This window comes from Sphaerisporangium sp. NPDC051017 (assembly GCF_040683095.1).
In the GTDB taxonomy this organism is placed as follows: Bacteria; Actinomycetota; Actinomycetes; order Streptosporangiales; family Streptosporangiaceae; genus Sphaerisporangium.
On the sequence record NZ_JBFBCI010000008.1, the window covers coordinates 169,261 to 226,931 of the forward strand.

General features: G+C 69.3%; 42 protein-coding genes and 1 riboswitch (2 of these 43 only partly in view). Of the genes, 16 read left to right on the plus strand and 26 right to left on the minus strand.

Features of this window, described 5'->3' with window-relative positions; translation table 11 throughout:
- Together purM and purF are read right to left on the minus strand one after the other, a co-directional pair.
- Positions 1-275: the start of a phosphoribosylformylglycinamidine cyclo-ligase gene (gene purM / locus AB0M95_RS10380; protein ID WP_363761903.1), read on the minus strand. The gene continues 754 nt to the left of window position 1, outside the view; only the first 275 of its 1,029 coding nucleotides appear in the window; it begins with the start codon at positions 273-275; its stop codon lies off the left edge, out of view.
- A gap of 29 nt (positions 276-304) precedes the next feature.
- Positions 305-1,750 (minus strand): amidophosphoribosyltransferase, encoded by a 1,446-nt coding sequence (purF, locus tag AB0M95_RS10385; protein ID WP_363761825.1) that lies wholly within the window; start codon positions 1,748-1,750, stop codon positions 305-307.
- A 517-nt stretch (positions 1,751-2,267) separates the two neighbouring features.
- Here purF and AB0M95_RS10390 point away from each other — a divergent pair.
- Positions 2,268-2,552 carry a DUF4190 domain-containing protein gene (locus tag AB0M95_RS10390; protein WP_358525547.1) on the plus strand — a complete coding sequence of 95 codons (285 nt, stop codon included), beginning with the start codon at positions 2,268-2,270 and terminating at the stop codon, positions 2,550-2,552.
- A gap of 6 nt (positions 2,553-2,558) precedes the next feature.
- Here the strand turns inward: AB0M95_RS10390 and AB0M95_RS10395 are convergent, their stop codons facing one another.
- Positions 2,559-3,008 (minus strand): sterol carrier family protein, encoded by a 450-nt coding sequence (locus AB0M95_RS10395; RefSeq protein WP_363761828.1) that lies wholly within the window; start codon positions 3,006-3,008, stop codon positions 2,559-2,561.
- 176 nt (positions 3,009-3,184) lie between these two features.
- Here AB0M95_RS10395 and AB0M95_RS10400 point away from each other — a divergent pair, with 176 nt between their 5' ends.
- A complete protein-coding gene (locus AB0M95_RS10400) occupies positions 3,185-5,245 on the plus strand; it encodes a PhoX family phosphatase (RefSeq protein ID WP_363761905.1) in 2,061 nt (686 codons plus the stop codon).
- 164 nt (positions 5,246-5,409) lie between these two features.
- Here AB0M95_RS10400 and AB0M95_RS10405 read toward each other — a convergent pair whose 3' ends face one another.
- On the minus strand, positions 5,410-6,033 hold the full coding sequence (locus AB0M95_RS10405) for an RICIN domain-containing protein (protein ID WP_363761830.1): 624 nt from the start codon (positions 6,031-6,033) through the stop codon (positions 5,410-5,412).
- A 139-nt stretch (positions 6,034-6,172) separates the two neighbouring features.
- Positions 6,173-7,600 (minus strand): MFS transporter, encoded by a 1,428-nt coding sequence (locus tag AB0M95_RS10410; protein WP_363761832.1) that lies wholly within the window; start codon positions 7,598-7,600, stop codon positions 6,173-6,175.
- A gap of 79 nt (positions 7,601-7,679) precedes the next feature.
- On the opposite strand from AB0M95_RS10410, the gene AB0M95_RS10415 reads away from it, so the two are divergent.
- On the plus strand, positions 7,680-8,348 hold the full coding sequence (locus AB0M95_RS10415) for a TetR family transcriptional regulator (RefSeq protein ID WP_363761834.1): 669 nt from the start codon (positions 7,680-7,682) through the stop codon (positions 8,346-8,348).
- A 70-nt stretch (positions 8,349-8,418) separates the two neighbouring features.
- Here AB0M95_RS10415 and AB0M95_RS10420 read toward each other — a convergent pair whose 3' ends face one another.
- From AB0M95_RS10420 to AB0M95_RS10465, 10 genes are all read right to left on the minus strand, one after another.
- The gene (locus AB0M95_RS10420) at positions 8,419-9,909 is read right to left on the minus strand and encodes an MFS transporter (protein WP_363761836.1); all 1,491 of its coding nucleotides are present in this window, start codon (positions 9,907-9,909) and stop codon (positions 8,419-8,421) included.
- Between the two features lie 211 nt (positions 9,910-10,120).
- Complete coding sequence (locus AB0M95_RS10425; RefSeq protein ID WP_363761838.1) at positions 10,121-10,795, minus strand: Crp/Fnr family transcriptional regulator; 675 nt, start codon at positions 10,793-10,795, stop codon at positions 10,121-10,123.
- A gap of 252 nt (positions 10,796-11,047) precedes the next feature.
- On the minus strand, positions 11,048-13,138 hold the full coding sequence (locus AB0M95_RS10430) for an adenylate/guanylate cyclase domain-containing protein (RefSeq protein ID WP_363761840.1): 2,091 nt from the start codon (positions 13,136-13,138) through the stop codon (positions 11,048-11,050).
- Positions 13,139-13,495: 357 nt separating this feature from the next.
- Positions 13,496-15,751, minus strand: coding sequence for a phosphoribosylformylglycinamidine synthase subunit PurL (gene purL / locus AB0M95_RS10435; RefSeq protein WP_363761842.1), 2,256 nt, complete (start codon positions 15,749-15,751; stop codon positions 13,496-13,498).
- 32 nt (positions 15,752-15,783) lie between these two features.
- A complete protein-coding gene (gene purQ / locus AB0M95_RS10440; RefSeq protein ID WP_363761844.1) occupies positions 15,784-16,467 on the minus strand; it encodes a phosphoribosylformylglycinamidine synthase subunit PurQ in 684 nt (227 codons plus the stop codon).
- A 169-nt stretch (positions 16,468-16,636) separates the two neighbouring features.
- Positions 16,637-17,422: a DISARM system phospholipase D-like protein DrmC gene (gene drmC / locus AB0M95_RS10445; protein WP_363761846.1), complete on the minus strand. Its 786-nt coding sequence runs from the start codon at positions 17,420-17,422 to the stop codon at positions 16,637-16,639.
- The gene (locus AB0M95_RS10450) at positions 17,419-19,269 is read right to left on the minus strand and encodes a DUF1998 domain-containing protein (protein ID WP_363761848.1); all 1,851 of its coding nucleotides are present in this window, start codon (positions 19,267-19,269) and stop codon (positions 17,419-17,421) included. Before AB0M95_RS10450 ends, drmC begins: the two co-directional genes overlap by 4 nt.
- A complete protein-coding gene (drmA, locus tag AB0M95_RS10455) occupies positions 19,266-22,796 on the minus strand; it encodes a DISARM system helicase DrmA (RefSeq protein WP_363761850.1) in 3,531 nt (1,176 codons plus the stop codon). Before drmA ends, AB0M95_RS10450 begins: the two co-directional genes overlap by 4 nt.
- Positions 22,797-22,806: 10 nt before the next feature.
- Positions 22,807-23,229, minus strand: a complete 423-nt coding sequence (locus AB0M95_RS10460) for an ATP-binding protein (RefSeq protein WP_363761852.1) — start codon at positions 23,227-23,229, stop codon at positions 22,807-22,809.
- 145 nt (positions 23,230-23,374) lie between these two features.
- Entirely contained in the window at positions 23,375-23,713 is a 339-nt protein-coding gene (locus AB0M95_RS10465) for a hypothetical protein (RefSeq protein WP_363761854.1), read from the minus strand.
- A gap of 142 nt (positions 23,714-23,855) precedes the next feature.
- Here AB0M95_RS10465 and AB0M95_RS10470 point away from each other — a divergent pair, with 142 nt between their 5' ends.
- From AB0M95_RS10470 to AB0M95_RS10485, 4 genes are all read left to right on the plus strand, one after another.
- On the plus strand, positions 23,856-24,512 hold the full coding sequence (locus tag AB0M95_RS10470) for a hypothetical protein (protein WP_363761856.1): 657 nt from the start codon (positions 23,856-23,858) through the stop codon (positions 24,510-24,512).
- Positions 24,513-24,866: 354 nt separating this feature from the next.
- Positions 24,867-26,177 (plus strand): helix-turn-helix domain-containing protein, encoded by a 1,311-nt coding sequence (locus tag AB0M95_RS10475; protein WP_363761858.1) that lies wholly within the window; start codon positions 24,867-24,869, stop codon positions 26,175-26,177.
- Positions 26,178-26,413: 236 nt separating this feature from the next.
- Positions 26,414-28,348, plus strand: a complete 1,935-nt coding sequence (locus AB0M95_RS10480; RefSeq protein ID WP_363761860.1) for an alpha/beta hydrolase — start codon at positions 26,414-26,416, stop codon at positions 28,346-28,348.
- Positions 28,349-28,420: 72 nt separating this feature from the next.
- Positions 28,421-28,846 (plus strand): hypothetical protein, encoded by a 426-nt coding sequence (locus tag AB0M95_RS10485; RefSeq protein ID WP_363761862.1) that lies wholly within the window; start codon positions 28,421-28,423, stop codon positions 28,844-28,846.
- 53 nt (positions 28,847-28,899) lie between these two features.
- Here AB0M95_RS10485 and AB0M95_RS10490 read toward each other — a convergent pair whose 3' ends face one another.
- From AB0M95_RS10490 to AB0M95_RS10500, 3 genes are read right to left on the minus strand one after another with little or no spacing between them, the layout of a single operon-like run.
- Positions 28,900-33,060 (minus strand): DNA methyltransferase, encoded by a 4,161-nt coding sequence (locus AB0M95_RS10490; RefSeq protein WP_363761864.1) that lies wholly within the window; start codon positions 33,058-33,060, stop codon positions 28,900-28,902.
- Entirely contained in the window at positions 33,057-35,636 is a 2,580-nt protein-coding gene (drmD, locus tag AB0M95_RS10495; RefSeq protein ID WP_363761866.1) for a DISARM system SNF2-like helicase DrmD, read from the minus strand. Before drmD ends, AB0M95_RS10490 begins: the two co-directional genes overlap by 4 nt.
- Positions 35,539-36,426: an SNF2-related protein gene (locus AB0M95_RS10500; protein ID WP_363761868.1), complete on the minus strand. Its 888-nt coding sequence runs from the start codon at positions 36,424-36,426 to the stop codon at positions 35,539-35,541. The genes drmD and AB0M95_RS10500 overlap by 98 nt, the downstream gene beginning before the upstream one ends.
- Before the next feature lie 548 nt (positions 36,427-36,974).
- Here AB0M95_RS10500 and AB0M95_RS10505 point away from each other — a divergent pair.
- On the plus strand, positions 36,975-40,649 hold the full coding sequence (locus tag AB0M95_RS10505; RefSeq protein WP_363761870.1) for an AAA family ATPase: 3,675 nt from the start codon (positions 36,975-36,977) through the stop codon (positions 40,647-40,649).
- 41 nt (positions 40,650-40,690) lie between these two features.
- On the opposite strand, the gene AB0M95_RS10510 is transcribed toward AB0M95_RS10505, so the two are convergent.
- Positions 40,691-41,080: an ATP-binding protein gene (locus AB0M95_RS10510; RefSeq protein ID WP_363761907.1), complete on the minus strand. Its 390-nt coding sequence runs from the start codon at positions 41,078-41,080 to the stop codon at positions 40,691-40,693.
- Between the two features lie 225 nt (positions 41,081-41,305).
- The gene (gene purS / locus AB0M95_RS10515; protein ID WP_363761872.1) at positions 41,306-41,551 is read right to left on the minus strand and encodes a phosphoribosylformylglycinamidine synthase subunit PurS; all 246 of its coding nucleotides are present in this window, start codon (positions 41,549-41,551) and stop codon (positions 41,306-41,308) included.
- A 305-nt stretch (positions 41,552-41,856) separates the two neighbouring features.
- Between purS and pdhA the strand changes: the two genes are divergently transcribed.
- Genes pdhA through AB0M95_RS10530 form a run of 3 tightly spaced genes read left to right on the plus strand, consistent with a single transcriptional unit; the run spans position 41,857 to position 45,274 of the window.
- Positions 41,857-42,957 carry a pyruvate dehydrogenase (acetyl-transferring) E1 component subunit alpha gene (gene pdhA / locus AB0M95_RS10520; protein WP_363761874.1) on the plus strand — a complete coding sequence of 367 codons (1,101 nt, stop codon included), beginning with the start codon at positions 41,857-41,859 and terminating at the stop codon, positions 42,955-42,957.
- The gene (locus tag AB0M95_RS10525) at positions 42,954-43,928 is read left to right on the plus strand and encodes an alpha-ketoacid dehydrogenase subunit beta (protein WP_363761876.1); all 975 of its coding nucleotides are present in this window, start codon (positions 42,954-42,956) and stop codon (positions 43,926-43,928) included. Before pdhA ends, AB0M95_RS10525 begins: the two co-directional genes overlap by 4 nt.
- 8 nt (positions 43,929-43,936) lie before the next feature.
- Positions 43,937-45,274 carry a dihydrolipoamide acetyltransferase family protein gene (locus AB0M95_RS10530; RefSeq protein WP_363761878.1) on the plus strand — a complete coding sequence of 446 codons (1,338 nt, stop codon included), beginning with the start codon at positions 43,937-43,939 and terminating at the stop codon, positions 45,272-45,274.
- A 41-nt stretch (positions 45,275-45,315) separates the two neighbouring features.
- On the opposite strand, the gene AB0M95_RS10535 is transcribed toward AB0M95_RS10530, so the two are convergent.
- Positions 45,316-45,666 carry a DUF6545 domain-containing protein gene (locus AB0M95_RS10535; RefSeq protein WP_363761880.1) on the minus strand — a complete coding sequence of 117 codons (351 nt, stop codon included), beginning with the start codon at positions 45,664-45,666 and terminating at the stop codon, positions 45,316-45,318.
- Between the two features lie 415 nt (positions 45,667-46,081).
- Here AB0M95_RS10535 and AB0M95_RS10540 point away from each other — a divergent pair, with 415 nt between their 5' ends.
- Positions 46,082-46,375: a Dabb family protein gene (locus AB0M95_RS10540; RefSeq protein WP_363761882.1), complete on the plus strand. Its 294-nt coding sequence runs from the start codon at positions 46,082-46,084 to the stop codon at positions 46,373-46,375.
- Positions 46,376-46,542: 167 nt separating this feature from the next.
- Here AB0M95_RS10540 and AB0M95_RS10545 read toward each other — a convergent pair whose 3' ends face one another.
- On the minus strand, positions 46,543-48,366 hold the full coding sequence (locus AB0M95_RS10545) for an acyl-CoA dehydrogenase (RefSeq protein WP_363761884.1): 1,824 nt from the start codon (positions 48,364-48,366) through the stop codon (positions 46,543-46,545).
- A 204-nt stretch (positions 48,367-48,570) separates the two neighbouring features.
- Positions 48,571-48,639, plus strand: a riboswitch (guanidine-III (ykkC-III) riboswitch).
- A 7-nt stretch (positions 48,640-48,646) separates the two neighbouring features.
- Between AB0M95_RS10545 and AB0M95_RS10550 the strand changes: the two genes are divergently transcribed.
- Positions 48,647-48,898, plus strand: a complete 252-nt coding sequence (locus tag AB0M95_RS10550) for a hypothetical protein (RefSeq protein WP_363761885.1) — start codon at positions 48,647-48,649, stop codon at positions 48,896-48,898.
- A 46-nt stretch (positions 48,899-48,944) separates the two neighbouring features.
- Positions 48,945-49,331, plus strand: coding sequence for a VOC family protein (locus AB0M95_RS10555; protein ID WP_363761887.1), 387 nt, complete (start codon positions 48,945-48,947; stop codon positions 49,329-49,331).
- Between the two features lie 64 nt (positions 49,332-49,395).
- On the opposite strand, the gene AB0M95_RS10560 is transcribed toward AB0M95_RS10555, so the two are convergent.
- Complete coding sequence (locus AB0M95_RS10560; protein WP_363761889.1) at positions 49,396-49,848, minus strand: hypothetical protein; 453 nt, start codon at positions 49,846-49,848, stop codon at positions 49,396-49,398.
- Positions 49,849-49,970: 122 nt separating this feature from the next.
- Between AB0M95_RS10560 and AB0M95_RS10565 the strand changes: the two genes are divergently transcribed.
- Complete coding sequence (locus AB0M95_RS10565) at positions 49,971-50,420, plus strand: GNAT family N-acetyltransferase (protein ID WP_363761891.1); 450 nt, start codon at positions 49,971-49,973, stop codon at positions 50,418-50,420.
- Positions 50,421-50,428: 8 nt separating this feature from the next.
- On the opposite strand, the gene AB0M95_RS10570 is transcribed toward AB0M95_RS10565, so the two are convergent.
- Positions 50,429-52,444: a molybdopterin oxidoreductase family protein gene (locus AB0M95_RS10570; protein WP_363761893.1), complete on the minus strand. Its 2,016-nt coding sequence runs from the start codon at positions 52,442-52,444 to the stop codon at positions 50,429-50,431.
- 276 nt (positions 52,445-52,720) lie between these two features.
- On the opposite strand from AB0M95_RS10570, the gene AB0M95_RS10575 reads away from it, so the two are divergent.
- Positions 52,721-55,291, plus strand: a complete 2,571-nt coding sequence (locus AB0M95_RS10575) for a lysylphosphatidylglycerol synthase domain-containing protein (RefSeq protein ID WP_363761895.1) — start codon at positions 52,721-52,723, stop codon at positions 55,289-55,291.
- Between the two features lie 7 nt (positions 55,292-55,298).
- Here AB0M95_RS10575 and mgrA read toward each other — a convergent pair whose 3' ends face one another.
- Complete coding sequence (mgrA, locus tag AB0M95_RS10580; RefSeq protein ID WP_363761897.1) at positions 55,299-56,306, minus strand: L-glyceraldehyde 3-phosphate reductase; 1,008 nt, start codon at positions 56,304-56,306, stop codon at positions 55,299-55,301.
- Positions 56,303-57,671, minus strand: partial view of a S9 family peptidase gene (locus tag AB0M95_RS10585; protein WP_363761899.1) — the 3' portion only. The gene runs 716 nt beyond the window's last position; only the last 1,369 of its 2,085 coding nucleotides appear in the window; its start codon lies off the right edge, out of view — the gene reads right to left on this strand; it ends in the stop codon at positions 56,303-56,305. Before AB0M95_RS10585 ends, mgrA begins: the two co-directional genes overlap by 4 nt.

Below are 57,671 nucleotides of genomic sequence, written 5' to 3' on the forward strand. Positions count from 1 at the left end.
AGGTCGTCCACGACCATGCCGACCAGGTCGATGCCGATCGTGTCGTGTTTGCCGAGGGCCTGGGCCAGCATGACCTTGGTACCGACGCCGTCGGTGGACGTCGCCAGCAGAGGACGGGTGTAGCGCAGGAAGGCCGAGGCGTCGAAGAGGCCGGCGAAGCCGCTGGCGTCGTCCACCACCTCGGGCCGCCGCGACCGCGCCACCCGTTCCTTCATCAGCTCGACCGCGCGGTCGCCCGCCTCGATGTCGACGCCGGCCGCCGCGTAACTGCTCACGCCGGCGTCGCCCCCGGCCGCCCCGGCGGTCACGCCTTGGCCTCGAGGACGAACTTGCCCACGTTGTCATGGTCGATGGGGATCGGATACACGCCGTCGAAGCACGCCCGGCACAGGCGCTCGGCGGGCAGCGTGGTCGCCTCGGTCAGCTCGTCGAGCGAGATGAACCCGAGCGAGTCGGCGCCGATGGACTCGCGGATCTGCTCGACCTCCAGCGACCCGGCGATCAGCTCGGCCTTCGTGGCGAAGTCGATGCCGTAGAAGCACGGCCAGGACACCGGTGGCGAGCTGATGCGCACGTGAACCTCGGTGGCGCCGGCCTCGCGGAGCATCTTGACGATCGCGCGCTGGGTATTGCCGCGCACGATCGAGTCGTCCACGACGATCAGGCGCTTGCCCGCGATGACCTCCCGCAGGGGGTTCAGCTTGAGGCGGATGCCGAGCTGGCGGATCGTCTGCGAGGGCTGGATGAACGTGCGGCCCACGTAGGAGTTCTTCACCAGGCCCTGGCCGTACGGGATGCCGCTCTCTTGCGCGTAGCCGATGGCGGCCGGCGTGCCCGACTCGGGGGTCGGGATCACCAGGTCGGCCTCCACCGAGTGCTCGCGGGCCAGCCTGCGGCCGACCTCCACGCGCGTGGCCTGCACGCCGCGCCCGGCGATCGTGGTGTCGGGACGGGCCAGGTAGACGTACTCGAACAGGCAGCCCTTCGGCTCGGCGAGGGCGAACCGGCGCGAGCGCACACCGCGCTCGTCGATCGTCAGCAGCTCGCCGGGCTCGATCTCGCGCGTGAAGACGGCGCCCACGATGTCGAGGGCGGCGGTCTCGGAGGCCACCACCCAGCCGCGGTCCAGGCGGCCCAGCACCAGCGGGCGGATGCCCTGCGGGTCGCGCGCCGCGTACAGCGTCTTCTCGTCCATGAAGACCAGCGAGTAGGCGCCCTTGACCTCCGGCAGCAGATCGGCCGCGGCGTCCTCGATGGACGTGCCCGGGTCGCAGGCCAGGAGGGACGTGAGCACCTCGGTGTCGGTGGTCGCCCGGGTGGCGCCCGACGGCAGCCGTGCCATCAGCTCGGGCGTGTTGATCAGGTTGCCGTTGTGGGCGAGCGCCAGGCCGCCGCCGTCGCTGGAGCTCAGCGTCGGCTGCGCGTTCTCCCAGACGCTCGACCCGGTCGTGGAGTACCGGCAGTGGCCGATGGCCAGGTGCCCGCGCAGCGTGCCGAGCACCGACTCGTCGAAGACCTGGGCGACGAGGCCCATGTCCTTGTATACGAGGATTCGGCTGCCTTCGCTGACCGCGATGCCCGCGGACTCCTGGCCGCGATGCTGCAACGCGTACAGCCCGTAGTAGGTGAGCTTGGAGACGTCCTCCCCAGGGGCCCACACTCCGAAGACGCCGCAGGCGTCCTGCGGCGCGCGGTCCTGGGGGTCAAGGTCATGGCCTAGCCGGCCGTCGCCCTTTAGCACGTGCTTCATTCTAAGTAAGGGGTTTGACCACACGGTAACCCGGGTGCGTCCGTGGTCGGCCAAGGTGATCACACGGGCCCGCGCGCCCGCCGCTCGTCGGGCAAAGATCCCCGCCGTTTCGCCGTGTCCCATAGGCATATCGCCCGATCGGAGGGAGAGTGGGGGGTCAGGCATGCCCAGGTCGAGAGAGCGGACCGTGACGACATCTGGCGATCCGAACAACCCGGACCCATGGGGCGACCGGCATGGTCGCCGCGACGACGGCGGCCCCTCTCGCGGCGAGCGGCCCCCGAGCGAGCCCTCTTATGGGCGGGGCGCCGAGCCTCCCTACAGGGGGTGGTCGTCTCCCGGAGACCAGCCCCAAGGAGGACCGCCCCCAAGGGGTGCGCAGCCCCCGTCCGGCCCGCCGGGAGGCGAGCAGCCTCCGTACGGCCCGCCTCCCTACGGAGGAGGCCCTCCGTACGGGCCGCCCGGGGGCTGGCCCCCCGGCGCCCGCCCCGGCGGCGGACTCGGCACCGCCTCGCTGGTGCTGGGTATCGTCAGCCTGTTCCTGCTGTTCATCTGCGGCCTCGGCGTGCTGACGGCGATCGTCGGCATCATCCTCGGCGTCATCGCCACGGTGAGGAACGCCAACCGGGGCCGCGCGGTCGTCGGCATCGTGCTCAGCGGCCTCACGCTGGTGCTCGCGGTGGTCGGTTTCACCTGGTTCTTCTCCACCTTCCAGGAGTGCTTCAACCTGCCGACGCAGTCCGAGGCGCAGCAGTGCGTCGAGCGCAAGCTCGGCGTGAACGTCCAGAGGCCCTCGCCCTGACGCGCGTCACCCCAGCGAGGTCAGCGGGAGGAATTCGGACAGATCAGCGCGGGTGCCGCTCGCGCTGATCTTCCCGGCGTCCATCGCGTCCTCCCAGGTGACGCGCCCGGTCGCGAGCTCCAGCCACGTGCGCGGGTCCGTCTCCACCACGTTCGGGGGAGTTCCCCGGGTATGCCGGGGGCCGGGTACGCACTGGACGGCGGCGTACGGCGGGACGCGCACCTCGACCGTCCGCCCGGGGGCCCGCTCGGCGAGGCGCTCCAGGAGGTGGCGGACCGTCAGCCGCGCGATATCCTTTTCCGGGCGCAGCCCACGCGCGTACAGGCCGAGGATGACCTCCACGGCCGCCTCAGGCGCGGCCTGCGGGGGGCCGTCGTAGGGGTGCTCGCCGAGTTCGGCGAGTTGCACGTCCAGCGCGGTGCGGATCAGTTCGGGGTCGATCTTGCGTGCGGGCACCCTTCTATCCTGCACCGCCGCGGACGACGGCCATTCCGCGCCGATCGCGAATCGCCGTTCACCTTGATGGAAGTCCACATTCATCTCGTGTTGTGATGGCGGTCGTACGGTCCGACGCGAGGAATCCCGAACGTACGATCTTGGAGGTACCAGTGGCGAACCCGTCGCCGCGCAGAATGCTGCCTCTTCTCTCGGCGCCGCGTATGGGCGGCCGGGACGCGATGACGTGCCAGTTCCGGTGTGGCAACGCCTGCGCGCACGAGGTGTCCAACAGCAGTGACAACCCCTACTTCGCCGACGTTCTGACCAGCACCCTCTCGCGCCGTGGCGCGCTGCGGGCCGGAGCCCTCGGCACGCTGGTCGCCACCGCGGGTGTCGCCGGCGCCGCCGCTCCCGCCTTCGCCGACCCGGGCCAGTCCGGTGACGCCGCCGCGCAGAGCTTCGGCCGGTGGCACGACAAGGGCGGCCTGCGGTTCACGCCCGTGGCCCCGAACTCCGCCGACGCCCTGATCGTCGCCGACGGTTACACCTCCTCGGTGGTCGTCCGCTGGGGCGACCCGGTCCTGCCGGACGCGCCGGCGTTCGACTTCGAGAACCAGACCGCCGCGGCGCAGGCCAAGCAGTTCGGCTACAACTGCGACTACGTGACCTTCTTCCCCCTCGGCTCCGACCGGGGCCTGCTGTGGGTGAACCACGAGTACACCGACGAGAACCTGATGTTCCGCGGCTGGACCAGCGGCGACACCGTCCCGCTGGAGCAGATCAAGATCGGCCTGGCCGCGCACGGCGGGTCCGTCGTCGAGATCGAGCGCGTCGGACGCTCCGGGCAGTGGAAGCTCGTCACCCGCGGCCGCCGCCGCTACAACCGGCGCATCACCGCCCAGACGCCGATGCGCTTCAGCGGCCCGGCCGCCGGATCCGCCCTGCTCAAGACCGCGGCCGACCCGCGCGGCACCACCGTGTTCGGCACGCTCAACAACTGCTCGGGCGGCACGACGCCGTGGAACACCGTGCTGACCGGCGAGGAGAACTGGAACCAGTACTTCGTCGGCGGCAACGGCGTCCCCGAGGCGCAGAAGCCGTACCTGTCGCGGTACGGCATCAGCACGACCACCGCCATCCCCAGCGGGAACCGGCGCTTCGACCGGGTCGAGGAGCGTTTCGACCTCGCCAAGCACCCGCAGGAGATCAACCGCTTCGGGTGGGTCGTCGAGGTCGACCCGTTCGACCCCGACGCGACCCCGATCAAGCGCACGGCGCTCGGCCGGTTCGCGCACGAGGCCGCCACCACCACGCTCACCCGGGACGGCCGCGTCGCCGTCTACATGGGCGACGACGGGCGGTTCGAGTACATCTACAAGTTCGTGTCCAAGGACCGGTACATCCCCGGCTTCGACCGGCACAACCGCGGCCTGCTCGACGAGGGCACCCTGTACGTGGCGATCTTCACCGGTGACAGCCCCGGCGAGATCGACGGCACCGGCAAGCTCCCCGCCGACGGCGCGTTCGACGGCACCGGCAAGTGGGTCCCGCTGGTCAGCGGCAACAGGTCGTTCGTCGACGGCATGACCGCCCAGGAGGTCCTGGTCTACACGCGCCTCGCCGCCGACAAGGTGGGCGCGACCAAGATGGACCGCCCCGAGGACATCGAGCGCAACCCGGTCAACGGCAACATCTACGCCGCACTGACCAACAACACCAACCGGACCGTCGCCAACGCGGACGAGGCCAACCCGCGGGCCTCCAACCGTCACGGCCACATTCTGGAGATCGCCGAGGACCGGAACGACGCCGGGGCGACGGCCTTCCGCTGGGCGCTGCCGCTCGTCTGCGGCGACCCTGCCGACCCCTCGACGTACTTCGCCGGGTTCGACAAGACCAAGGTCTCGCCGATCTCCTGCCCCGACAACGTGACCTTCGACCGCGAGGGCAACCTCTGGATCGCCACGGACGGCAACGCGCTGGGCAAGAACGACGGCCTGTTCGCGATGCCGCTCTCGGGCCCCGACCGGGGTCACGTCCGCCAGTTCCTCACCGTCCCCTACGGCGCCGAGACCTGCGGCCCGCTGATCACCCCTGACCAGCGCAGCGTCTTCGTCGCCGTCCAGCACCCCGGGGAGATCACCGGCGCCACCCCGGACAACCCCGCCAGCCACTGGCCCGACGGCGGCACCAGCCAGCCCCGCCCCTCGGTATCCGTCGCCTGGCACACCCAGGGCAAGAAGATCGGCTCCTGACCCACCCGCGCCGCCTTCCGGAATCATCTGGAAGGCGGCGCGGTCCTACGGCGAGGCGGGTGGGGGAAGGCTCGACGGCGTCAGGACTGGGCGATCGTCAGACGAGCAACTCCTCGGTGCTCGCGACGATCCCTTGCCGAGCCCGGACCACGTCCGGCTGGTGGTTACCAGGTTTGGCCGTCGCGGAGGAAGCGCCAGAGGCGGTCGGTGCTGTTCTGGTCGCGGTCCAGGTACAGGGTGTCCCAGCTGCCGGAGCCCTGGTAGACGGCGAGGGTGATCGCCAGGCCGGGGGCGGACTTGGGGCGCAGGGCGAACCAGGTGGAGTTCCCGTTGCCCGACTCCTCCCAGCGGTAGGTCCACTTCTGGGCCGCAGAGCCGTCGCAGGTCTTCACGACGAGGCCGTCGCCGGCCTTCGGGGAGGCCGTGGCGGGCTGGAGGCACTTTCCGGCGGCGACGTTCTTGATCGTCATGTTGCCGTCGGCATCGTAGGTGTTGATCCACTTGGCGGTCTTGTACTGCCAGCCGGGGGATCGCAGCGTGATGGCCACCGCGCCCTCGCCCGTGCCGTCGTTCATCAGGGCCAGGCGGCTGCCGTCCATCCGGTTGATGAGCTGGCGCTCGTCCGGGGCGGTGGCGTCGGCCTGGGCGGCGGACGGGGACAGCGCCGCGAGGACGGCCGTGGCCGCGGCGGCCGAGGCGAGCGCCAGCGCGGAGCGCCCGAAGGGCCGTGTGGACGAGGGTGGGGTGAGGTGTCCGGACGCGCGTCCCGTGGGGGTCGTGGAGGACATAGAGAACATGGAAAGAGCCCTTCTTCTCGGTGAGGCGGCCCCGTTCGCCGGGGCCGCCTCGCTCACCGTGGCAGATGGTGACTCTCCGTAGTTACATGATCCTCCATGGAAAGGATCAATCCCTGGGACGGTGTCCGGTTCAGGCCACGGACTCGGGGATCTTCGGGGCGTCCGCGGGGGCGGGCGGCATGGCGCGCCGGGAGCGCAGGGAGATCAGGCTGACCGGGATGCCGACCGCGACGATGGCGGCCGCGACGACGAGCGCAAGCTGGTAGCCGTCCAGGAACGCCGTCAGGGGACCCGCGCCGTCCGCCGCGGAGGAGCTCTGGCGGGCGCTGAGGATCGCGCCGAGCACGGTCACTCCGAGCAGGCCGAACACCTCACGCGAGACGTTCAGCACGGCCGACGCGACGCCCCCGCGGCCCTCCGGCAGTGCTCCGAGGATCGCGTTGGTGAGCGGCACCAGCAGTCCGGCCCCGACGCCGTACACCATCAGCCAGGGGAAGATCTGCATGTACGTGCCGCCCTCGCCGACGAGGCTCAGCGCGACCACCCCGGCGGCCATCAGGCCGAGGCCGAAGGCGACGGTCGGTCCGGTGCCGAGGCGGCCGGCGATGCGGGGCGCGATGGTCGCGAGCGCCGCCGTCAGCAGGGCCATGGGGACGAACGCCGCGCCGGCCTGGGTCGGGGTGAAGCCGAGGACGTTCTGCAGCCACAGGGCGGTGAAGAAGTAGATGCCGAAGACGCCGAACGCCCACAACCCCATGGACAGCATGCCGCCGCTGAAGACGCGATCCCGGAACAGCGACAGGTCGATCATCGGCTCCTCGGCGCGGACCTCGATCAGGACGAAGGCCGCCGCCGCGGCCGCCGCGACCGCGAAGGACCCGAGGATCAGCGCGGACGTCCAGCCCCGGCTCTCGCCCTCGATGAGCGCGTACGTCAGCGCGAACAGCCCGAGCGAGGAGGCCAGCAGGCCGGGGACGTCCAGGCGGTGGCGGACGGTGGGGCCGGATCCGCGGATGGCCCAGGCGGCGAGCGCGAAGGTGACGACGCCGATCGGGACGTTGATCAGGTAGATCCAGCCCCAGTGCCAGTTCTCGCTGATGAACCCGCCGGTCAGCGGGCCGACGGCGAGCGCGAGGCCGCCGATGGCGCTCCAGATGCCGACGGCCGTGCCGCGCTCGCGCGGGTCGGGGAAGATCCGCGGGATCAGCGCGAGCGCGGTCGGGGTCAGCAGCGCGGCGCCCACGCCCTGCAACCCTCGGCTGAGGATCAGCGTCGCGCCGTTCCCCGACAGGCCGGCCGCCGCCGACGCCAGCGTGAAGACGGCGAGGCCGGTCAGGAAGACGCGCCGCCGGCCGAACACGTCCGCGAGCCGTCCACCCGCCATCAGCAGCCCGGCGAACACGAGCATGTAGCCGCTGACGATCCACTCCAGGCCGGAGATCGTCAGCCCCAGGTCCCGCTGGATGGTCGGCAGGGCCACGTTGACCACGTTGTTGTCCAGATAAGTCATGAAGGTGGCCAGCGAGACCGCCACCAGGGCCCACCATCTGCGATTCACATCAAATCCCCTCTACGGCGTACCTGTACATCGTACATGTACGTTGTATAGGAGAACCTGTACCGCGTATAGTTGTCAAGTGGCCGCAGACAAGCTGACCCGCGAGAGCGTGGTCGAACGGGCCCTGGAGCTCGCCAACGAGGACGGCGTCGAGGCGCTGACCATCCGGCGCCTGGCGGGCCGGCTGGGCGTCACCCCCATGGCGCTGTACTGGCATTTCAAGAACAAGGACGAGCTGGTGTGGGCGCTCGCCGAGCACCTGCTCGCGGGCGTGACGGCGGACGTCGCCCCGGGCGACCCCTGGCAGAAGCGGCTGCGCGCCATGGTGCGGGCGCTCGTCGACGCGATGCGCGAGCATCCGTCCCTCCCCGCCTTCCTCCACTCGGCCGTCGAGGACAAGCACGAGCTGGAGAGTTTCAAGGGCGCGACGGAGGCGGCCCTCGACGCGCTGTCCGCGGCCGGGTTCAGCCCGGTCGAGGGCTACTACATCGCGACCTACCTGCTGAACGCCTCGATCGCCCTGGTCAAGGACCATCCGGGCTGGCCGGCCGACATGAGCGAGGCGGAGCAGGCCGAGGCGCTGCGGCTGCGCAGGCTGCACATCGAGACGCTGCCGCGCGACCGCTACCCGCGCATGGTCGAGTACGGCGCGACGCTCCACGCGCCGCCCGACATCGAGCGATATTTCACGTTCGGCATCGACCTGATGATGGAGGGTGTCGAGGGCCTGGCACGCCGCCGCGCGTGACCGGGCTCTGGCCCCGTTGTCCGAGGCCCGTTGTCCGAGGCTCGTTGCCCGGGGCCCTGACGGCCGAGCTCTAGCCCGGTGTGGCGGTCTTCCGGCGTGGGCGGGCGCAGGCGGCCGTGACGACGCCCGCGAGCGCGACCGTCGTGAGAACGAGATACGTCCGCTGGAACCCGGACATCAGGTGCTCGACGGCCACGGGCGACAGCCGCGACAGGGTGCCGGCGTACACGAGGTCGCGCAGGGCGGGGGACAGCGTGCCGGTCAGCACGCTGAGGGTGGTGGCGACGCTGAGCACGATGCCGACGTTCATGATCATGAGTCGGAAGCCGTTCACCACGCCCAGGCTTCCCGGCGGCAGCGCGCTCATCACCTGCGTCGTGTTGCCGGTGAGGAACGTCCCGTTGCCGCAGCCCGAGAGGAACAGGCCCGTGCCGATGATCCAGTACGGCGTGGCGGTACCTGCCGACAGTGTCAGGCAGGTCAGCCCGCCGAAGGTGAGCAGGCACCCGCCGACGGACAGGACGTACGGCGAGACCCGCCGGCCGAGCGCGCCCGCGATCGGGGACGCGAGCGCCATGCCGATGGGCACCGGGAGCACGCCGAGCGCGGCCGTGAACGCGTCCATCCCGCGCGCGGCCTGGAAGTACAGGGCGACCAGCAGGATCAGCGCCGAGCGGGACAGCGCCGCGCAGAAGGACGCGAGGTTGGCGAACGTCAGCATGCGTTCTCCGAAGAGGCGGGCGTCCAGGACCGGATGGGAGGCCCGGCGCTCGACCACGACCAGCACGGGCACCAGGATCAGGAAGATCAGCGTTCCCGTGATGAACACCGGGCTCGCCAGGCCGCGCGAGCCCGCCTCGGAGAGGGCGATGAGCACCGCCGACAGCGCGGCGAAGACGATGAGGTTGCCGGCCGCGTCCACCGGCGTGCGCGGGCCCGCGGGGACACGGCGCAGCGTGGCCCATCCCCACAGCAGCCCGACGACCCCGGCGGGGACGTTGACCCAGAAGACCCACTGCCAGCCGGCGGCGTCGGCGATGAGGCCGCCGAGGGTGGGCCCGGCGAGCTGGGCCACCGACAGCGTGCCGATGTACACGCCCATGCCCTGGCTGAGGCGGTCCGGCGGGAAGGCGCCGGTGATGATGACCGTGCCGTTGGCCAGGATCATCGCGGCGCCGACCCCCTGCAGGCCGCGCATGACGATCAGGAAGCCGACGTTCGGCGCGAGCCCGGCCAGCAGCGAGGCGGCGACGAACAGCGCGAAACCGGCGAGGTAGACCTCGCGCCGCCCGAGCAGGTCGGCCACGCGCCCGAAGAACACCAGCGTCGCCGTGTTGATCAGCAGGTACGACAGCAGGATCCAGGACGAGGCCAGGGCGTCGGCGTCGAAGTGCCGCACGACGGCCGGGAGGGCGACGTTCAGCGTGCTCGCGTTGATTCCGATGAGGACGAGGCCGAGGCTGGTGACCGAGCATACCCGCCAGGCGTATCGGAGCTTCTTCGCGTACTCGGGGGTTCCGGGCAGGAGGGGAGCGGCCTGTTCGAGCGGATGGGCGACCATGCCCCTAGTCTGATCTAGGCCTTACGTCAGTATTTGTCGCCTAGATGCTCGGTTATCAGCGGAATCGTCCGTATATAACGTCACCACACCGGTGTCCGGGGCGGCGGCTGAAACCTTCCCAGGTCAGGCCCTGCCCGCCCGCGGCGGCCGGTGAGGACTTAAATCAGTTCAAATCCTCTGACTTTCTGAAGTTCTTCATCGGGCGGACGGGTCAGCGGGCGCGCCTGCGCAGGCCTTCGAGGTCGTAGATGGTCACGCGCCGCCGGCCCGTCTCGATCAGGCCGCGGTCGCGCAGCGAGCGCAGGGCCTTGCTGACCGCCTCGCGCGACGCGCCCGTCCACCCCGCCAGCTCGTCCTGCGAGAGCGGGAGCGCGACCTTGACGCCGCCGTTGGTCGGCTCGCCGAAGCGCTCGGCCAGCTCGACCAGGCGCGTGGCCACCCGCCCGGTGGTGTCGAACGCGCCGTACTCGACGCGCTTGCGGTCAGCATCGCGCAGGCGGCCGACGACGAGGCGCAGGAGCAGGACGGCGACGCGGCCGTGCTCGTTAAGGAAGCCCGCGAAGTCGCGGATCACGACGCCCTCGACGGGCTCCAAGGCGGTGACCGTGCCCGAGCGTGGCTCGTCGCTGATGCCGGACATCTCGCCCAGAAGCGCGCCCGGGCCCCGGATGGCGAGCACGACCTCGGTGCCCCCGGCGGTGTGCGAGGAGACCTTGACCCGGCCCGAGGTCAGGACGAGCACCCAGTCGGCGGTGTCGCCCTCGGCCATCACGGTCGCGCCGCGATCCCACCGGCGCTTACGGCCCGCGGCCGTGAGGTCGGCGATCTCGGCCGCGGTGAGCAGGGAGAGGAACTCCCCTGGCTCGGGGGACGGCTGGGACGTCATCGCTACTCCAAAGAACGCGGCAGGGGAACGTTCCCGATTATCGCGGCTCGTCTGACGCCCGGACCACGTCGGGCTTCGCCTGTGGATAGCTAAACGTACGGACGCGCGCCGCGTCCCCAGCCTGTGGACAACCGGGGCGCGCCTCGGCCTGGATAGGAGCCCCAGCCCGGGATGAATGCCTCACTCCGGACGAGAGTCCGGTCCGCGCGGACGCTTCGGTCCGTACGGGAGCCGCAGTCCAGGACTGATGCCTTAATCCAGAGAGGTGAGGACGAACGCCTCGACACTCTGCTCCTTGCCCTTCAGCGTCAGCGCCCCGAGTGGGCGGACCTCGGCGCCGGGACCGAGCTGGGCGCGGGTCGTGGCCCCGATGACCACCGTGCCCGGCTCGGCCAGGGACTCCAGGCGCGCGGCGACGTTGACGGCGTCCCCCATCGCGTTGAACCCGCGCAACTCCGGGGCACCGATGTTGCCCACGAGCGCCAGACCGGTGTTGATGCCGATGCGGAACCTCGGGTATCCGGGGTTGCCCGCCGCGATCTCCTCGGCGGCCGCCTGCATGGCGAGGGCGGCCCGCGCGGCCTGGGCGGCGTGCATCTCCTGCGCCGCCGGGGCGTTGAACAGGGCGAGCAGGGCATCGCCGACGAACTGCACGATCGTCCCGCCGTGCTCCAGCACGCACGGCACGGCGACCCCGTGGTAGCGGTTCAGCATCTCGACGATCTCACCCGGTTCGACCCGCTCGGAGAACGTCGTGAACCCCTTGAGGTCGGCGAACAGCGCGGTCAGCTCGACCAGCGACCCGCCGAGCGCGGCCTGGTCGGGGTCGGCGAGCAGTGACGCCGCGACGTCCGGCGACATGTACTGCCGGAACAGCGTCTCCAGCTCGCGGTACAGCCGGGCGTTCTCCAGCGCGATCGAGAGCTGGCTCGCCAGCGTGGCCGCGAGCGCCTCGTCCTGCCGGGTGGCGCCGACGGGCACCTCCAGGGCCCCGGCCAGCACGCCCTTCACGGTCAGCGGGTGGACGACGACCCCGTCGCCGGTGATCACCTCGGTCTCCTTGAAGTCGTCCACGCCGAACCGCCGCTCGCCGACCGCCACCTGCCCGTTCGACACCAGCCCGATGCGCACGTCCCCGTACGCCTCCCGGACGCGCTCCAGCGACCCGGCCAGCAGCTCTTCCTCGCGGAGGCCGACCCGCGCGCGGCGCCCGACGTCGACCAGCGCGCCGAGCCGCGCCGACAGCTCGCGCTCGGCCGCCAGGGCCTGCCCCGCGCGGTCCAGCACGGCGGCCTGGCCCTCGTTCAGCCGGAACTTGCCGGCCAGCCGGGTCGCCACGGGCGGCCCCGAGGACGACCCGCTCTCACCCATGCGCCGCAGGTGGCCGACCAGCTCTTCGAGGGCCTCGTCGTACCGGGCCTGGATGCGGCGGATCGTCGCGGTCAGCGCCACCGAGTCGAACAGCCCCTGGCTGGAGCCCTCGCGCCGGAACTGGATGTAGGCGCTGTAGGCGACGAAGACGAACGCCAGTGTCAGCAGCAGGTGCCACTCCCACCACGACATGAGCCAGTTCGGGCGGAAGAACCCCGCGACCATCGCCTCGCCCAGCAGCGCGTACGCGGTCAGCAGGCTGGCGAGCATCGCCGAGGGGCGCCTGCGGTGGATGCGGAACATCAGCGCGGCGGCCAGGGCGAAGAGCGCGGCGCCGATCCACGAGACGAAGCCGATGGTCGCCCCGCCGGGGGGAGGCACCGCGCTGAGCGGTGTGAGGCCTTCGACCAGCGAGGCCCAGCCCCAGGCGACCAGGATGACCACCAGGCCGGCGCGCAGCAGGTCGGCCCGGGCCAGGATGGCGGCCGCCGCCCGCTCGCCGAGCGGCAGGGACGAGGCGAACGCCAGCACCGAGGCGAACGTCAGGCCGACCGGCTGGCCGATGTCGAAGGCGTAACTACCATGTTCCACGATGATGGTCGGCGTGGCCAGGCCGTGCAGCAGGAAGAACCCGGCGCTGCCGAGGAAGACCAGCGAGACGAGCAGCAGCCGCGCGTCCTGGCGGCGGGCGGCCGCCTGGCTGATCAACAGGCCGAGGACGACGTTGACGCCCGCGACCGCGACGATCAGCAGGAAGTGGCTGGGCGGGTGCTCCCAGCGGATGTTCAGCCGGTCGGGGTTGGACAGCAGCAGCCACAGGCCGAGCAGCGGGAACGCCATGTGGAGCACCCAGACGACGCCGCGCACCGGCTGGGTCGCGGGTGGCAGATACGGATCGTCCGCGGGGTCTCCTGAGGGTGCTCCGGCAGGGGGGCTCGCGGGAGACGCCTCCGCGTGATCGGTCGACGGCACGGTTCTCCTCCGCATGGGCCGGTCGAGTTCTGCCGGATGTGGCGATTATCCCGCTGGCCGTGGGAGGCGGAGGACGGTCATGGGTTTCGACGGGACGAATGCCCCTGGGAACACCGGCCCTCGCCGGAGGCGCTCGGGGTAACGGGCGACCGAAACATCCATTACTTTGTCAGATACGACCGGATAAATGCGAATACCGGACGTCCGTTCTGAAGGCGGTGGATCTGTGGGGGGATCCACCGCCTTTCCGAAGCCCGAAGCCCGAAGCCCGAAGCCCGAAGCCCGAAGCCCGAAGCCCAAAGCACGAGCCGAGGCCCGAAGCCCGGAGACGGACGCCGCTCAGGCGCCGAAGACGGCTCAGGCGCCGAAGACAGCCGGAAGCGGCGCCTCCTGCACCGCGCGCAGCTCGTCCACCGGGATCTCCAGAACGTCCTCGACCGTCAGCGTCTCGCCGCCCGTCGTGCCCAGCCCGTAGCAGGGCACCTCGTGCCGTGCGCACAGCTCGGCGAACTCGTCGAACGCCTCCGGGCGCACGGCGACCAGCACGCGCGCCGTGGACTCGCTGAACAGGCCGGTGAAGGCGTCCTCGATGGGCAGCCGGACGGTCGCGCCGACTCCGCGCGCCAGCGTGGCCTCGGCCAGGGCCACGGCCAGGCCGCCGTCGGACACGTCGTGCGAGCCCTCGGCCAGCCCGCGCCTCGCCACCTCGGCGAGGACGACTGCCAGCCCGCGCTCGGCCTCCAGGTCGACCGCCGGGGGCAGGCCGCCGAGGTGCCCGTGGGCGACGTGCGCCCACTCGGAGCCGCCGAACTCCTCGCCGGTGTCGCCCAGCAGGACGATCTTCAGCCCGGGCGCGGTGAAGCCGTGCGGCACGCGCCTGCGCACATCGTCCAGCACGCCGAGCACGCCCACCACGGGCGTCGGGTGGATCGCCGTCGAGCCGGTCTGGTTGTAGAACGAGACGTTGCCGCCGGTCACCGGCACGCCGAGGGTCTTGCAGGCATCCGCGAGCCCGCGCACGGCCTCGGCGAACTGCCACATCACCTCGGGGTCCTCCGGGGAGCCGAAGTTGAGGCAGTTGGTGACGGCCAGCGGGCGCGCGCCGGTGACGGCGACGTTGCGGTACGCCTCGGCGAGCGCGAGCTGGGCCCCCGCGTACGGGTCGAGGCGGGCGTAGCGGCCGTTGCCGTCGGTGGCCAGGGCGAGGCCGCGGTCGGTCGGCTCGGCGCCTGGCATGACCTCGCCGACGCGCAGCACCCCGGCGTCGGCCGGCGTGGCGAGCACGGTGTTGCCCCGGACATAGCGGTCGTACTGGGAGGTGACCCACTCCTTGGAGGCGAGGTTCGCCGACCCGAGGAGCTGGAGCAGCGTGGCCCGCAGGTCCGACGGCCGCGGCAGGCGCCCGGCGTCGTCGGCGTTCAGCGCGGCCTGGCCGACGGGCTCGTGGAACGGCCGCTCGTACACCGGGCCCTCGTCGGCCGCGGTGCCCGGCGGGATGTCCACGATGACCTCGCCCTTCCAGGTCATCACCAGCCGCCCGGTGTCGGTGACCTCGCCGATCACCGTGGCCGGGACGTCCCAGCGGGCGCAGATCGCCATGAACGCGTCGATGTCCTCGGGCGTCACGACGGCCATCATGCGCTCCTGCGACTCGCTCATCAGGATCTCCTCGGGGAGGAGCGAGGGGTCACGCAGCGGCACCAGGCCGAGGTCGACGCGCATGCCGCCCGTGCCCTTGGCCGCGAGCTCGGTCGTCGCGCAGGACACCCCGGCCGCGCCGAGGTCCTGGATGCCGACGACGATGTCGGCCTCGAACAGCTCCAGGCAGCACTCGATGAGGAGCTTCTCCATGAACGGGTCGCCCACCTGCACGGCGGGCCGCTTGGCGTGCGCCTCGTCCTCGAACGTCGCCGAGGCGAGCACCGAGGCGCCGCCGATGCCGTCGGGGCCGGTGCGGGCGCCGAACAGCACGACCTTGTTGCCCGGGCCCGGCGCGGTCGCGAGCTTGATCTGGTCCTTGCGCAGCAGGCCCACGCACAGCGCGTTGACCAGCGGATTGCCGATGTAGCAGGGGTCGAAGACGACCTCGCCGCCGATGTTCGGCAGGCCCAGGCAGTTGCCGTAGGAGCTGATGCCCTCGACGACGCCGGGCAGCACCCGCCGCGTGTCGGGGGCGTCGAGGGCGCCGAACCGCAGGGAGTCCATGACGGCGACCGGCCGGGCGCCCATCGACATGATGTCGCGGACGATGCCGCCGACGCCGGTCGCCGCGCCCTGGTGGGGCTCGACGTACGACGGGTGGTTGTGCGACTCGATCTTGAAGGTGGCGGCCCAGCCGTCGCCGATGTCGACGACGCCGGCGTTCTCGCCCATGCCGACCAGCAGGGCGTCCGACTTGGGGGCCTTGGTGCCGAACTGGCGCAGGTGCACCTTGGACGACTTGTAGGAGCAGTGCTCGCTCCACATGACCGAGTAGATGGCGAGCTCGGACGACGTGGGCCGGCGGCCCAGGATGGCCCGCACCCGGTCGTACTCGTCGGCCTTCATGCCGAGCTCGGCGTACGGCTGCGGCTCGTCGGGGGTCTGGTCGGCCCGCTCGACTGAGTCGATCATGTGTGCTCCTCGCGGCGCGCTCGTGGCGTCGGTCACAGGTTGACGAACCTCTTCAGGATCGAGGTGAAGAAGCCCCGGCCGTCCACGCTCGGCGCTCCGGTGAGTTCCTCGACGGCGTGCTCGGGGTGGGGCATGAGGCCGACCACGTTGCCCGCCTCGTTGCTGATGCCCGCGATGTCGTTGATCGACCCGTTCGGGTTGGTGCCCAGGTAGCGGAAGACGACCTGGCCGCCGGACTCCAGCGCGGCGATCGTGGCCGCGTCGGCGACGTAACGGCCCTCGCCGTGCTTGACCGGCAGCAGCAACTCCTGGCCAGGGGCGTAGTCGCCCGTCCAGGCGGTCGTGGCGTTCTCGACGCGGACGCGCTGGTCGCGGCAGACGTAGTGGAGCCCCTGGTTGCGGGTGAGCGCGCCCGGCAGCAGGTGGGCCTCGCAGAGGATCTGGAAGCCGTTGCAGGTGCCGAGCACGGGAAGCCCGGCGCGCGCCGCCGGGATCAGCTCGTCCATCAACGGTGCGAAGCGGGAGATCGCCCCGCACCGCAGGTAGTCGCCGTAGGAGAAACCTCCGGGCAGGAAGACCGCGTCCACACCCCTGAGATCGCGGTCGGCGTGCCAGAGGGGGACGGCCTCCCCGCCCGCGTGCCGGACGGCCCTGGCGGCGTCCTGATCGTCAAGGGTTCCCGGAAATGTGACCACGCCCACGCGGGCAGCACCCATGGCTTTCGTACCCCTCCACATGCGAACGCCGCGCCGACGTCTCACACAAGATCGGACGGCGGTCTCGCGGCGGTACACCTCAGGCTACCCGCTGACCACACGCGACCGGTCCCCAGCCGGGGTTCACGAAGGCGGCCACGAGAGCCCGGCCCCATCGCGGCGCCTGAAATCAGCCACCGCCTGCCACCGGCTCCAACGGGCCGCTTCCGGGCCGCATCAATGTATGGAAATGCGCGACGATCCGGGATACCGCGCCGGGATCACGAAGGATGACCCCGATCTCGATGTTCGTCAGGAGGGCACGGCGCGTCAGGTTCGCGCTGCCGAGCAATGCGATCTTCCTGTCGGCGGCCAGCAGTTTGGCGTGGAGGGAGGCGCCGGCAGGCCGGCGGTTCGGGGGCCAGGTCCAGAAGGTGGCCTTCCCGCGTAATAATCGAAACGCCGCCGCACCGGTGGGCCCCCGGAGCGTCCCTCCCTCCTCTGGTCCGCCTTCCAGGATGAGATCCACCCGCACGCCTCGCTCCGTCGCCGCGGCGAGTTCCCTGGCGATCTCGTCCACCCTGTACGCGGCGAAGCTCACCACCAGGAGTGATTCGCGTGCGGCCCGCACGATCTCCGTCACGGCGGAGAGCGTCAGACGTACCGGCACGGCATCGCTGGTGGGGCCGCTCACGACGATCGAGGGGCGGGCGGCCGACTCGGCGAGATGAACGCGCGCGGCGGCCTCCAGCCCGAAGGCGACCCCCGCTCCCGGCATCTCCGGCGCGTGGCGTCGCCAGGCCTTCACGAATCGCACCGCGTGGGACACGGCCGAAGGGCGTGCCTCGATCAGCCTGGCCAGGACCTCATCGCCCGGCCCGGGCGCCGTCCGGAGCAACTCGGCCCAGGCCAGCACGTGGGGAAAGGGCACCTCTCCGGCCAGTACGGCGACCTCGTGAGCGAAACCCTCGCTCATCGGCCGAAGAACCCCGCGCCGCCGTCAAGGATGGTGTCCACGAGCAGCGCTCGGTCGAGGTAGTGATTCCCGCGTTCGCAGGAGGTCTCGGAGGCGAAGAGGCAGGCGTGACAGGCCGCGCCGTACAGGCGCCCGTGCACCAGGGGATCGTGCCCGGCGCACAGCGGGTCGGAACTGCACAGCCGGGCCCTGTCCAGTGCCTGGTGGATCAGGATGTCCAGCCGGTCCGGATACCCGAGGGACACCAGCCCGCCAAGGGTGCCCTCGCTGTCGGGGGCGGCGGTGTACAGCAGCACTCCGGCCATCGCCCGGTCGGTGTCGGCGTAGACGCGCTCGCCGATCCCCGAGGCGCCATAGCCGCACTCCAGCGCGAACTCCCGGATCAGCACGTGCGCGAAGGTGTGCAGCAGCACATAGCGCACCCCGGGGAAGTGGCCAGGTGGCAGGCCCCGCTGCGCTCGCCACTTCTCGTGCGCCGCGATCAGAATGGCGGCCCGTTCCCCGACCTCCGGCCACCCCTCCCACTCGCGCAGCCGATCCTCCGAGAACCTGAGGAATATGCCCTCGCCACGGGTCTCGGCGCAGGGCACCCACGTGGGCTGTGCCAGGGCCAGCGGGGCCACCCGTGAGTCGGGCGTGGTGGCGACATCCCACTCCGGCGCGTCGATGCGCGCGAAGCCGTACAGGGCGGCCACCTCGCGCAGACGCGGCACCAGCGTGACCCCGGCGAGCCAGTCGCGGGTCTCCCTCGGTACGGATACCCGGCGGGTGGTGAAGTCGCGCAGGTCCGTGTCGGCCGCGGCGGTGAACGCCGTCCACTCGGGGCCGAGCAGGTCCAGCGCGTCCTCCCCTCCGGCCCCACCTTCTTCCTCGGCCGCAGCGTGCTTCTTGATCGCCTTCCATACGGCGTCGGTGCCGTACTGTTCAAGTTCGGGCCAGGAGGACTGGGTCTTCATCAGTTGCCCGGCCAGCTCGGCCTCCAGGCGTGCGAGCAGGCCGAGCTGACCCCAGTACTCGGTCACCAGTTGATCGAGACCTGCCTCGGCCCGGGGCAGGCTGAAGACGCGCAACTGCATGGCGAACCAGGTGTTCGTCGCCCCCAGCGCCAGCGTGCGGGTCGGCTCGCCGCATCCGGGAGCTCGCCCGAGATGGGGGTGCCGGCCGCGGCACCCCGGGAGGCTCTGCTCCGCCTTCTCGCCGTACGCCTCGGACATGGCCCGGGCGTTCACCCCGCAGGAGCATTCGACATAGACGTTGGCCGCCTCACCCGTCGTCCCCCGCTCCCGCAGGCGGTAGGTGTGCGCCTCCTCCGCGGGTGGCACAAGTCCTCTGTGGACGTAGAAGGCCCACGGGAAGTCGTCCAGATGGCCCTGTGAGCAGGCGAGCACGAACCGGGCGGGCACCGCGACCGGGCGGCTGCCGCCCTGACCCTTGCACCCGTGAACGTAGCGGATCTTGTCCGGCTGGTACGGGTTCTGGATCAGCTCGAACACGCCCGAGGTCGCGGGCGCCAGACGGTTGCACTGGACGCGGGAACACCGCAGCCACTGGGGGAACAATGTCACCGGAACCCCGACGCGCGCCCATTCGTCGAAGACGTCACCCGTCTCGGGGATGTACGGCGGCGTCCGGAGCTGCTCCACCTGGTCGCCGAGCTTATTGCGAACGGCGGCGAGCAACCGGTCCTCGATGACCTCGGTGGCCCGGGCCCGTTCCCAGAAGTCGAGGCCGAGCACGGTCACCGACAGGTTGGGCAGGTCGAGCACCGACCCCACGCCGTAGGTGTGCAGGAGCTGGCTCGGCCGCAACTCACCCACGCGCAGCGGGCCGGTCCCGGGGGTGGTCACGCGTCCTCCTCCGCTCCGGTCCCCGGCGGTACGGCCTGCCCGGCCACGACCGCCTCGAACTGCGGGATCTCCTCCACGCCCGGGTCGGGCAGGAGTAACAGCCGGATCCCCGGCTCGACGTCGCGCAGCGAGGTCGGGCAGGTCGTGATCCCCCAGCCGCCCTCTTCGGGCTTGCGGAGCAGCCCCGCCACATCGTCGACCCGATAGGGCTTCGCGTAGGCGAGCCGGGTGCCGGGCTCCCTTCGCCTGCGGTCCCAATGGTCGAGCCGGGCGAGCAGTTGGTCCTCGACCTGGCGTGACACCTCGTTGCGACCTGCCACCTCGCCGGCCCGGCGCTTGAGGAACATCACGACGTGGTCGGCCAGCTTGCTGTGCCGGTTGAACGCCTGCGCCGTCAGGTTGGCGTTGTAGGTCGTCTCCAGGTTGCGGATCAGGGCCATGAGGACGCCCGTCAGGCCCCGGTCGATCGCCCGTGGCGCGAACGGGGTCACCGACAGTGCCTCCACGTGCCGGTACACCGTCGCATGGAACTGGCCGAACGTCTCGTAATGCGAGAGATCGCGGGGACGCGCCCAGTTGTAGACGGTGAACACCAGGCCCGGTGACGCGCGGCCGACCCGGCTGGTCGCCTGGATGTACTCGGCGGTGGACTTCGGCTGGTTGGCCACGACCATGACGCCGAGCCGCGACACGTCCACCCCGACGGCGATCATGTTCGTGGCCAGCAGCACGTCGATCGGCCGTCGCTCGCCCCGGACGCGATCCCCGGTGAAGGTGACGCCAAGACCGTCGAGGATCTCCGGGATCTCCCCGGAGGACAGCCGTGAGGTCAGCTCGCGAAGCATCGGGTCGTGGCGGCGGGCGAGCCCGCGCTCGTCGGCCCGGGAGAGCCGGGTGGAGATGTCGTCCTCCACGAGACGGCGCATCCCGCCCAGGTCTCGGAGGCTGTTGAAGTAGCCCACCAGGGTCATGTAGGGGTCGGTGACCTCGTTCCGGCCGTACTTCTCATGGAGCTTCTGCGCCCCGCCGAGCACCGCGACGTACATCCGGATCAGCGTCGACTTGATACGCACTCCGTGCGCGCAGATGCCGACGTACCGGCGCCCCGGCCGCAGCGACCGGTTCCGTTGCCGGGAGAAGAAGCTGTCAGCGGCGTTCAACCCTTGCGGGGGGAACACCTCCGTCCTGCGGTGGAACAGCGAGCCGATCTGCCGTGATGCCCGCCGCACGGTGGCGGTGGACGCGATGACCTTCGGTCGGACCTGTTCACCGGGCTTGCCCTCCCAGGAGGCGAGCAGGTCGACGGCCGTCTCGTACAGGCCGGTGAGCGACCCCAGCGGGCCGGAGATCAGGTGGAGCTCGTCCTGGACGATGAGGTCCGGGGGGCGCAGCGGTGCGGCCGGAGCGATCTTCGCCGGGCGCGCCGCGCCCTTGGCCACGTGCCCCGTGCGGCTGTCGCAGACCGATGAAGCCAGGTCGTCGGTGAGGTAGCCGTGCCGTTCGCATCTCAGGGTGGCCCGGCCGAACAGGGTCGCCGTCTCGCCCTTCCAGGCGAGCTGCGCGAACTTGTCCACCGTACCGATCACCAAGGCGGGGAGCAGGCGGTAGATCTCCTCGTCGACCACCAGAACCGGCAGGCCTTCGTTCTGACTCGCCCACCCGCTGAATGGGCAGAACACGTCCGGGCAGTGGACCAGAGTCCGGGCCAGGACGGTGTCGACGACGATGTCCCGCCCCGGCTGGATCTTCGAGCCGCACCAGGGACACGAGGTGAGCTGATGCGGCGACCCCACCGCCTTACGCGCCCCTCGGCCTCCGCGCAGCTCGGCCACCGCTTCCGCGGCCTTCTCCGTCGTGTTGGGCGTGACCCGCCCGCCCACCCACAGGCCGATGCGGAACGGGGTGCGCCCCCACACCGCCTCGTCGGCGCGGCGCAGTGTCTCACAGGCGCAGATGAGCGCCGTCGCCCGCTGGAACTGCTGGATGGTGAGCAGCCGGAGCGTGTAACGCATCAGAACGGCCACGCCATCGCCGGCGTCCAGCCCACCGAGCGAGGGCTGGAGCCGTCGCGCGGCGAGCGTGAACGCGGTCAAGCCCAGATAGGCCTCGGTCTTACCGCCTCCGGTGGGGAACCACAGCAGATCGGCGATGGCCTTCTCGGGATCGTCGGACCGCTCGGGGTGCAGGGGATCGGCCAGTGCCGGAAGGTTCAGCAGCAGGAAGGCGAGCTGGAAGGGCCGCCAGCTTCGGTTGCCCGGCGTGTCCGCCGCCTCGACCGCGTGCTCCAGCGAGAGCCGGTCGTCCTCACGCCGGCTCTCGGCGGCCAGGGTGTGGACACGCTGCAGGTGCATCGCCTTGTTGGCGAAGGCGAACGCCCGGCGGGCCGACATATCCTCGCGTAGGAGCCGCAGGCCGCGCTCGATCCGGTCGGCCGCCCGGCGCGCCGCCTTCAACGCCTCCCGCGCCTCCCTGCGGTAGCCGTCCAGGCGGCGTTCCGGATCGTCGATCGACCGCTCGGCCCGGTCGATCCACGCACGGTAGCCGGCGACCAGCGGCGTGAGCCCCGCCATGAGCTCCGGCACGTCGTCCCCTGGGCGGCCGGCCAGTTCGGCGAGGGTTCTCATGTCCAGCTCGAGGTCGGCCAGCTCGGGCAGGTCGGGATCTTTTTCGACATCGGGCACGTCGGTGTAGGGGATCTCGTGCTCCGGGACGGCCGCCGTGCGGACCTCGACCGCGCGCATCGGATCGTCCCGCGTCGGCACGGTCTCCACGGCGACGCCGTGCCCGACCGCGAACTCCGGCATCAAGCGGTACGCCATGGCGAGCCGCCGCTGCTCGGCCCGGTCCGCGGCGTCCCCGCCCGACTCCCGCTCCGGCCTGGGAAGGAACACCGGTGCGCCGCCCGTCCCCGTGGCCGACAGCCGAACCTGGAAGATCCACCGCTCGGCCCGGCGTGTCTTGGGCCACGCCTGGGTGTTGACCAGGAAAAGGGAGACCAGCCACCCGCCGTCGTGCCGGCGCGCCCTCCCCTCGACCACGACTTCGGGCTGGTCGTCGTTCAGCTTGTGACGTCGCAGCGTGCCCTCGCCCAGCGCCACCCGGGCGGTGCCCGACATCGGGACCCGTCGCCACACCATGCGGCCGGTCTCCTCGCTATGGGTGCGCTCGTATCGCGCCCAGCGCCCGGTCACCACCAGCCGGTCGGCGTCTCCGGCCACGAAACAGGTGAAGCCGAGCGCCGAGGGAGCCATGCTCGGCACATTGGGCGCCGAGGGCTCGGGGTCGCCCTCGCCCGAGTCGATCGACTCGGAACCGGCGAGATCGTCAAGCTCCTCGGGCGCGACGGGCGTGCCGGTCGGCGCCAGCCGGCCGAGAAGATAGCGATCGACCGGATCCTCGTCGAACTCCTCCGGCTCGTCGCCGTGCGGGCCGTGCAGGTCATCGAGGACGAGCCTCTGCAGCTCATCCCTGATCGCCGCCGCATCCGGCACCGCGAGGACCGAACTCCCCGCTGATGGCTGTGTCACAGACACGACTTTAGGCCGAAAGGGGCCTGGAATCTTCCTTGTCGTGACCCGAGAGGACGAACCAAGTGATGTGGCGTGGGGGGTCTTCGGTGAAGCCCCAGCGGGTGGACAGGACGCGGATCAGGCGGATTCCACGGCCCGACGACGCCAGGTCGTCGTCGGGGTGCTCGGGAATGCTCGGCATGGTCTCGGCGCCCTCGTCGGTGACCGCGATCCGCGCATCGCCGTTCTCCTCGATCGTCACGGCGACGCCGATCACGGCGGAATCGGTGTGCAGCAGGGAGTTGGTGGCGGCCTCCGAGAGCAGCAGCACCGCGTCGTCGCGGCGGAGATGACCATCCAGGATCTTGCTCAGCCAGCGCCGGGCCTCGGCCACGGATGTCTCGGCGGCCGGGAAGGCGGCGGTCTCGGTTCGCGGGGCGGGAGTGCTCATCGCGTCAGGCGTCCTTGGTCAGGGGGTGGCGGAGGACAGGCCGTACGGCACGCCGGACGGGGCCTGTGGCGAGTGCCGATGTCACCAGCGGGTGACGTGGGATGTACGACGTGGAGGATGACGGGCGGCGAGGCCCCGGAGCGGCTCAGGCGGCCGGTGCGACCGCGGTGTGCGGCCGGGCGTGGCGCACCCACCCCTGCTCGGCGTGGCGCATCTCGGTGAGAAGCTCCTGCGCGGTGCGCGCCTCCACGACCAGCGGCTCCGGGGTCGGGTACAGGCCCAGGGCGTAGAAGCGGCGGCTCCACGGCCCGTACAGGATCGTCCAGGCCGGCTCCATGCGGTCGAGCAGTACCGCCGCGGCGCGGTCGGCGAGGTCGGGTTCGCCGCGTTCGACCTCGACGTACGGCTGTCCGAGAGCGTGCCGGCCGACCCGCTTGCCGCGACCTCGCCTGAACAGGCGCCATGGGCGTCTAAGCTGCACCATTGGTCAGGACCTCACTTCCTGATCAGGGACCCGCACGGCGCTGCGATCGCCTGCGGGTCCCGCCATTCCATGGCTACTGGCTGTAGCGGTGTCATCGTGGGCGGTGATCGCGGGAGTCGGAAGGCCAACGGCGTGGTCAGGCGTGGTCGGGCCGAAGACCACGTTCACGACGAGCCCGCTCAAGGGCGAGATCGTGAACGTTGACCTCACCGACCTGGAACCCGTCCCACGCTGGGGCGGCACTCTGCTCAGGCTCCACTTCCCCGATGGACAGGTGATCGCCGCCATTGAATCCCTGATGGAGCCGTCGGAGGAGAAACGCCGCCGCTGGGTGCGCTACCTGGCCTACCTGCACGACACCTACGCGTGTGACGTCCTACTGATCATCACCTGCCGCGATGCCGCCACCGCTCGCTGGGCCCGCGAACCTTATGTGGTGGGCCTGCCCACGTGGCACGCCCTGACCGTCCGTCCCCTGGTGCTCGCTCCGGACAACATCCCGGCCATCACCGACAGGGATCAAGCGTCGCAGGACGTGCACTTCGCCATCCTGTCCGCGCTCGTACACGAAAAGTCACCGCAGGTCGATGTGGTACTGGACGTGCTGTCCGACGCGCTCGGCGACATCGACATAGAAGAGGCCGCCGACTTGGCCGAGTTCACCGAGTCCGGGCTCGGCGAGGGACGCGCACGGGACCTATGGAGGGCGCTGATGGCCACCAAGACCTACCCCTACATCTCCGAACTCCGCGCCAAAGGCCGGGAAGAGGGTCGTGAGGATCACCCTGTTCGTCCTTGATGCTCGCGGGCTCACCCCTACCGAGGGCCGGCGTGAAGAGATCTTGTCTTGCACCGATCCCCGACGTACTCCAGATATGGCTCCGGCGGGTAGCTTCCGTTTCCAAGGTGCGCGAACTCTTCGCCTAGTGTGAGCTGGTCGCGACGTCCCAGCATGACGTAAAGCCGCCGACGCGACCGATCTGCGGTCTTCGCGGGCTGTCGTGGAGTGGTCCCGGTGCGTGTATCGGAGGGTGGTTCGTTATTTCGCCCAACTACCCAACGTGTTGATGTCATCATTGACCGTGATTGCTTGATGAAGGTCGTCGGCGTGGTCACATGTGGCCACGCCGGAGCCACGATCGCAAGGGGTGCCATGAGCGCAGACCCGATCGACCCGCACGCCTCCCCCTGGCACCTGTTCGGCGCGGTGATGCGTCACTGCCGTGAGAGCAGACCGAACCTGGGGCTCCGCCGGGCGGCCACGCAGATGTACACCGACTTCTCCAACCTGGCCAAGTGGGAACGCGGCGAACGCGTTCCCCCGCCGGACATGATCACGCGCCTCGATCAGGTCTACGGGGCACACGGCATCCTGACCGCGCTGTACGACACGCTCGAACGCCTCCACGCCGCCGAGTCGCAACGCTCGAAAGCGGGTACGTATTGTGAAAACTCCGCATATCGCAACGGAGATGACGACATGGAGCGCCGTGCCGCCCTCCAGTTCCTCGCCGGCTTGGGCACCTTGAGCGCCCTGGGCGTGTCCAGCGAACCCCTGCGCCAGTTGCTCGACCTTTCCCTCGGCCACGAACACCGCAGCCTCGAAGACTGGGACCGGGCCTGCGCCGACCACCTGCACGCGCTACGTACGCGTCCCCCGGCTCAGGTCGCGACCGACCTGCTCATCGACCTGTACGCGCTACGCCGCCAACTGGACGCCGCCACTCCCGCCGACGCGATCGAGCTGCAACGGAGCATGGCGGTGCTCTCCTCCATCCACGCCATTGTCCTGACCTACTTGGACGATCACGGCATGGCCATCCGCTGGTGGCGCACCGCACGGCAGGCCGCCGACACCTCCGGTGACCTGACTCTCCGCCTCCTGGTCAGGTGCGAGGAGGCCGGGCACGGCTTGTACGGCCAGCGGTCCCCACAGGCCGTCCTCGAGTTGGTGCGTCGCGCCCAGCAGCTCACCCGTGAGCCAGACGTCGACCTGATGACCACCGAGGCCAAGGCCCTGTCCATGCTCGGCAGGAACGACCAGGCGCTCGATACGTTGCATGCGCTGCAGGCGATCGCTGACAGGGATGTCGTCCCGGACGCGTACGGCTTCTGGACGCCGAATCGCATCTATTTCACCGAAAGCTGGGTGTACGCCGCCGCCGGTCAGGACTCGGCGGCCGAAACGGCCCGCGGCAATGTTCTCAAGCACAATCGGAGCTACATCCACCCTGTCAACGCTGACCTCCATCGGGCGCTGTGCACAGTCGTCCAAGGTGGAATCGATGAAGGGATGCACCAGGCAGCGACGACGATCGACGCGCTCAAGCCCAGCCAGCGAATCCGTCATATCAACGAAACCGGACACCTCGTGCTCCGCGCTGTGCCACAGGACCAGCAGGACCGCCCCTCCGTCGCCGAGTTCCGCAAGGTCCTGTCTCTCGAACCCGTCCGAGGCGCCTGAGGCAGAGCGGTTGGCAGAGCGGTCCACCTGGCACACCGAGGCCCAGGGTGCCGAGAGGTTGTCATGTCCTGAAATATCCCGCTGCGGCTGACTTTCGCGGCTCTTCCCGTATTCCGCTGTGCCTGTGCCCGTAGATATGGACATTCGGGGAGTAATGCCCGTTGTGCTTCGTTTGCTCTAGTACCTGCGTATGAATGGTTGCAGAATGTCCGATCTGCGTGAGATTCTAATGCCTTGTGGCTACGGGGCAGGCGGCGGAATTGGAGGCCGCCTTATCGCGGGTGATTCGGCTGGCCGATGAGCACGCCAGAGCGTTGGATCCCCCGATGCGGTGCATAGCGGCCTCCGCCTGGGTGGGCGGGGGAGCACCCGCCTTTTCCAAGGCCCTGAACGACCAGCGCACGACCATGCAACAGGCCTTCCAGGAGGCGGCCGAGCAGATCTCGGCCCGTATCCGGCACCTGGGCGGTCAGGCGCCTCAGGTGCCGTCGTTCTCCACTTCGGTGAGCGTGATGTCGGCCCCGCGCACCGGCTTCTCCGGGATGGACGTCACAGCCATGGAGGGCCTGGTGGCAGACCTGCGAAGGGCCGCTGAGAAGTTACCGGAGGCGGGCCATCGGCTGTCGGCGGAGCTATCGGCGTTATGCGTGCCCGCGTCCTCGGGCAGCCGAGTCGCCGGTGCCGGGGAGTGGGCACAAGGACAGGTAGGAGACCTGCGGCGACGCCTGTCGATGATCCAGGAGGAGCACGACCCGGGCCTGACCACCAAGGCCATGGCGGGGTTCGGTCTGTTCGGGGGGTACGCCCCCGATCCCGGCGGGGTCAGCAAGCTGATCACCGCAGCCGGCAACGGGGACGCGGAGGCGCTCAAGGCTCTGTTGGCTCTCCAGAACACCGGAAAAGACGCGACGCTGGCCAACCGGCTCAGCGCATGGTGGCACCAACTGGGCAAGCCGGCCCAGGAACGTCTGATCAACCAGTCCCCCCAGTTGATCGGCAGCCTGAACGGCCTCCCCGCCGCTACACGCGACCAGGCCAACCGGAAGTACCTGACGGCCGAGAAGTCATGGCTCGCTTCGGAACTGGCACGAGTGAGCGCGTTGCCCGTATTCAACCCGATGTTGGCGGCCGTGAGGAAAGCGAAGATCGAAGAGGTACAACTGAAGATGCGCCAGCTCACCTCTGTCGAACAGGCGTTGGCGCGGGGCGGGCAAAACGGTCTCCCGCAGACGTACCTGTTGCAGATAGAGCTGGGCGGCCTGGGTAAGACCGCGATCTCCTTCGGCAACCCCGACGACGCCGACAACATCGTCGCCTACGTGCCCGGCACCGGCACCAAACTGGAGGGCTCGAAGGGTGACGCCAAGCGCGCCTCCGACATGTGGGCACGGGCTCACGTCTTCGATCCCGATATGAAGATCGCCTCGATCGCCTGGCTGGGTTATGCAGCTCCGCAGTGGGGGGACGCTGGGCCGTTGCATACCCCTGCCACGCTGGACGACGCTCGTGCGGGGGCGCCGTTGCTGGCGAGCTTCGCTGATGGCCTGCATGCTGCTCACCAGGCAGCCTCTGACGCTCGGTTCACCGTGCTCGGGCACAGCTATGGGTCCACGGTGACCGGCGTGGCCGCTCAAATGCGCCCGAAGTCCTTCGCAGACCAACTGATCTTCGTCGGCAGCCCCGGTGTGGTTGCCGAGCATGCGAAGGATCTGGGAGTGGATTCGGTCTGGGTAGGCGAGGCCCCCAACGATCCAGTAGGGGATATCGGCTCTCTGGGACCGGTGAACCGGATATCTGACCCGCCCGGTGTTTTGTCCGCCCTCGTCTCGGGAGCCATATCCGGCGTTGGCCCCTTCGGCTCTGATCCAAGCCGCAGCAAGTTCGGTGCCAAGCGCTTCTACGTCCCAGATTCCGGAGACTCTCTTCTGAGTTTTCGAGGCCACTCCAGCTATTGGGGGAAAGATGAAAGGGGGTGGGATCAAAGGTCGACATCCTTGTGGAATATCGGACGCTTGATCACTGGTCAATACGATGAGTTGATCCCGTTCCCAGAACCGTCTCCACGATCCACGCCCTCACCCACTGCTCCGCCACCAGCGGTGGCACAATCCAAGCTGACAGAGGAGCCGACATCCCAACCGGTACCCTCTCCCCGGCCTGCTGGAGGATAGATGCCGCGTCTCCTCGCAATGATGGTTATTGTCGCTACCTTGGTCGTCGGCTGTGGTCATGCAGGAGGCGCCGTGGAGGAAACCAGCATGACCGAAGCTCAGGCACTTGCTCGCGTCGAGCAACTTATCAATGGGACGGTTGCGGCGCTTGACCCAAAACCTCGCCTGGAGGCCGTTCCCACCAGTCTGGATAACAGTGAATGTGGCGCTCAAGTCGGAGATTCCAAGGGTGGCGTCACAGTCGGTCGCGAATATTATCTTCGCGACATTCCTAAAGAACAGATAGACTCAGTGGCGCGACAGGTGAAGCAATACTGGAGCGGGCAAGGATACCTCATTGAGGGGGTCTCTAAGACCGGCAGAAGCATCACGGCCCGTTCTGTTCCGGACGACTTCCTGTTGGCATTTGGTCCCGCAGGCGACGACGGCTTAGTCATGGGAGCGTCGTCAACGTGCGCACGGCCAAGCGGTACCTCCGAACCTTCCTCGGGTATCTGACGTCACACGCCTGTGCAGGGTCAAGTCTCAAAGAGCAGAGCAAGAGCAAAGATTCAGAAGAGGGTGTTCGGTGGTTGAAACAGGGCTCCGTCGAATGAATCGGTTGTGGCCTGGGCGGATGCGGGCTGGGTGGCGGCAGGCTTGACTCGCTTGCCCTTGGTGGACTTCCTGCCCGAGTGCAGGCCGGCTTTATCCTCCTGCTCATAGCGGTAGAAGTTCAGCGCTAGGAGCTTGTCCAGCACATCAAGGCGCGCCTGCGGGCCGATTGACCAGCGAACCCCTTGGCCGTGGTCATAGAAGCCGTGAGCGAGGTCGATCTCTGACCAGGCGGGCAGCGCCGAACTCGCCTTCTTGGCCTCGTACTCTCTGGTGGCGGGCTCACGCTCCTCGTCCAGCGTGTACGCCTCCCGCACCGCCTCGTCGATCTCAACATGCAGTTCCCGCATCCGCTGGATCTCCGAATCCTGCTCGGCTGGGTCATGTACAAAGTTGTACAGATCCGTCAGCCCAAGCTGCCGATCCAACATCAGTCGGCTCCGGAACTGGTGCAGTTCCTCCCCGACTTTCTCCATCTGCTCCGTCAGCTTTGGCCGTGGAAATGTCTCATAAACGTCCGACGGCGAGTAGTTTAGACGAGTCTCAAGAGTCGAACTCCTGAAAAACGTCCATGCCTGGTGTGTCGCAGAGGTCAATAGGCACAGCGCAGCGGGCCTCGAATCGGCTACTATGGCTAACTTGTGAGCAAAAATCTGCCCCGTTTTGACTAGCATTGGAGTCAGATACTTGCTCACCAAGACAATAGCGATTACTCGATCAAGCCCTATGGTGGCTCTGCGTAAAGCTGGACGTTTGTCTGCGTACTGCCAATACCGTTGCGGTAATGGCTTTCGTAGGACGAAGCTGTCGTCGCTGTTCCTTCGCTGGCGCTCGGGCTTCACCTGCTGTTCGACTATCTCGAAGCAATCTGGGAAGCTTGCAGCTTCATCCTCGCCCATATCATTGAAGTCGATAACCCAGCGGCTTGCGGAGCAATCTGGGCTAGAGTTTAGATCTTCACCGTTAAGATAGGGGTAGATGACTTTTTTGTTGCGTGGGTCCTTGTCGATCAGATGACGAGCTGCCACGGGGGTCAGCAGAAAACCCTTGCCTAGTACGTAGCATCCAATAAATGAACGGTCCGCGTTATCAGCGAGGCGTCGTGGATTGCCACTCATTCTAGAGCGTGCATCGAGAGATGGAGTGATCTCTTCAACCTGGATACCGTCGAGTACGCGTCGTTCTGTCGACCCTGGCCGGCCACTCCATAGCAAGGAAACCTCAAGTGTTGCTGTTCCGGACCATGGCTGTGACTTTACGGCTCGGTAGACTGACCAGCCTTTCTTGTACAGTTGATCCAGGCCGACCTCTCTGGTGTCTCCCTGGGCGATCGTGTTGGTGGCAATGATGCCGACTCTCCCCTTAAACGCAACAGTATGACCGCGGAGAAGGAAGTATGAGCAGAGGTCGGCGTGGCCTGCCTTATCGTTGGCGATGCGCTGCTTGAGGTATTCACGTAAGTCGGTGCCGAGGGCGCCGCTGATGCGTTTCCCGCCGATGAAGGGTGGGTTGCCCATCACCGCGTCGAAGCCGCCGCGACGCATGACCTCTGGGAACTCCAGGGGCCAGTGCAGAGGCCGGATCGGCTCGGGGCGGGAGGTGCCCTTGAGCCAGCCGTCGATGGTCGTGCGGGCTGTCTGCTCTGCGGTGGCGTCGCCGTTCAGTGCCGTCATGACCTCGTCTGCGATGGAGGTGAGGCGGGTGTCGAAGGCGTCTTCGCTCTTCCCTGCGGTCGAGAGGGCGGCGCCGGCGACCGCGTCGGCGGCGAGCCGGAGGCGGGTGGTGAGGTTGTCGGCGCGGGTGAGGAGAGCGGCCTTCTCCTCGGCCTCGCGGGGGTCGTTGACCGTCGTGGCCTCGATGCGTTCGCGCAGCTCGGTGACCTCGGTGAGGATGGAGGTGGCAAGCTCGTCGATCTGCCCGGCGAGCCGGTTGTTCAGGGTCCGGCCGCGCTCGGGGTCGAGGTGGAAGGCCACGACCTGGGACTCGGAGATCAGGCCGACCAGCGAGTCTCCGCAGCGCAGGGCGTGGTCCAGGAAGCCGAACGGCTTGTCCTTGGCCAGGGTGACCAGCCACAGCGAGAGCTTGGCCAGTTCGACGGCCATGTCGTCGCGGTCGACGCCGTAGAGGCAGCGGGCGGCGACCAGCCGCAGGGCGTGGAGGTGGAGCGAGTCGCGGTCGTAGTCGGAGCCGACCGTCGCCTCGACCTCACACGGCAGGCCGTCCCGTTCCCAGGCATCCAGGACGCGGTCGGCGAGGTAGCGGCAGGCGGAGACCAGGAACGCGCCAGAGCCCATGGCCGGGTCGACGACCTTGAGTTTGAGCAGTTCATCCCACGACTTGGCCTGCCAGACCCCGGGCTCCGCGCCGTCCGCCGGGCCGGGGGAGTAGACCAGCGGCGCGAGGGTGTGCTCGACGACCTCCTCGGCGAGCGGTCGCGGGGTGTAGTGGGTACCGGTGGCCCGGCGGTCGCCGACCTGGGTGAACAGCACCGAGCCCGTCGGGAAGACGGTGGGGATGTCGCGCAGGTCGCGGCGGAGCAGGCCGAGGAACGGGCGGACGCGCGCCGCCAGGTCGGCGTTGTTGTCGCAGGCCGAGTCCAGGTCGCCGATCTCGCTGGTCGTGGGCTGGTACGCGAACGCCTTGCGCAGCTGGGCCTGGCTCGCTCCGGAGACCTTCTTCAGCCACGCCGTGAACGAGTCCTGGCCCTTGGCATGCTCGGCTTCGAGGAGGCTGAGGGGGATTTCCGGTTCCAGCCCGCCGATCAGCCCGACGTACGGCTCGTCGACCTTCTTGCAGGAGTACTCCAGCAGACCTTCGTACACGTGCCCGATCTGCTCGACACCGAGACCCTTGTACGAGAGCCGCTCAGGGGTCCTGCCGCGCTGCTTGAGCAGCAGGAGCGCGTCCAGGATCCGGTGGCTCACCCGGTCGGTCACCTTCAACGCCGGCAGCCACGGGTAGGTGGCGGGGTCGAACAGCGAGCCGCCGTAGGCGGGGATGCGCAGGTCGGGGTGGTCGCAGCCGCGGTGGACGGCGGTGAAGAGGGCGAGCAGGCGCGGCCAGGCGGCCGGGCTGCGGTCGGCGATCTCGTCGCCGTGCAACTGGTGCAGCTCGTCGAGCTGGGTGTAGAGGCCGGCGACCGCGTAGCCGGCCGAGTAGACCGGGTCGAGGACGGGCAGCAGCCGCTGCTCCTCGGCGTACAGCAGGAAGACCAGGCGCATCATGACGGTGAGCGTGGCCCGGTAGATCTGCCGTTCGGGGACCGTGGCCAGCAGCGCGCCGCCGGACTCGCGGTCGAGCCGGGCGAACTCGCCGACGAGCAGCTCGACGGCTTGGCGCACCTGGTCACCAAGGGTGTCGGTGACCTGGGTCTGCGCGTTCGCCGTACGCTCGAACAGCCCGGTCAGTGAGGCCGACGAGGTGCCGTCCGGCTGGACCGGCGGCGGGAGCAGGCGGGAGGCGCCGAGCAGGGAGGCGAAGGCCCGCAGTAGCGCGGGCTCCTCCAGCCACAGGTCGGCATCGAAGATCGCGGTGCTCGTCGGGCCGCCCGGCTTGGCGTGGACGAGCACCCAGAACCGGCCGTCCGTGAGCAGGGCCAGCGGCACGCCCCGGCGGCGGCAGAGCATCGCGGCCTGTTCGACCATGGACGGCTGGTCGCGGGTCGCTCGGGTCAGCGGCTCGTCCCAGCGGCGGCGGTAGACCAGCAGCCGTTCGGCGCGCCCGGAGGCGGGGTCGGGGCCGTAGACGACGGCGTCGGGGCGGGCCTGTTCGCCGCCCCAGGAGCGCAGCTCGTCGGGGAGCAGACCGTCGGCGGCGAGTACGCCGGCGGGCCAGCGCAGCAGCTCGGTGAAGATCAGGTCCACCCAGGCGGGGCGCAGCAGGTCGGGCGCGGCCTGCACCTCCAGCCAGGCTTGGCGCAGCCGGGCGGTCGTCTCGGCCGGGACGACGTCCAGGCCCTGCTCCATGGCGTCGGAGAGCACGCTGACGGTCAGGAACGGGCCGTCGGGCCGTAGCAGCCGCAGCCAGTCGGCGTGCTGGTCGGCCACCGAGACGACCGGAGGCCGTCGGATGCCGCGCCCGGACACGGTCCCCGTGCGGGTACTCGTCCGCGGGCTCATCGGTCACCTCGGGCGGCGGCGTGGGCGAGCGCGGCGGGGACGAGGAAGGTCACGGACACGGGAAAGGAACGCTCCTTCGGCTCGGCGTAGCGGCGGCGCAGTGCCTCGGTCTCGGCGACGCGCTGGGCGGGGATCGCGCGCAGCCGCTCCTGCAGCGCTTCGTGGTCCTTGCGGAGCTGTTCGCGTTGCTCCTTCTGCTCGTCCTCGAAGAGGCTGGGCTGCTGCCACCGCGTGGTCTCGGCGAGCGCGGCCTCGATCGAGCGCATCAGCTCGTCGAGCACGGCTTCGATCGCGGTGACCTCCTCCTCGCAGCGTTTGTCGAGCAAGGTGCGGATGCTCCGCTTGCGCTGCTCGGCCCGGTTGGCCAGCCGCCTGCGCAGGGGCTCCGCGAGGACGGGCCTCCAGAGTTCGATGAGCCGGTCGCGCAGTCGCGGCGGTACGGGCTGCTCGGAGGCCGCCGCCAGCCATTCGTCGATCTCGGACTCCCGGGCGGGGACGAGCTTGCCCGCGTCGATGAGTCCTCCGGCGTACACGATCTCCTCGTGCAGGCGGGTCCCCGCCGAGCCGGTGATGACGACCCGGCCGTGCGCGACGACGGCGGGGACACGCAGCACGTCGCCCGGCACGACGCGGGCGGTGACCCTCGAGAGCTTGGGGCCGCCGCTAACGGGGGCAGATGTGGTGGTATGCCCGTTCGCCTGAGCCGTCGCATGTCCGTTCATCGGCTGCGGAGCAGGTACGGCGGCCCGCCCGTTCATCGCCGCCGGAGCGGGTACGGTCGTCGGCTCGGGAACGGACGCCTGGGCGCCGTCGGCGGCGTTGGCCCACAGTTCGGCGCGCAGCAGCCGCATGCACATCTGCACCAGGCGGTGCCCCAGGTGCAGCAGGACGATGTCGCTTCGGCCCACCACGGCCTCGGAGGTGAAGGTGACGAGGCGTTCCTGGCCGGTGAGCGGGTGTGGCAGCCCGTCGTTGCGGGCCTGGGCCCAGGCGCCGGGCAGTTCGGGCAGCCGGAAGCACGGCGCGGAGACGCCCTCCGGGGCCTCGGCAGGGATCAGGTCCTTGCGGTGGGCGAGGCGCAGCGCGGTACTGACGACGCGCTGGACCGTGGCCGGGGTGAGGTTGAGCTCGGTGCGGCTGTCGGACAGTTTGTCGGCCAGGCGGGACAGATCGCGGGCCAGGTCGCGCTCGACCTTGAGCCGCGCCCGGGAGGCCTTGGCCGCGATCTCGGTGTCGGTGGCCCGCCAGTCGACGCGCTTGCCGAGCATCTTCTCCTCGACCCGGGCGGCGATGACGTCTCCGGCGCTGCCCAGGTCCTCCCTGATCTGGTCGACTTTCCTTGCCGCTACCCAGAGGAAGGCGAGTTCGTCCTCCAGCGACCCTTCCAGCGAGCCGGGGGCGGCGTTCTCCCAACCGCGCGGCACGAAGTGCCGGATCTCCACCTGCGAGGCCGGCTGGCCATGCCGGTCGACGCGGCCGTTGCGCTGCTCCAGGCGGTTGGGGTTCCAGGGGATCTCCCAGTGGAGCACGCGGTGGCAATACCGCTGAAGGTTGATGCCCTCACTCGCGGCATCGGTGGCCAGCAGGACGCGCACCCGGTTGTCCGGGCCGGGGGCCTCGGTGAACTCGGTCTTGATGCGCTCGCGCTCGTCGCGGTCCTGCCCGCCGTACAGCAGCTCGATGCGGTCGGCGGGGTAGCCGGCGGCGAGCATCTGCTCGTGCAGCCAGCGCTGGGTGTCGCGGTATTCGCTGAACACGATCACGCGATCGTCGTTCCACTCGCCGCCCGGCCGGACGAGCGGGTCGAGCCAGGCGCGGAAGGCGGCGAACTTGGCGTCCGGCCGGTCCTGCGCGTCGCGGGCCCACCTCAGCAGGTCGCCGAGCAGGTCGCGTTCCTCCGCGGTGAGGGGGCGCATCAGCTGCCGCGCGGCGGTGAGGGCCGCCTGGGCGGCGGTGGCGTACGCCTCGTCGTCCTCGGCGGTCTCGTCAAGGTCGTCGATCAGCGGCCGGAGCAGCTTCACCCCGGCGTCCCCGGCGCGCCCGGCGGCGAGCTCGGCCTCCTTGGCGAAGGCGTCCTCCCTGGCCGTCATGGTGGCCAGGTGCGTCTCGACCGTCTCGGCGAACGCCTTGGGGGAGGAGAACAGCCGCTTCTTCAGCAGGCTGACGACGAAGTCGGCCGCCACCCGTCCCGGCCCCGCCGACCGTGACCTCGCGTATCTGGTCAGCTGTTCGTGCGCGGTCCTCTCGGCGCCGGTGTGGTCGACCTCCAGGTAGTCCAGGCACCGCTTGGGGAACAGGATCGAGCCGTCCCATCGGGGTGGCAGCTCACTCTTGAGGCGGCGGACCATCGCCCTGGCGAGTTGATCCTGGGTCGGCTTCACCCCCCGGGCGAACCGCTGATCGTCCAGCAGTTCCAGTAGCGCGGTGAAGGATTCGAGGTAGCCGTTGTGCGGGGTGGCGGACAGGAACAGCCGGTGCTCACAGTGCGGGGCCAGCTCCCTGACCGAGGCCGTCCGAAGCGAGTCGACGGGGTAAGCGCCCCGACCGGCCGGGGCGCAGGTGTGCACCTCGTCCACCACCAGCAGGTCGAACGTCCGCGGATAGCGCGGGACCGGGGGGGAGTAACTCGCGTAACAGCCGCATCGGCCGGGTGCGCTTGAGCCAGTCGATGCTGACGATCAGGCGCGGGTAGTGGCTCCACGGGTTGGCGTACAGGCCGCGTGAGCGCCGGAGGTCCTTGAGCAGGGTGCTGTCGACGATGCGGAAGTCCAGGCCGAACTTGTCGCGCATCTCGTCGCGCCACTGCAGCGTCAGGCTGGCAGGGCAGACGATGAGCATCGTCCGGGCGCGGTGGCGGAGCATGAGTTCCTGCATGACTAGCCCGGCCTCGATCGTCTTGCCGAGGCCCACGTCGTCAGCGATGAGCAGGTTGGTGCGCGGCATGGACAGCGCCCGCACCACGGGGTCTAGCTGGTAGGGCTCGATCTCGATGCCGGACCGGAAGGGGGCTTGCAACGCGGTCCTGTCGGCCGAGGCGATGGCGCCCCAGCGGACCGCGTCGAGGAACGCCGCGAGCGACTCGGGGTCGTCGAAGCCGTTTTCCGGGCTGGGTAGATCCTGCTGCTCGTGCACGACCGCACCGGGTTCGAGTTCCCAGATCACCCGTAACTCCTCGTCACGGGCGTCGTCCTCGACGCTGACGAGCGTCACCAGGTGCTCTGGCGCGCCCGTGGCGACATGGGGATCGCTGCTGGCCACGCTGCTGCGGAGCACGTCGGCGACCACCCACGGACGATTTCGTACGGTGACCAGCTGACCTTGCGCGGGGATGCCGTCAACCGCCTGCTCCGCTGCGTGCGACGCCACCGTGCGGATCTCCTCGTCGTTGGGGGGTACACAAGTGTCAAATGTCTGTTATTTCCGGTTTTTGTATGGTCGTCGACGCACGGCGAATAGCTCCGCATAGGCCACGCCAAAGGTCCTAATATTTCCCACTAGATGGCCGAGGTCAACGACATTCCAGCAAGCGGTCACGTTTCGCTATCGAGAGCGCCGGGGGGAGGAAGGCCGGCGTGCCACGACCGAGGCCGACCTGTGAGGCCGAGGCTTCTTGTTCGAGCGCGTCGCCTACGAGAAGTCCCAGCCATGGCGAACGGGTCTATCTTCGTCCGCTCAGTGGATCCCGCCCGCGGAGGCCGCCGAGCCATGGACCTGGAGTGGGACATGCCGTTCGGCGGTCTCCGGAGAGGCGTCATGCACGACAATGAAGCGTTCCTGTATGACTTCTGAAAGAAGGTGCTGTGATGGGGAAAATTGTCCACCTTTCGGTTCGCGTCCCTTGGCATGACTCCGGATGGTCTGGAAGGATATGTCGCGATCCGTTGGGAAATGCGTCGTGCATCCTGCTCGGAAATGTGGGTGAACGTCGGCAGGACGACTATGAGCTCGTCAACGCGGGCAAGTCGCTGAGCGAAGTGGACGTGTCCCGGATCGGCTGCGTGGGCGAGCGTGGCAGTTTTCTCAGCCCTCGCTCCTACCAGCTGGTCAGCGAACATCCCTACCGCTACTCCGCTGCACTGAAGGGGCGCATCCAACCCACTCCCTTGACGGTGCCCGCCTACGGTGCTCACGCGGTCCCCTACTACTGGCTTCTGCGCAAGGGCATCGTCGACGTCCTGACCGATTTCGACGTCGACTATGACGAGGGACTCGAGGAGAAGGTCGACGAGGCGCTTGGATTCACTCCGACATGGGTCATCCACGGCGACAATCAGCGGGCAGTGATCAAACGGTTCTTTGACGATGTCAGCCCAACGGAGTCACTGGTCTTCTTCTACGTCAAGCATTCGCCCTTCGATGAAGCCCGGGCAGGTGGTCCCCTGCTGGTGGGCGCCGCCCGGATCACGGAGATCCAGCTGCCGGGACCGTGGAAGACGGAGGGCAGGACCGCATTTCCGAACCACATGTGGGAGACGACCGTTCTGCACTCCCTACGGCCCGACGGCACCGGAGGAATCCTGTTGCCGGTGGCGGAACTGGCTGAGCGGGACGCGCGGGGGCAGGATGTGGCAGAAGCTCTGGCCTGGGCACCGGCGACCGGTGGACGTGAGTTCTCCTACGTCACCGAGCACATCGCGCACGACACCGCGATCGCCGCGCTGGAGCGGCTCTATAGCGCCGCACGGCGATGCGAGGAGCTCGGAATCGACGTACCAGAGTCGTCCCTGAGATGGCTGGACGATCGCATTGGCGAGCTCTGGCGCATGCGGGGCCCCGCTCCTGGCCTAGGAGCCGTCCTCGGCGCGTTGAAGTTCAGGCACGGCAAGGTGCTCGCGCGGTCCATCGCGCGGCACACCCCCGAGCACGTTGATCCCTGGGACGTGCTGACCGACGCCATCGCCCACCCGGGTCGCCACCCCGAGGAGATCAGCAGGCGGATATCGGAGCCTCATCGTCGGGCTTGGCGGACGTTCAGCGACGAGCAGCTCGCTGTCCTGCGGCTGCTGTCACGCTTCCAGCTCACGACTGAACAGGCCTCCGTGCTTTTCCGGTCCTCCAACATCGAACTGGATCACGATGAGCTCCTCGCCGACCCCTACCTGGCGCAGATTTGCACGGTCGGTGAGCAGACGCCGGTGCCTTTCGACGTGATCGACCGCGGGTGCTTTCCGCGGGCCGCCATTCGCGCTCGCTTCCCTCTCGCCGAGCCGAGTGCGATGAACGATGGCGGGGACGCCCGGCGCGTGCAAGCGCTCCTGGTGGCGGTGCTGGAGGAGGCCGCCGCCGCCGGTGACACCCTCGTCACACTGGCGAGCGTCATCGAGAGGATCGAGGCGCTGCGGTTGCCCGAGCCCTGTCCGATCTCTGAGGAACTCTTCCGCGCGCACGAGCTCCACCCGGACACGCTGCAGTACGACGTGGATTCCCCCTCATGGCCGCCGGTGACAGGTACGAGACTCGAGGACGGAACGCCGGCCTTCAAACTCGCACGCCTGGAGACGACCGCATACGTGATCAGACAGGCGGTCGACCACCAGATGAATCGCCCCCGCATGGAGGTGCCGGCCGGGCTGTCAGAAGAGCTGGACCGGGTTCTCGGCTCGTATGAGGCGGAGAGCGACTCCGACGCCGAGACGGAGCAGCGAGCTCGGAACGAAAAGAAGGCCGCCCTGGCCGAGCTTTACGCGGCTCCATTGAGTGTGCTCAACGGCCGCGCGGGTACAGGCAAGACCACGCTCATCAAGGCGCTGGTCACCCGTGAAGAGGTCAAGGGCAAGGGGGTCCTGCTGCTGGCGCCGACAGGGAAGGCGCGGGTGCAGCTACAGAACAAGGTCGAACTAGAAGCGCAAACCGTCGCCCAGTTCTTGACCAAACACAAGCGTTACGACCCTGAGACCCGCACATATCTCATTCGTGGCGGCGAAGTCCGCAAGGCGCCACTGTACGGGACCGTTGTCATCGACGAGTCATCTATGCTCACGGAGGATCAACTCGCCGCTCTGCTCGACGCCCTTGTAATTCCCGATCGTATGATCCTCGTCGGCGATCCCCGGCAGCTCCCGCCTATCGGGGCCGGACGTCCGTTCGTCGATCTGATCCAGCGCCTCACCGCCGACGCCGACGTTCCCCGATTTCCCCGCGTCGCCCCTGGATATGTCGAATTGACGGAGCTGCGCCGGCAGAAGGGGCAGATTCGCGATGATCTGATGCTGGCGGCGTGGTTTTCAGGGGACGAGGTCCCCCAGGGGTTCGAGGAGGTCTGGGAGCGGCTGCGCACCGGTGCGGAGATGGAGCGCCTGGCGTCCATTCCCTGGAACGGCGCACGTCCCCCGGAAGTCGTGGATCGCGCCCTCGGCGACGGGCTGGACGTCACCGGGCCGGATGCCTCCGCCCGCTTCGAGACTTCCTACGGAGGCCAGAAGGCCGCGCAGTGGGTTCAGTTCTCCAAGGGTGAGCAGGGAGCCGCCGCGCGCTGCGAGGAGTGGCAGATCCTTTCCCCGACCCGCGGTCACGGGTGGGGGACCGTAGAGATCAACCGGCATCTGAAGCGGACGCACCGGGAAGAGGCGCTCCACGCTGCGCTGAAGCCCGACCGACTGCGCAACACGCCCCGGCCCATCGGGACCGAACAGATCGTGCTCGGCGACAAGGTGCTGAACACCAGGAACGGCCAACGTGACGGCTATCCGAAGGGGACTGGCCTGGCCTATGTGGCCAACGGCGAGATCGGCGTGGTCGTCGGCCAGATCACCAAGGCTGGCGGCAAACCGAGATGGACGCACATCGAGTTCTCATCTCAAATCGGCACGACGTACAGCTATCGGGGAGACGATGAAGACGACCCGACGCTGGAGCTGGCATGGGCGATCACGATTCACAAGTCACAGGGCTCAGAGTTCAAGAAGGTCTTCGTCATGCTTCCCGGTTCAGCCCGCAAGCTGTCCCGGGAGATGCTCTATACCGCGCTCACCAGGCAGCAGGATCAGGTGGTCCTCCTGCATGAACGCTCGATCGACGAGTTGCTAGATCTCACCGTCTCGACCAGTTCGGAAACCGCCCGTCGGCTGACCGACCTGTTCTTCCTGCCGGCCCCGAAGCCGGTCTTCTTCCCGGACGGCTCCCCTGCCGGCACGCTGGATTCGAGGCTCATCCACCTCACGGGGAACGGCACTCTGGTCCGTAGCAAGAACGAAGTGATCATCGCCGAGATCCTCGACGAGCTGGTTCCCGGCTACTGGAGATACGAGGCGCCGCTCACGCTGAACGGGAAGACCTACCGCCCCGACTTCACCATCCGGGTTCCGGACGGACGGACCCTCTATTGGGAACACCTCGGCATGATCGAGAGCCCAACGTATCGGGAGTCGTGGGAGCGCAAGGCACTCTGGTATGAGCAGGGCGGGGTGCTCCTCCACGAAAAGGGTGGCGGGCCGCAAGGATCACTCATCCTCACAACCGACAACCTGCCGGGTGTGGATGTGCCGCACTGGACGGAACTGGCGAGGAAGGCCATCGGGCCGGTCAGCGCACCGCCCGTACTCCCCGCCAAGAAGAAGGTCAAGAAGACGCCCCCGGGAAAGCGCGCTTGAGGCACGCCTGTGAAGCTGGTGTCCAGGGAGGAAGAAGGGGGTCAGACGGTGGCGAGTTCGCGGTCGTGGCGGGCTAGGAACTCCTCGTCCCAGTCGAGTTCCTTGCGCAGCAGGACGGTGGTGCCGCTGCCGGGGGTGATGTCGAAGAAGATCTCGTCGACCACCGATTCCATGATCAGGATGCCGCGCCCGTGCTCGGCGTCCCCGGGCGGGTACTGCCGGGGGACGGCGCCGATGCCGAGGCCGCCGTCGGCGACCCGCAACTCACACCGGCCCTGGCCGATCGCGGCGGTCACCTCGTAGCGCTTGGCGGGGCCGCCGTGCCGGACGGCATTGGCGCAGGCCTCGGAGGTCGCCAGGAGCACGTCCGATACGCAGTCCTCGCTGACGCCGATGCAGCGAAGGGTGTCCCCAAGCACCCGCCGGACCATCGGAATGCCGATCGCATCCCGAGGCAAGGCCAACGAGAACTCAATATCCACCGGACTCCTCCGTGGCGCCGAAAGTCACGTTGGAGAGGTTTCCCCGATGTATCGGGGCTAACCGCAAAATCACGCTGTTGTTATTTAGTGTTGGGCAGACGCTTGCTTTCCGGTCCGTCCCAAGTTCCTTTTGCGGTGATTTGCGAAGCCTTGGAGACGTTGGCGCGGGCCGTCCTAGGGCTCGATGCGCACAGCGTAGTCCTCGATCACCGTGTTGGCCAGCAGGGTTTCGGCCATCTTTCGGACGTTCGCAAGGGCGGCCTCGTCGGCCGGGCCGTCGAGCTCGACCTCGAACCGCTTGCCCTGCCTCACCTCGGTGACGCCGGAGAAGCCGAGGCGAGGCAGCGCCCGGGCGATCGCCTGCCCCTGCGGATCGAGGATCTCCGGCTTGAGCATGACGTCGACGATGACGCGTGCCACGTGTTCCTCCCTGTTCGTGCCGCCCGACCGGGCCGGCGTGACCAGCCTAACGGTGACCGGCCAGGCGTCCGTCCTCCGGGCGGCCCTGGCGGAGCCCGATCATGTGACGAGTGTGCGCCGAGGCGCACCGGGAACGGGAGAAGTGTGGATAAGAGGGTGTCACCGTCTTGCGCAATGGCCTGTGGCTTCTGCCACGATGTCCCCAGACGCCTACGTACCACCACCAGAAGGTGCGTAAGCATGTCAACTGGCCGAACATGGATGGAGACCCCATCAGCACGGCCCCAAACGCACAGGAGCGGCACGTGACATTCGACGCCTCTCATGGTGCCGAGGCACCCTTCGAGCTCGTACAACTCCTCACCCCCGAAGGCGAGCGTGTGGAGCACCCCGCCTACGACATCGACCTCACCGCCGAAGAGGTGCGCGCCCTGTACCGCGACCTCGTGCTCGTGCGCCGCGTCGACATGGAGGCCGTGGCCCTCCAGCGGCAGGGAGAACTCGGCATCTGGGCATCTCTGCTGGGACAGGAAGCCGCCCAGATCGGCTCCGGACGGGCCCTCACCGACGCCGACATGGCCTTCCCCACCTACCGCGAGCACGGCGTCGCCTGGTGCCGCGGCGTCGACCCCGTCAACCTCCTGGGCCTGTTCCGCGGCGTCAACCACGGAGGCTGGGACCCCGCCGAGCACAACTTCCACCTGTACACGATCGTGATCGGCAGCCAGACGCTGCACGCGGTCGGGTACGCCATGGGCATCCAGCGCGACGGCGCCGAGGCCGCATCCATCGTCTACTTCGGCGACGGCGCCACCTCCCAGGGCGACGTCAACGAGTCGTTCATCTGGGCGTCGGTGTTCAACGCGCCGATCGTGTTCTTCTGCCAGAACAACCAGTGGGCCATCTCCGAGCCCCTGGAGAAGCAGTCCCGGATCCCCCTGTACCGGCGGGCCAGCGGCTTCGGCTTCCCGGGCGTCCGCGTGGACGGCAACGACGTGTTCGCCTGCCTCGCCGTGACCCGCCAGGCGCTCAAGAACGCCCGCGAGGGCCAGGGCCCCACGCTGATCGAGGCCTTCACCTACCGCATGGGGGCCCACACCACCTCTGACGACCCGACGCGCTACCGCGTGGCGGGCGAGTTGGAGGCGTGGAAGCTGAAGGACCCGATCGAGCGCGTGAAGGCGTACCTGTTCAAGAACCAGCTCGCCGACCAGGAGTTCTTCGAGAAGATCGACGCCGAGGCCGCAGACCTCGGCCGTGACGTGCGCAAGCGTTGTCTGGAAATGCCCGATCCCCATCCCTTGGATATCTTCGATCACGTGTATGCCGAGCCGCACAACCTGCTCAAAGAAGAGCGGGATCAGTACGCCGCCTACCTCGCCACCTTCGAGGGAGGCGTCCGATGACGACCCTCGCGCTGGCCAAGGCGATCAACGAAGGTCTGCGGACCGCCATGGAGGACGACCCGAAGGTCCTCGTCATGGGAGAGGACGTCGGCAAGCTCGGCGGCGTCTTCCGTGTCACCGACGGCCTGCAGAAGGACTTCGGTGAGAACCGCGTCATCGACACCCCGCTCGCCGAGTCGGGCATCATCGGCACCGCGATCGGCCTCGCGCTGCGCGGCTACCGTCCCGTGTGCGAGATCCAGTTCGACGGGTTCGTCTTCCCCGCGGCCGACCAGATCATCACCCAGCTCGCCAAGATGCCGCTGCGCTCCCTCGGCAAGCTCAAGCTGCCCATCGTCGTGCGCATCCCCTGCGGCGGCGGCATCGGCGCGGTCGAGCACCACAGCGAGTCCCCGGAGGCGTACTTCACGCACACCGGCGGCCTGCGCGTGGTCGCCTGCTCGAACCCGTCCGACGGCTACCACATGATCCGCCAGGCGATCGGCAGCGACGACCCGGTGATCTTCTTCGAGCCCAAGCGCCGCTACTGGGACAAGGCCGAGGTCGACAAGAACGCCACCCCGCTGCCGTTGGACCGCGGCCAGATCGTGCGCCCGGGCACCGACGTCACCCTTCTCGCCTACGGGCCCATGGTCAAGACGTGTCTGGAGGCCGCGACCGCCGCCGCCGACGAGGGCCGCTCGATCGAGGTCGTCGACCTGCGCAGCCTCTCGCCGCTGGACACCGACCGGATCTTCGAGTCGGTGCGGAGGACCGGGCGCTGCGTCGTGGCGCACGAGGCGCCCGTCTTCTCGGGACTCGGCGCGGAGATCGCCGCCCGGGTCACCGAGGCGTGCTTCTACAGCCTCGAGGCCCCGGTCCTGCGCGTCGGCGGGTTCTCGACGCCGTACCCGCCGTCCCGGCTGGAGGACCACTACCTGCCGGACCTCGACCGCGTGCTCGACACCGTCGACCGCGCCTTCGCCTTCTAGGAGGGGCTGTGCTTCGCGAGTTCAAGCTCCCCGACGTCGGCGAAGGCCTGACCGAGGCCGAGATCGTCAAGTGGCACGTCGCCGCCGGTGACAAGGTGACGATCAACCAGACCATCGTCGAGATCGAGACCGCCAAGGCCGTGGTCGAGCTGCCGTGCCCGTACGAGGGCGTGGTCGCCTCGCTCATGGCCGCCGAGGGCGAGACGGTCGACGTCGGAAAGCCGATCATCTCCGTCGACACCGGTGAGGGAGCGGACACCACCCGGGAGACGGCGCCGGCCGACGACATGGTCCCCGCGCCCCCGCCCGAGGCCAAGCCGGAGCGCCAGCCGGTACTGGTGGGGTACGGCGTCAAGCTGGGCGCCACCACCCGCCGCCCCCGCAAGGGCCACGCCCCCGCCCAGGCTCAGGCCCCCACGCCCGCCGAGGCTCCGCCGCCGGCCCCCGTCCGGCCCGCCTCGGCGCCCGCTCTCGCTCCCAGGCGCGGCGGGGTCGCGGTGCTGGCCAAGCCGCCGGTCCGCAAGCTGGCCAAGGACCTCGGCGTGGACCTCGCCACCATCGCCGGGACCGGCCCGAGCGGCTCGATCACCCGCGAGGACGTCCACGCCGCCGCGGCTCCCCAGGCGGCGCCCGCCCTGGTCGCGGCCGGGGTCAGGGAGGAGCGCGTCCCGGTCAAGGGCGTGCGCAAGGCCACGGCGGCGGCCATGGTCGCCTCCGCCTTCACCGTCCCGCACGTCACCGAGTTCCTCCAGGTCGACGTCACCGCGACCATGGACGCCGTACGCCGACTGCGGCAGATGCCCGACTTCGCCGACGTCAAGGTGTCGCCGCTGCTGCTGGTGGCCAAGGCGCTGCTCACGGCCGCCCGCCGCTACCCGCTGATCAATTCGAGCTGGGCCGGCGACGAGATCGTGGTCAAGCACTACGTGAACCTCGGCATCGCCGCCGCCACCCAGCGCGGGCTGATCGTCCCGAACGTCAAGGACGCGCAGGCCCTGTCGCTGCCGGACCTCGCCAAGGCCCTGGCGGCGCTGACCGAGAGCGCCCGGGCGGGCAAAGCCCAGCCCGCCGACCTCACCGGGGGCACGATCACCATCACCAACGTCGGCGTTTTCGGCATCGACGCGGGGACGCCCATCATCAATCCCGGCGAGGCCGCGATCCTGGCGTTCGGTCAGGTCCGCGACCTTCCCTGGGTGGTGGACGGCCAGGTCGTGCCGCGCAAGGTGACCACGCTGGCCCTGTCGTTCGACCACCGCATCGTCGACGGCGAGCTCGGCTCCTACGTCCTGCGCGACGTGGGCGCCATGCTGGAGGACCCGCTGCGCATGCTCGCCTGGAGTTGACGCGCCGCCGCCGTGGGCCCGGGGACGTTCTCCCGGGCCCTTCAGCGTCCCGCGCCCGCCGCCGAGGTCGGGCGCGAGACCGAGACCCGCGGCCGGCCGCGCCGGTAGGCCCGCGCGACGTCGAGCAGGAAGGCGATGTCGCTGTTCAGGTCGCCCCCGCCGGGGATCGGCGTCGCCGGCGGGGGCGCGTCCGCCGCCGCGCCGCGTGCTTTGGCCCGCAGGGCGGCGGCCAGCGTGGCGGCCTCCACGACCGCCTCCAGCCGCTGCCCGCTCACCCCCGCCCGTACGGCGGCGGCGCGCGCGGCGGCGGATGCTTCCGGGTCGATGACGGCCGGCGAACGTCGATCACGTGGGGCATCGGGTCGTTCGCCGGAAACCCTTTTCTCCGGCATCCAGCCATCTCGCGATGCGCGCGGCCGGCCATTCCCCAACGGCTTCCCCCGTCGGCCGGGAAGCGGGCCGCAACCGGCTCGGAAGCCGCCGCCCGCGCACGTGAACCCCGCGCGGGGCACAGGCCGTACGCTGGCGGGCGCAGGCTTTCTGATTCGATTAGCGAATTGTAGTTATGTCGTGGCATGCTGTTACCGCACGCCCGGCGCCCAGGCGACGTCGGGCACCCTCCCCGGTCGGGCTGTGCACGCCTGACCGGTCAGCGTCCGGAGGGACGTGCTCAACGGGCCGGTGGCTCCGGTTGCCGGCACCAGGGCACGAAGACGATTGGTGAATACCGGGCAGCTCGTTGTGCCTTGATTCTGTGTAACGCACAGGATCGCTAAGTCAATCAGAGACGCTAGCGAAGGAGAGATCATGTTCCGGCACGTCGTGCTGTTCAGCTGGGTCGCGGACGCCACCGAGGAGCAGAAGGCCACCGTCGAGGCCAGTCTGAAGGAGCTCCCCGGCGCGATCCCGGAGATCCGCGCCTACAACATCGGCGGCGACGCCGGCGTGAACCAGGGCAACTACGAGTTCGCCGTCGTGGCCGACTTCGACTCCGTGGACGATTACATCGTTTACCGCGACCACCCCGCGCACCGCGCCGTGATCGCCGAGACGATCACCCCGATCGTGGCCGGCCGCGTCGCGGTGCAGTACAGCCTCTGAACGGTTACCGAGCCGGCGTTCAGATCGTGGGCGGGTTCGGAATTCCACGGAATTCGGCAGAACGGTAAAGAGCGCCTCGCGGCAGGGTCATACCCACCGCGAGGCGCTCGATCACCGATTCATCCGGACAGGCCTGGCACGGCCGTCCCGCCGGGCGGGACCGGCCGTCAGAAGGCTTCCTCGGGCAGTTCCATGAGGCTCTGGTCGGTGGCGGCCAGCGTGCGCAGCTCGGCGGAGAGCCGGGGCAGCACGGTGTGGGCGAAGAACGAGGCCGCGGCCACCTTGCCCTGGTAGAACGCCGTGTCGCGCTCGGACTCACCGAGGGCCTTGAGCGCGATCTCGGCCTGGCGCAGCAGCAGCCAGCCGATCACCAGGTCGCCGAGGCCCAGCAGGAACCGGGTGGTGTTGAGGCCGACCTTGTAGACCTCCTTGGGGTCCTCCAGCGATCCGATCGCCCAGCCGGCCATGGTGTCCGCCATCGCCTTGACGTCGTCGGCGGCGCCGTCCAGGAGTTCGCGCTCCTCCTTCAGCCTGCCGTTCCCGGCCTGCGAGGCGGAGAACTCCTTGATCTCGGCGACCAGCGAGCCGAGCGCGGCGCCCTGGTTGCGCAGCACCTTGCGGAAGAACAGGTCCTGGCCCTGGATCGCCGTCGTGCCCTCGTACAGGGAGTCGATCTTCGCGTCCCTGATGTACTGCTCGATCGGGTAGTCCTGCAGGTAGCCCGAGCCGCCGAGTGTCTGCAGCGACCGGGTGAGCATCTCGTACGAGCGCTCCGACCCGACGCCCTTGACCAGCGGCAGCAGCAGGTCGTTCATCGCCTCGGCCGCGGCGTCCTTGGTGCCCTCGAACGCGGCGATCTGTACCGCGTCCTGGAAGGTGGCCGTGTAGAGGACGAGCGCGCGCATGCCCTCGGCGTACGCCTTCTGCAGCATGAGCTCGCGGCGGACGTCCGGGTGGTGGGTGGTGGTCACCCTCGGGGCGGACTTGTCGGCCATGCGGGTCATGTCGGCGCCCTGCACCCGCTGCTTGGCGTATTCCAGAGCGTTGAGGTAGCCGGTGGACAGGGTGGCGATGGCCTTGGTGCCGACCATCATGCGGGCGTGCTCGATGATCATGAACATCTGCTTGATGCCCTCGTGCACCCCGCCGACCAGCGTGCCGATGGCCGGGTGCTTCTCGCCGAAGGTCAGCTCGCAGGTCGTGGACGCCTTGAGGCCCATCTTGTGCTCGACGTTGGTCACGTACACGCCGTTGCGCTCGCGGGGCTCGCCGGTCTCGGGGTCCACGAGGAACTTGGGGACGAGGAACATCGACAGGCCCTTGGTGCCCGCGCCGGCGCCCTCGGGGCGGGCGAGCACGAGGTGGAAGATGTTCTCGGCCATGTCGTGCTCGGCGCTGGTGATGAACCGCTTGACGCCCTCGATGTGCCAGGTACCGTCCGGCTGCTCGACGGCCCGTGTCCGGCCCGCGCCGACGTCGGAGCCCGCGTCCGGCTCGGTCAGCACCATCGTGGCGCCCCACTGCCGCTCGATGGCGTGCGCGGCGAAGCGCTTCTGGTCCTCGGTGCCGATGACGTACAGCACGTGGGCGAAGGCGGGGCCGCTGCTGTACATCCAGATGGCGGGGTTGGCGCCGAGGATCATCTCGGCCATCGCCCAGGTGACCGACCGGGGAAGGCCGGGGCCGCCGAGCTCCTGGGGCAGGTCGAGGTTGGTCCAGCCCGCGTCGCGGAAGGTCTCGAAGGACTTACGGAAGCGCGGCGGCATCGTCACCGTGCTGGTGGCGGGGTCGAAGACCGGGGGCGTGCGGTCTCCCTCCTCGAAGGAGTCGGCCAGCACGCCGGTGGCCAGGCGGTGCATCTCGTTGAGGACGCTGCGCACGGTGTCCTCGTCCACCTCGGCGAACTGCCCGGTTCCGAGGATCTCACGGCGGCCGAACACCTCGAAGAGGTTGAACTCAAGATCCCGGACGTTGCTCTTGTAGTGGCCCATGCTGCGCGTCTCCTCGAACCGGCATAAGAACTACTCGCGAGTAACCTTACCTCCAATGCTACCCGCGAGTAACCCCTAGAAAACCGGACGAACCACCACGTCGTCCGGTATGTCCGTGTAGATAGGCCGTCATGGGAAACCCGGCTGTGGTGAAGTTCCTCACCAAGAAGGTCCGGCGGGTGTGATATTTGCTAGTTTCGGTGCCAGAGGCCCCGTCTCGGGGCCTCCCGGACGAGTGGCGCGTCGTACCCGGCCCAGCGAAGACGACGCGCGAATCAACATGGAACAGATCGTTCAGATCGCCGGCGCGATCGCCGTCCTGACCGCCTTCGTCCTCGCGCAGTTCAAGGTCCTCCGGCCCGGCTCGGTCGTCTACCTGACGCTGAACCTCGTCGGCTCCGCGGTGCTCGCCTGGGTGGCGCTGGCGAACCGCGACTGGGGATTCCTGCTGCTGGAAGGCGTCTGGGCCCTGGTCTCCGCGGTGAGCCTGGCCCGCGTGACGCTGCGAGGGGAGCCCGCCACCGAGCACTGAGCAACCGGTTTGACGCTTTTGCTGGTGTTGCGCTTAGCTGGCGCGCATGATTGGCATCCACACTGTCACGATCGACAGCGACGAGCCGTACGAACTCGCCGAATGGTGGCACGAAGTGCTCGGGTGGCCCTTCGACGACGAGACCGACGAGGACGACGACGAGATCATGCTCGTGGGGCCGAACGAGCCCCACCTGCTGTTCATCCGCGTCCCGGAGGGCAAGTCCGTCAAGAACCGCCTGCACCTCGATCTGAGGCCGCAGGGGGACGGGACGCGCGATGACGAGGTCCGGCGGCTGATCGGCCTCGGCGCCACGGTGCACGAGGACCACCGCTACAGCGACGGCACCGGCTGGGTGACCATGCTCGACCCGGAGGGCAACGAGTTCTGCGTGTGCCGCGGCCAGGCCGAGCGCGAGGCCATGGGGGACTGACTCCGGCCCCCGGAAGAGCACAGAAGAGCCTGGGCGCGGGGGCCCAGGGCCCCCGCCGGCCGGCTCAGCGGGCGGACCTGGCCTTTCCCTTGAGCGAGAGCGTGCCGAGGGCCGCGATCAGGTAGACCAGCGCGCCGCCCCACAGCGCGTCCCAGGCGGCGCCGAACACGCCTTCCTGGTCGAAGATGAGCTGGATCGGGTACATCAGGACGGCGGCGCCGATGCCCGGGTAGAGCGAGAACCTCCACGGGTGCCGCAGCGACCACAGCCGCGCCTGGCGGGTCACCCTGTCGCCGACGTCGGGCTTGCGGACGGCGCCGACGGCGGCGACCAGGCTGAAGAGGCTGATCCCGAGGCACAGGGCCCAGGTCAGGTCGGCGGGGCCGGGCAGGATGGCCCCCATCGTGAAGCTGATCGCCGCGGCCGCCGTACCGGTGATCGCCGCGGCCTTCCAGGGCGCGCCCCGCAGGGCGGCGCCGGCGAGCGACATCTCGTCGCGCCGAGTCAGTTCGTTCATGGCATCCAGAGTGCCCTGTGTGACGCCTTCGGTACATCGGGGGAGAACCCTGATCCTCCCCTGAGCCGCGTTCGGTTTCCGGGGGCACGTGTTCGCCGGACCGGTCCCGTTACCCTTTGAATATGTCTGTGATCTTTCGTCCCGCGCGCCGGGAGGACGTCCCCCTCATCGTGGCCATGCTCGCCGACGATCCCATCGCGACGGCCAGAGAAGGCGACCCCCAGGACGAGGCCTACATGACCGCCTTCGAGGCCATCGACCGCGACCCCCGCCAGGAGCTGGTGGTCGCCGAGGCGGACGGCCATGTGGTGGGCACCATGCAGGTCACCTACATCCCCGGGCTGTCCCGTAGGGGCGGGGAGCGGGCGCTGATCGAGGCCGTCCGCGTCGGCGCGGGCGCGCGCGGCCAGGGACTGGGGCGCGCCATGATCGGGTGGGCCATCGACAGGGCGCGCGAGCGCGGCTGCCGCATGGTGCAGCTCACCAGCGACAAGGCCCGCCCCGACGCCCACCGCTTCTACACCTCGCTGGGCTTCGTCGACTCCCACGTGGGCTTCAAGCTGGCCCTCTGAGGCGAGCCCTAGGGGAGCGGGCCGATCTCGACGAGGTTGTCGTGGTAGACCGCGCCCCTGCCCATGTCGGCGTCGCGCTCGTCCACCAGCGCGTTGACGTTGGTCCCTCCCGGACTGAGCTTGGGCCAGCTCCCCTTGGGCGTCGCGACCACGCCGGGGGCCACCCGGTCGGTGATCTCCACCTCGGCCGTCATCCCGCCGTTGTCGTTGAAGACCCGCACCCGCTGCCCGTGGCTCAGGCCGCGGTCGGCGGCGTCCTTCTCGTTCACCATCACCTTCGGCGCGCCCGCCCGCCGGGTCAGCTCGGGGTTGTTGCCGAACACCGTGTTGAGGAACACGTGCGACGCCGGGGTGATCATCGCGAGCTTGTACGGCCCGTCGGGGCGGATCGTGGCGGGCGGGACGTACCCCTTGCCCTCGGGGACGAACCGCAGCCTGCGCGACGGCGTCGGGAACCCGTCGGTGAACGGCACGAACGGCTCGGGGTAGTTGAGCCGCGCCCAGCCCTTCTCGCGGAGCCCCTCGACCGTGATGCCCGCCAGCGCCGGGTGGTCCGCCGACAGCAGCTCCTCGGCGATCTTGAGGTCGGAGTCGTAGAGGGACGGCTCGGTCAGGCCCAGACGGCGGGCCAGCCGGCGGAACGTCTCGGTGGTGGACAGGCACTCCCCGGCGGGGGCCACCGCGGGCTCGTTCCACAGCAGGTACATGTGGCCGTACCCGTGGTGCAGGTCCATGTGCTCGAACTGCATGGTCGCCGGCAGCACGATGTCGGCGTAGTCGACGGTATCGGTGGGGAACTGCTCCATCACGACCGTGAACAGGTCCTCCCTGAGCAGGCCCTCGCGGATCCGGTTCTGGTCCGACGTGCTGCCCATCGGGTTGGCCCCGTAGACCCACAGGCACTTGACGGGCTTCTCGGTGTCGGCGAGGCCCTCGGCGAGGCGGGTCATCGTGAGCGTGCGCACGGGCTTGGGCAGCAACTCGCGCCGGGAGTCGACGCGCAGCGGCACGTAGGCGCTGGTGGAGTACGCCAGGCCGCCGCCGGGGTACTTCCAGTCGCCGGTGACGCCGGGGATGCAGGCGATCGTGCGCATGGCCGTGCCGCCGCCCTGGTGGCGCTGGATGCCCATCGTGGCGCGGATGCCGGTGGGGCGGGTGTGCGCCAGGCGTACGCCGAGGGCGCGGATGTCCTTCTCGGGGATGCCGGTGATCTCGGCGGCCACCTTCGGCGGATATTTGCGGATTTCTCGCTCGAAATCCTCCCAGCCGGTGGTGTGGTGCTCCAGGTAGTCGCGGTCCTCGGCCCCTTCGTTCAGGACGACGTACATCAGGGCCAGCGCGAGCGCCGCGTCCGTCCCCGGCCGGATGGCCAGGTACTCGTCGGCCTGGTCCGCCGTGCGGGTCCTGATCGGGTCGATCGCGACGACGTGGGCGCCGTTCGCGCGCGCCTCCTGGATGAACTTCCACAGGTGATGGCCGCTCGTGAGCGTGTTCGTACCCCACAGCAGGATCAGCTTGGACAGCGCGAACGTCTCGGGGTCCATGCCGCCCGGAGTGCCGTTCGTGCGCGCCAGTCCGAGGTTCCCCGCCCGCGAGCAGATGTTGAGGTCGTGCCGCGACGCCCCCAGGGCGTTCCACAGCCGCTGCCCGGCGAGTCCGGACTCGCCCTGGATGTACCCGAGCGTCCCCGTCCCCTGGTACGGCCAGATCGCCTCGCCGCCGAACTCGTCGATGATCGCGGTGAGCCGGGTCGCGATCTCGTCCAGCGCCTCGTCCCACGAGATGCGCTCGAAGCGGCCCGACCCCTTCGGCCCGACCCGGCGCATCGGGTGCAGGATGCGGTCGGCGGCCTTGGTGTGCTCGAGATAACGATTCACCTTCACGCAGAGGGCGCCGCGCGTGTACGGCTGGTCCCGGTTGCCCCGCAGGCCCACCGCCTCGCCGTCCCTGACGGTCACCACCCACGAGCAGGTGTCCGGACAGTCCAGCGGACACGCCCCCAGCACGTTCAGCTCACGTGTCATGAATAAACGCTACCTGGGCGGTCATTACCAATCCATGGGACCCCGTGTGGTGTCCGCACCATCACCATCGATCATGTCTCGTCCGGCTGGTCCCCCACCGGCGGACGCGCCGTAGAGTGTCAACGAATGGCCGGGGGCGACCGAACTCCGGCGGCCTGCCGGGCGCGCGCCAAGAACGCCCGGAAACAGGGCCGCCGATTTCCGTCGGCCCTGCGCGATCAACGCGAACTAGGGCTAGGAAGATCATATGACGCGAGACGAGTGCAGACGTCGGCGGTGACCGAAATCAGGCAACGTGACGAGGCGGAGGAAGCGGCGGGGGAGCAGATCTCCGCGGCCGACGCCGACGTGACCGCGCACGATCCATCGCGCGAGTCGGTGGCTGAAGAGGGGCACGACGCGGCGGTCCACGCGGAGGCGGCCCCCGAGACCCGGTCCGAGGCACGGCGCGAGGCCCAGGAGGCCGGCCCGTCCGCCGACGCCTCCCGCGATTCCCTCGTGCTCGTCGTCGAGCCCCTGCTGCCCCAGCGCATCCGCCGTCCCTCGGACGCCCTCCGCTTCCTCGCCACGCTGGCCGCGCTCGCCGCCGTGATCCTCCTCGCGCTCGTCGCCAAGCAGACGCTCGACGGGCTGGAGAAGGACGTCACCGACGGCACGAGCCGCGCCCCCGACCTGCTGATCGGCGTGGCCGCCTTCCTCGCGGGCACCGCCGTCCTCGCCGTGCCCGCCGCCTACGCCGTCGAACGGGTCTTCCACCGCGACGGGCTGCGCGTCGCCGAGGGACTGATCGCGGCCATCACCGGCATGCTCGCCTCCTTCGTGCTCGGCGAGTGGCTGGCCGTGGCCGGTCCCGGCGACCTGCGCCAACTCCTCACGGGCGGACGCTCGGTCGAGCCGATCAACACCCTGCTCACCTCCGTCGTCGCCTACGTCACCGCCGTCCGCATCTCCCGCCGCCCCACCTGGCGCGCGGTGATGTGGATGGCCATCGCCCTGGACGTCTTCGCCCTGTTCACCGGCGCCGAGGCCACCGCTCTCGGCGTCTTCGTCACCTATCTGGTCGGCCTCGCCATCGGGTACGCCACGCTGTACGTCGTCGGCAGCCCCAACACCCGCCCGCCCGGCAGCACGGTCATCGCCACCCTCCGCCGCCTCGGGTTCGTCCCCGTCAAGGCGAGGCGCATCAACGACGACCCGCAGGGCAGCCGCCGCTACGCCGTGACCATGTCCGACGAGCGCCGCCTCGACGTCACCGTCCTCGACCGCGACCGGCAGGTCTCCGGCGTCCTCTACCGCCTGTGGCGGCGCATCCGCCTCAACTCCGAGACCCGCCGCCGCGCCATCCGCTCGCTGCGCGCCGAGCTGGAGCGCGAGGCCCTCATGGCGTACGCCGCCCAGGCCGTCGGGGCGAACACCCCGCGCCTGGTCGGCACCAGCGAGATCGGCACCGACGCCGCCCTGCTCGCGTACGAGCACCTGGAGACCCGCGCACTGGAGGACGTCGCCGACGACGAGCTCACCGACGAGCTGCTGATCAAGATCTGGAAGCAGGTCGAGCTGCTCCAGGCGCAGCGGCTCGCCCACCGCCGCCTCACCGGCGACAGCATCCACCTGCACGGCGGCGAGGTCGTCCTGATGGACGCCCGCAGCGGCGAGATCGCGGCCGGAGACCTGCTGCTGCGCCTGGACGTCGCCCAGTTGCTCACCTACCTCGCCCTGCGGGTCGGCCCCGAGCGCTCGGTGGTGTCGGCCTCGAAGGTCATGCCCAAGCAGGCTCTCGCCGGGGCCCTGCCGCTGCTCCAGCGCATCGCCCTCACCCGCGGCACCCGCGCCGAGGTCGGCAAGAACAAGGAACTGCTGCCGGCCCTGCGCGAGCACATCGTCGCGCTCACCCCGCAGGTCGAGGTCGAAGAGGTACGCCTGGAGCGGTTCCGGCCGCGCACCGTCGTCACGATCATCGCCAGCGCCCTGGCCGCGTACTTCCTGCTCTCCCAGCTCAGCCGGGTCAACCTCGCGGACGTCGTCACCTCGGCCAAGTGGGGCTGGGGCGGCGTCGCGCTCGCCGCCGCCGGGATGAGCTACGTCGCCGCCGCGCTCATGCTGCGCGGCTTCGTCCCCGAGGCCCTGCCTCTCGGCCGTACGGTGCTGGCGCAGTTCGCGGGCTCGTTCGTCAAGCTCGTCGCGCCCGCGGCGGTCAGCGGTGTCGCGATCAACACTCGCTACCTGCAGAAACGCGGCATCGCCCCAGGGCTCGCGGTGGCGAGCGTGGGCGCCTCCCAGCTCGTCGGCCTCGGCTTCCACATCGTGCTGCTGCTGCTGTTCGGCTACGTCACGGGCACCAAGGCCGCCCCATCGGTGAGCCCGTCCCGGGGCATCGTCATCGGCCTGCTGTCCGCCGGCGTGGTCGTCCTGCTCGTCCTGGCCGTCCCGCAACTGCGGCGCCTGGTCGCCGGGCGCATCAAGCCGCTGTTCTCCGGGGTGATCCCCAGGCTGCTGGACGTCCTGCAGTCGCCGCGCAAGATCCTGGAAGGGGTCAGCGGCACGCTGCTGCTGACCCTCGCGTTCATCGTCTGCCTGGACGCCTGCGTCCGCGCCTTCGGCGGCTCGCTCCCCTTCACGTCCGTCGCCGTGGTGTTCCTCGCCGGCAACGCCATCGGCTCCGCCGCGCCCATCCCCGGAGGGTTGGGCGCGGTCGAAGCGTCCCTCTCACTCGGCCTGACGCTGTCCGGGCTGCCCGGCACCGTCGCCACCTCGGCCGTCCTGCTGTTCCGGCTGCTGACGTTCTGGCTGCCCGTCCTGCCGGGGTGGGCGTCGTTCGCCTGGCTCCAGCGGCACGACGCCCTCTAGGTTTCCCTCAGAGCACCTTGCGGCCCGGCTCGGCGATCTCCTTGTCGATCGCGGCGAGCTCGTCGGCCGAGAACTCCAGGTTGTCCACCGCCGCGACGTTGTCCTCGAGCTGCTTCACGCTGCTCGCGCCGATCAGCACCGAGGTGATCCGCGCGTCGCGCAGCGCCCAGGACAGCGCCATCTGCGCGAGCGACTGCCCGCGGCCCGCGGCGATCTCGTTCAGCGCGCGGACGCGGCGCAGCACGTCCTCGGTGATGTGGCTCGGCCGCAGGAACCGCTCCTTGGAGGCGCGCGAGCCCTCGGGGATGCCGTCGAGGTACCGGTTGGTGAGGATGCCCTGCGACAGCGGCGAGAACGGGATGCAGCCGACGCCCTCGGCCTCAAGCGTGTCCAGCAGACCGTCCTCGATCCAGCGGTCGAACATCGAATAGTTCGGCTGGTGGATCAGCAGCGGCGTGCCGAGCCGCCGCAGGATCTCGGCGGCGCGGCGCGTCTGCTCGGGGTTGTAGTTGGAGATGCCCGCGTACAGCGCCCGGCCCGACCGGACGGCCGTGTCCAGCGCGCCCATGGTCTCCTCCAGCGGGGTGTCCGGGTCCGGCCGGTGGCTGTAGAAGATGTCGACGTAGTCCAGGCCCATGCGCACCAGCGACTGGTCCAGGCTCGCCAGCACGTACTTGCGCGAGCCCCACTCGCCGTACGGGCCGGGCCACATGTCGTACCCGGCCTTGGTCGAGATGATCAGCTCGTCGCGGTACGGCCTGAAGTCCTGTGCGAAGATCTGGCCGAAGTTCCGCTCGGCGGAGCCGGCCGGGGGGCCGTAGTTGTTGGCCAGGTCGAAGTGCGTCACACCGAGGTCGAAGGCCCGGCGCAGGGTGGCCCTCTGGGTCTCGATCGGCTTGTCGTCCCCGAAGTTGTGCCAGAGCCCGAGCGACACCGCGGGAAGCTTCAGGCCGCTCCTGCCGGACCGGTTGTAGGGCTGCCGCTCGTAACGATCGCTCGATGCCGAATACGTCACTTCTTCTCCTCGGTGTCTTCTGTCGCTCCCGTGGCGGCCCGGTCGAGGATCCACGAGAGGGTGAACGCCTCCTCGCGCCACGCGTCGTACCGCCCGCTCCTGCCTCCGTGGCCGGCGCCCATCTCCGTCTTCAACAGGAAGGGGCCTCCGGCGGCGGTGGCGCGGAGCCTGGCGACCCACTTGGCGGGCTCGTGGAACAGGACGCGGGTGTCGTTGAGGCTGGTGATCGCGAGAATGGGTGGGTACGTCCGGTCGTTGATGTTCTCGTACGGGGTGTACGACTTCATGTACGCGTATACGTCAGGGTTGTGCAGTGGATCGCCCCACTCGTCCCACTCGATGACCGTGAGCGGCAGCGACGGATCGAGGATCGTGTTCAGCGCGTCCACGAACGGGACCTCGGCCACAACGCCTGAGAACTCCTCGGGCGCGAGGTTCACCGCGGCGCCCATCAGCAGGCCGCCCGCCGATCCGCCCCGCGCCACGATCTCGCTGGACCAGCCCGAACGCTTGAGGTGGCGCGCGACCGCCACGAAGTCGCTGAAGGTGTTCTTCTTGTTGGAGAGCCTGCCCTCCTCGTACCACCGGCGGCCCATCTCGCCGCCGCCCCTGACGTGCGCGACGGCGAACACCATGCCGCGGTCCAGCAGGCTCAGCCGCGCCACCGAGAACGACGGGTCGATCGAGGCCTCGTAGCTGCCGTAGCCGTACAGCACCGTGGGCGCGGGACGGGGCGTCCCCCTCTTGGCCACGATGGACACCGGGATCCGCGTACCGTCCTCGGCGACCGCCCACTCGCGGAACTGCTCGTAGTCCTCGGGCTCGTACCCGCCGAGCACCGGACGCCGCTTCAGCAGGATCAGCTCGCGTGAGGTGAGGTCGTAGTCGTACACCGAGGGCGGCGTCACCATCGAGGCGTACGCCAGGCGCAGCCTGCCGGTGTGGAACTCCGGGTTCCCCGCGGGCTCGGCGGTGTGGATCGGCTCCGGGAAGGAGATCTCGTACGGCTCGCCGTCCTCGGGCAGCACCCGGATGCCGGTGAGGCCGTCACGGCGGAAGTGCACCACCAGGTGGTCGGAGAAGGCGTCGACGTCCAGCAGCCGGGTGTCCTCCCGGTGCGGGACCAGCGGCGTCCACGCGGCGGGGTCGTCGATCGGCGCGGCGGCGATCTCGAAGTTCCGCGCCCCCTCGTTGTGCAGGATCAGGAAGCGGTCACCCTGGTGGTCGATGGTGTACTCCACCCCGGTCCGACGCGGACGGACCACCGCGAACTCGCCCGTGGGGTACTCGGCGTCGAGGACGCGCACCTCACTGGTGATCTTGCTGCCCGCGCTCAGGACGACGAACCGCTCGCTGCGGGTGAGG

Bases quoted from the DNA above. Each gene is read 5' to 3' on its own strand.
- purF (WP_363761825.1), bottom strand. From the start codon at position 1,750: ATGAAGCACGTGCTAAAGGGCGACGGCCGGCTAGGCCATGACCTTGAC.
- AB0M95_RS10400 (WP_363761905.1), top strand. From the start codon at position 3,185: ATGCTGCCTCTTCTCTCGGCGCCGCGTATGGGCGGCCGGGACGCGATG.
- AB0M95_RS10405 (WP_363761830.1), bottom strand. From the start codon at position 6,033: ATGTCCTCCACGACCCCCACGGGACGCGCGTCCGGACACCTCACCCCA.
- AB0M95_RS10420 (WP_363761836.1), bottom strand. From the start codon at position 9,909: ATGGTCGCCCATCCGCTCGAACAGGCCGCTCCCCTCCTGCCCGGAACC.
- AB0M95_RS10425 (WP_363761838.1), bottom strand. From the start codon at position 10,795: ATGACGTCCCAGCCGTCCCCCGAGCCAGGGGAGTTCCTCTCCCTGCTC.
- purL (WP_363761842.1), bottom strand. From the start codon at position 15,751: ATGATCGACTCAGTCGAGCGGGCCGACCAGACCCCCGACGAGCCGCAG.
- purQ (WP_363761844.1), bottom strand. From the start codon at position 16,467: ATGGGTGCTGCCCGCGTGGGCGTGGTCACATTTCCGGGAACCCTTGAC.
- drmC (WP_363761846.1), bottom strand. From the start codon at position 17,422: ATGAGCGAGGGTTTCGCTCACGAGGTCGCCGTACTGGCCGGAGAGGTG.
- AB0M95_RS10460 (WP_363761852.1), bottom strand. From the start codon at position 23,229: ATGAGCACTCCCGCCCCGCGAACCGAGACCGCCGCCTTCCCGGCCGCC.
- AB0M95_RS10465 (WP_363761854.1), bottom strand. From the start codon at position 23,713: ATGGTGCAGCTTAGACGCCCATGGCGCCTGTTCAGGCGAGGTCGCGGC.
- AB0M95_RS10475 (WP_363761858.1), top strand. From the start codon at position 24,867: ATGAGCGCAGACCCGATCGACCCGCACGCCTCCCCCTGGCACCTGTTC.
- AB0M95_RS10490 (WP_363761864.1), bottom strand. From the start codon at position 33,060: ATGAGCCCGCGGACGAGTACCCGCACGGGGACCGTGTCCGGGCGCGGC.
- AB0M95_RS10510 (WP_363761907.1), bottom strand. From the start codon at position 41,080: ATGGTCCGGCGGGTGCTTGGGGACACCCTTCGCTGCATCGGCGTCAGC.
- AB0M95_RS10525 (WP_363761876.1), top strand. From the start codon at position 42,954: ATGACGACCCTCGCGCTGGCCAAGGCGATCAACGAAGGTCTGCGGACC.
- AB0M95_RS10535 (WP_363761880.1), bottom strand. From the start codon at position 45,666: ATGCCGGAGAAAAGGGTTTCCGGCGAACGACCCGATGCCCCACGTGAT.
- AB0M95_RS10540 (WP_363761882.1), top strand. From the start codon at position 46,082: ATGTTCCGGCACGTCGTGCTGTTCAGCTGGGTCGCGGACGCCACCGAG.
- AB0M95_RS10545 (WP_363761884.1), bottom strand. From the start codon at position 48,366: ATGGGCCACTACAAGAGCAACGTCCGGGATCTTGAGTTCAACCTCTTC.
- AB0M95_RS10550 (WP_363761885.1), top strand. From the start codon at position 48,647: ATGGAACAGATCGTTCAGATCGCCGGCGCGATCGCCGTCCTGACCGCC.
- AB0M95_RS10555 (WP_363761887.1), top strand. From the start codon at position 48,945: ATGATTGGCATCCACACTGTCACGATCGACAGCGACGAGCCGTACGAA.
- AB0M95_RS10560 (WP_363761889.1), bottom strand. From the start codon at position 49,848: ATGAACGAACTGACTCGGCGCGACGAGATGTCGCTCGCCGGCGCCGCC.
- AB0M95_RS10565 (WP_363761891.1), top strand. From the start codon at position 49,971: ATGTCTGTGATCTTTCGTCCCGCGCGCCGGGAGGACGTCCCCCTCATC.
- AB0M95_RS10570 (WP_363761893.1), bottom strand. From the start codon at position 52,444: ATGACACGTGAGCTGAACGTGCTGGGGGCGTGTCCGCTGGACTGTCCG.